59 protein-coding genes and 1 pseudogene (1 of these 60 running past the window's edge) are annotated in these 55,433 nt (G+C 57.6%); 34 read left to right on the top strand and 26 right to left on the bottom strand.

What is annotated here, in order from left to right; translation table 11 throughout:
- The first annotated feature begins 79 nt into the window (after positions 1 to 79).
- Together E8E68_RS10370 and E8E68_RS10375 are read left to right on the top strand one after the other, a co-directional pair.
- Entirely contained in the window at positions 80 to 310 is a 231-nt protein-coding gene (locus tag E8E68_RS10370) for a DASH complex subunit Dad3 (RefSeq protein ID WP_280341099.1), read from the top strand.
- A 132-nt stretch (positions 311 to 442) separates the two neighbouring features.
- Positions 443 to 691 carry a hypothetical protein gene (locus E8E68_RS10375; protein ID WP_280341101.1) on the top strand — a complete coding sequence of 83 codons (249 nt, stop codon included), beginning with the start codon at positions 443 to 445 and terminating at the stop codon, positions 689 to 691.
- Positions 692 to 1,081: 390 nt separating this feature from the next.
- On the opposite strand, the gene E8E68_RS10380 is transcribed toward E8E68_RS10375, so the two are convergent.
- Entirely contained in the window at positions 1,082 to 1,501 is a 420-nt protein-coding gene (locus E8E68_RS10380) for a helix-turn-helix transcriptional regulator (protein ID WP_280341104.1), read from the bottom strand.
- Positions 1,502 to 1,596: 95 nt separating this feature from the next.
- On the opposite strand from E8E68_RS10380, the gene E8E68_RS10385 reads away from it, so the two are divergent.
- The 8 genes from E8E68_RS10385 (at position 1,597) to E8E68_RS10420 (ending at position 7,884) form a co-directional block, all read left to right on the top strand.
- The gene (locus E8E68_RS10385; protein WP_280341109.1) at positions 1,597 to 2,727 is read left to right on the top strand and encodes a phage/plasmid replication protein; all 1,131 of its coding nucleotides are present in this window, start codon (positions 1,597 to 1,599) and stop codon (positions 2,725 to 2,727) included.
- Positions 2,724 to 2,954, top strand: a complete 231-nt coding sequence (locus E8E68_RS10390; protein WP_280341112.1) for a hypothetical protein — start codon at positions 2,724 to 2,726, stop codon at positions 2,952 to 2,954. Before E8E68_RS10385 ends, E8E68_RS10390 begins: the two co-directional genes overlap by 4 nt.
- A gap of 157 nt (positions 2,955 to 3,111) precedes the next feature.
- The gene (locus E8E68_RS10395) at positions 3,112 to 3,384 is read left to right on the top strand and encodes a propanediol utilization protein (protein ID WP_280341114.1); all 273 of its coding nucleotides are present in this window, start codon (positions 3,112 to 3,114) and stop codon (positions 3,382 to 3,384) included.
- Positions 3,385 to 3,618: 234 nt separating this feature from the next.
- On the top strand, positions 3,619 to 3,885 hold the full coding sequence (locus E8E68_RS10400) for a TrbC/VirB2 family protein (protein WP_280341117.1): 267 nt from the start codon (positions 3,619 to 3,621) through the stop codon (positions 3,883 to 3,885).
- The gene (locus tag E8E68_RS10405) at positions 3,886 to 5,136 is read left to right on the top strand and encodes a hypothetical protein (RefSeq protein ID WP_280341120.1); all 1,251 of its coding nucleotides are present in this window, start codon (positions 3,886 to 3,888) and stop codon (positions 5,134 to 5,136) included.
- A 5-nt stretch (positions 5,137 to 5,141) separates the two neighbouring features.
- Positions 5,142 to 5,462 carry a DUF5455 family protein gene (locus E8E68_RS10410; protein WP_019098610.1) on the top strand — a complete coding sequence of 107 codons (321 nt, stop codon included), beginning with the start codon at positions 5,142 to 5,144 and terminating at the stop codon, positions 5,460 to 5,462.
- Between the two features lies 1 nt (position 5,463).
- A complete protein-coding gene (locus E8E68_RS10415) occupies positions 5,464 to 6,540 on the top strand; it encodes a zonular occludens toxin domain-containing protein (protein WP_280341129.1) in 1,077 nt (358 codons plus the stop codon).
- A gap of 3 nt (positions 6,541 to 6,543) precedes the next feature.
- A complete protein-coding gene (locus E8E68_RS10420) occupies positions 6,544 to 7,884 on the top strand; it encodes a maturation protein (RefSeq protein WP_280341132.1) in 1,341 nt (446 codons plus the stop codon).
- Positions 7,885 to 8,477: 593 nt separating this feature from the next.
- On the opposite strand, the gene E8E68_RS10425 is transcribed toward E8E68_RS10420, so the two are convergent.
- From E8E68_RS10425 to E8E68_RS10445, 5 genes are all read right to left on the bottom strand, one after another.
- Positions 8,478 to 9,416, bottom strand: coding sequence for a transporter (locus E8E68_RS10425; RefSeq protein WP_280341134.1), 939 nt, complete (start codon positions 9,414 to 9,416; stop codon positions 8,478 to 8,480).
- Between the two features lie 61 nt (positions 9,417 to 9,477).
- Positions 9,478 to 10,671 carry an acetyl-CoA C-acyltransferase gene (locus E8E68_RS10430; RefSeq protein WP_266029222.1) on the bottom strand — a complete coding sequence of 398 codons (1,194 nt, stop codon included), beginning with the start codon at positions 10,669 to 10,671 and terminating at the stop codon, positions 9,478 to 9,480.
- 42 nt (positions 10,672 to 10,713) lie between these two features.
- Complete coding sequence (locus E8E68_RS10435; protein ID WP_266029221.1) at positions 10,714 to 11,484, bottom strand: crotonase/enoyl-CoA hydratase family protein; 771 nt, start codon at positions 11,482 to 11,484, stop codon at positions 10,714 to 10,716.
- A gap of 1 nt (position 11,485) precedes the next feature.
- The gene (locus tag E8E68_RS10440) at positions 11,486 to 13,135 is read right to left on the bottom strand and encodes an AMP-binding protein (RefSeq protein ID WP_266029220.1); all 1,650 of its coding nucleotides are present in this window, start codon (positions 13,133 to 13,135) and stop codon (positions 11,486 to 11,488) included.
- Positions 13,136 to 13,214: 79 nt separating this feature from the next.
- Positions 13,215 to 13,979 (bottom strand): SDR family NAD(P)-dependent oxidoreductase, encoded by a 765-nt coding sequence (locus E8E68_RS10445; RefSeq protein WP_266029219.1) that lies wholly within the window; start codon positions 13,977 to 13,979, stop codon positions 13,215 to 13,217.
- Positions 13,980 to 14,112: 133 nt separating this feature from the next.
- Between E8E68_RS10445 and E8E68_RS10450 the strand changes: the two genes are divergently transcribed.
- Positions 14,113 to 14,742 carry a helix-turn-helix domain-containing protein gene (locus E8E68_RS10450; protein ID WP_266029218.1) on the top strand — a complete coding sequence of 210 codons (630 nt, stop codon included), beginning with the start codon at positions 14,113 to 14,115 and terminating at the stop codon, positions 14,740 to 14,742.
- Here E8E68_RS10450 and E8E68_RS10455 read toward each other — a convergent pair.
- The 5 genes from E8E68_RS10455 to E8E68_RS10475 form a co-directional block, all read right to left on the bottom strand.
- A complete protein-coding gene (locus tag E8E68_RS10455; protein ID WP_280341146.1) occupies positions 14,687 to 15,991 on the bottom strand; it encodes an MFS transporter in 1,305 nt (434 codons plus the stop codon). The two genes, E8E68_RS10450 and E8E68_RS10455, sit on opposite strands and share 56 nt — an antisense overlap.
- A gap of 83 nt (positions 15,992 to 16,074) precedes the next feature.
- Complete coding sequence (locus E8E68_RS10460; protein ID WP_266029216.1) at positions 16,075 to 16,926, bottom strand: enoyl-CoA hydratase-related protein; 852 nt, start codon at positions 16,924 to 16,926, stop codon at positions 16,075 to 16,077.
- Positions 16,880 to 17,719, bottom strand: coding sequence for an amidohydrolase family protein (locus E8E68_RS10465; protein ID WP_181097912.1), 840 nt, complete (start codon positions 17,717 to 17,719; stop codon positions 16,880 to 16,882). Before E8E68_RS10465 ends, E8E68_RS10460 begins: the two co-directional genes overlap by 47 nt.
- A 286-nt stretch (positions 17,720 to 18,005) precedes the next feature.
- Positions 18,006 to 18,668 carry an RraA family protein gene (locus E8E68_RS10470; protein WP_266029215.1) on the bottom strand — a complete coding sequence of 221 codons (663 nt, stop codon included), beginning with the start codon at positions 18,666 to 18,668 and terminating at the stop codon, positions 18,006 to 18,008.
- Positions 18,669 to 18,721: 53 nt separating this feature from the next.
- Positions 18,722 to 20,071, bottom strand: a complete 1,350-nt coding sequence (locus tag E8E68_RS10475; RefSeq protein ID WP_266029214.1) for an MFS transporter — start codon at positions 20,069 to 20,071, stop codon at positions 18,722 to 18,724.
- Positions 20,072 to 20,222: 151 nt separating this feature from the next.
- Here E8E68_RS10475 and E8E68_RS10480 point away from each other — a divergent pair, with 151 nt between their 5' ends.
- Together E8E68_RS10480 and E8E68_RS10485 are read left to right on the top strand one after the other, a co-directional pair.
- Positions 20,223 to 21,122 carry a LysR family transcriptional regulator gene (locus tag E8E68_RS10480; RefSeq protein ID WP_266029213.1) on the top strand — a complete coding sequence of 300 codons (900 nt, stop codon included), beginning with the start codon at positions 20,223 to 20,225 and terminating at the stop codon, positions 21,120 to 21,122.
- 101 nt (positions 21,123 to 21,223) lie between these two features.
- Positions 21,224 to 21,889, top strand: coding sequence for an RraA family protein (locus tag E8E68_RS10485; protein WP_280341155.1), 666 nt, complete (start codon positions 21,224 to 21,226; stop codon positions 21,887 to 21,889).
- A 158-nt stretch (positions 21,890 to 22,047) separates the two neighbouring features.
- Here the strand turns inward: E8E68_RS10485 and E8E68_RS10490 are convergent, their stop codons facing one another.
- Positions 22,048 to 22,947, bottom strand: a complete 900-nt coding sequence (locus E8E68_RS10490) for a LysR family transcriptional regulator (protein ID WP_266029211.1) — start codon at positions 22,945 to 22,947, stop codon at positions 22,048 to 22,050.
- A 113-nt stretch (positions 22,948 to 23,060) separates the two neighbouring features.
- Here E8E68_RS10490 and E8E68_RS10495 point away from each other — a divergent pair, with 113 nt between their 5' ends.
- From E8E68_RS10495 to E8E68_RS10515, 5 genes are read left to right on the top strand one after another with little or no spacing between them, the layout of a single operon-like run.
- A complete protein-coding gene (locus tag E8E68_RS10495) occupies positions 23,061 to 24,251 on the top strand; it encodes a CoA transferase (protein ID WP_266029210.1) in 1,191 nt (396 codons plus the stop codon).
- Between the two features lie 17 nt (positions 24,252 to 24,268).
- Positions 24,269 to 25,234, top strand: coding sequence for a hydroxymethylglutaryl-CoA lyase (locus E8E68_RS10500; protein ID WP_266029209.1), 966 nt, complete (start codon positions 24,269 to 24,271; stop codon positions 25,232 to 25,234).
- Positions 25,231 to 25,620 carry a VOC family protein gene (locus tag E8E68_RS10505; RefSeq protein ID WP_266029208.1) on the top strand — a complete coding sequence of 130 codons (390 nt, stop codon included), beginning with the start codon at positions 25,231 to 25,233 and terminating at the stop codon, positions 25,618 to 25,620. The genes E8E68_RS10500 and E8E68_RS10505 overlap by 4 nt, the downstream gene beginning before the upstream one ends.
- Positions 25,621 to 25,634: 14 nt before the next feature.
- Positions 25,635 to 26,576 carry a D-2-hydroxyacid dehydrogenase gene (locus tag E8E68_RS10510; protein ID WP_266029207.1) on the top strand — a complete coding sequence of 314 codons (942 nt, stop codon included), beginning with the start codon at positions 25,635 to 25,637 and terminating at the stop codon, positions 26,574 to 26,576.
- Between the two features lie 37 nt (positions 26,577 to 26,613).
- The gene (locus E8E68_RS10515; RefSeq protein WP_266029206.1) at positions 26,614 to 27,912 is read left to right on the top strand and encodes a dicarboxylate/amino acid:cation symporter; all 1,299 of its coding nucleotides are present in this window, start codon (positions 26,614 to 26,616) and stop codon (positions 27,910 to 27,912) included.
- Between the two features lie 177 nt (positions 27,913 to 28,089).
- Here the strand turns inward: E8E68_RS10515 and E8E68_RS10520 are convergent, their stop codons facing one another.
- The 3 genes from E8E68_RS10520 to E8E68_RS10530 all read right to left on the bottom strand — a co-directional run bounded on the left by E8E68_RS10520 (position 28,090) and on the right by E8E68_RS10530 (position 30,721).
- The gene (locus E8E68_RS10520; RefSeq protein WP_266029349.1) at positions 28,090 to 29,286 is read right to left on the bottom strand and encodes a pyridoxal phosphate-dependent aminotransferase; all 1,197 of its coding nucleotides are present in this window, start codon (positions 29,284 to 29,286) and stop codon (positions 28,090 to 28,092) included.
- A gap of 105 nt (positions 29,287 to 29,391) precedes the next feature.
- The gene (locus tag E8E68_RS10525; RefSeq protein ID WP_266029205.1) at positions 29,392 to 30,057 is read right to left on the bottom strand and encodes an RraA family protein; all 666 of its coding nucleotides are present in this window, start codon (positions 30,055 to 30,057) and stop codon (positions 29,392 to 29,394) included.
- Between the two features lies 1 nt (position 30,058).
- Entirely contained in the window at positions 30,059 to 30,721 is a 663-nt protein-coding gene (locus tag E8E68_RS10530; protein ID WP_266029204.1) for an RraA family protein, read from the bottom strand.
- 108 nt (positions 30,722 to 30,829) lie between these two features.
- On the opposite strand from E8E68_RS10530, the gene E8E68_RS10535 reads away from it, so the two are divergent.
- On the top strand, positions 30,830 to 31,729 hold the full coding sequence (locus E8E68_RS10535) for a LysR substrate-binding domain-containing protein (RefSeq protein WP_280341164.1): 900 nt from the start codon (positions 30,830 to 30,832) through the stop codon (positions 31,727 to 31,729).
- A 90-nt stretch (positions 31,730 to 31,819) separates the two neighbouring features.
- Complete coding sequence (locus E8E68_RS10540) at positions 31,820 to 32,629, top strand: alpha/beta hydrolase (protein ID WP_280341167.1); 810 nt, start codon at positions 31,820 to 31,822, stop codon at positions 32,627 to 32,629.
- A gap of 307 nt (positions 32,630 to 32,936) precedes the next feature.
- Here the strand turns inward: E8E68_RS10540 and E8E68_RS10545 are convergent.
- A pseudogene (locus E8E68_RS10545) lies at positions 32,937 to 33,086 on the bottom strand (YkgJ family cysteine cluster protein); the annotation flags it as partial.
- Between the two features lie 6 nt (positions 33,087 to 33,092).
- On the opposite strand from E8E68_RS10545, the gene E8E68_RS10550 reads away from it, so the two are divergent.
- Positions 33,093 to 33,503 (top strand): SDR family NAD(P)-dependent oxidoreductase, encoded by a 411-nt coding sequence (locus tag E8E68_RS10550; protein ID WP_266029201.1) that lies wholly within the window; start codon positions 33,093 to 33,095, stop codon positions 33,501 to 33,503.
- Between the two features lie 254 nt (positions 33,504 to 33,757).
- Here the strand turns inward: E8E68_RS10550 and alr are convergent, their stop codons facing one another.
- Positions 33,758 to 34,996 (bottom strand): alanine racemase, encoded by a 1,239-nt coding sequence (alr, locus tag E8E68_RS10555; RefSeq protein WP_280341172.1) that lies wholly within the window; start codon positions 34,994 to 34,996, stop codon positions 33,758 to 33,760.
- A 474-nt stretch (positions 34,997 to 35,470) separates the two neighbouring features.
- Here alr and E8E68_RS10560 point away from each other — a divergent pair, with 474 nt between their 5' ends.
- From E8E68_RS10560 to E8E68_RS10580, 5 genes are all read left to right on the top strand, one after another.
- A complete protein-coding gene (locus E8E68_RS10560) occupies positions 35,471 to 36,253 on the top strand; it encodes an ABC transporter substrate-binding protein (protein ID WP_266029199.1) in 783 nt (260 codons plus the stop codon).
- 94 nt (positions 36,254 to 36,347) lie between these two features.
- The gene (locus tag E8E68_RS10565) at positions 36,348 to 37,055 is read left to right on the top strand and encodes an ABC transporter permease (protein WP_266029198.1); all 708 of its coding nucleotides are present in this window, start codon (positions 36,348 to 36,350) and stop codon (positions 37,053 to 37,055) included.
- Entirely contained in the window at positions 37,052 to 37,765 is a 714-nt protein-coding gene (locus tag E8E68_RS10570) for an ABC transporter permease (protein WP_266029197.1), read from the top strand. The genes E8E68_RS10565 and E8E68_RS10570 overlap by 4 nt, the downstream gene beginning before the upstream one ends.
- A 31-nt stretch (positions 37,766 to 37,796) precedes the next feature.
- Positions 37,797 to 38,588: an ATP-binding cassette domain-containing protein gene (locus E8E68_RS10575; RefSeq protein WP_266029347.1), complete on the top strand. Its 792-nt coding sequence runs from the start codon at positions 37,797 to 37,799 to the stop codon at positions 38,586 to 38,588.
- 13 nt (positions 38,589 to 38,601) lie between these two features.
- Positions 38,602 to 39,093, top strand: coding sequence for an Lrp/AsnC family transcriptional regulator (locus E8E68_RS10580; protein ID WP_266029196.1), 492 nt, complete (start codon positions 38,602 to 38,604; stop codon positions 39,091 to 39,093).
- Between the two features lie 202 nt (positions 39,094 to 39,295).
- Here the strand turns inward: E8E68_RS10580 and E8E68_RS10585 are convergent, their stop codons facing one another.
- Positions 39,296 to 40,255, bottom strand: coding sequence for a helix-turn-helix domain-containing protein (locus E8E68_RS10585; RefSeq protein ID WP_266029195.1), 960 nt, complete (start codon positions 40,253 to 40,255; stop codon positions 39,296 to 39,298).
- Between the two features lie 419 nt (positions 40,256 to 40,674).
- Between E8E68_RS10585 and E8E68_RS10590 the strand changes: the two genes are divergently transcribed.
- The 8 genes from E8E68_RS10590 (at position 40,675) to E8E68_RS10625 (ending at position 48,455) form a co-directional block, all read left to right on the top strand.
- Positions 40,675 to 40,836, top strand: coding sequence for a hypothetical protein (locus tag E8E68_RS10590; protein WP_266029194.1), 162 nt, complete (start codon positions 40,675 to 40,677; stop codon positions 40,834 to 40,836).
- A 65-nt stretch (positions 40,837 to 40,901) separates the two neighbouring features.
- Entirely contained in the window at positions 40,902 to 41,951 is a 1,050-nt protein-coding gene (locus E8E68_RS10595; protein ID WP_266029193.1) for a phenylacetaldoxime dehydratase family protein, read from the top strand.
- Between the two features lie 77 nt (positions 41,952 to 42,028).
- Entirely contained in the window at positions 42,029 to 42,895 is an 867-nt protein-coding gene (locus E8E68_RS10600; RefSeq protein ID WP_266029192.1) for a transporter, read from the top strand.
- 87 nt (positions 42,896 to 42,982) lie between these two features.
- On the top strand, positions 42,983 to 44,497 hold the full coding sequence (locus tag E8E68_RS10605; RefSeq protein WP_266029191.1) for an amidase: 1,515 nt from the start codon (positions 42,983 to 42,985) through the stop codon (positions 44,495 to 44,497).
- A 74-nt stretch (positions 44,498 to 44,571) separates the two neighbouring features.
- Positions 44,572 to 45,171, top strand: a complete 600-nt coding sequence (gene nthA / locus E8E68_RS10610; protein WP_266029190.1) for a nitrile hydratase subunit alpha — start codon at positions 44,572 to 44,574, stop codon at positions 45,169 to 45,171.
- Positions 45,172 to 45,212: 41 nt separating this feature from the next.
- The gene (nthB, locus tag E8E68_RS10615) at positions 45,213 to 45,872 is read left to right on the top strand and encodes a nitrile hydratase subunit beta (RefSeq protein WP_266029189.1); all 660 of its coding nucleotides are present in this window, start codon (positions 45,213 to 45,215) and stop codon (positions 45,870 to 45,872) included.
- Positions 45,869 to 47,161 (top strand): GTP-binding protein, encoded by a 1,293-nt coding sequence (locus E8E68_RS10620; protein ID WP_266029188.1) that lies wholly within the window; start codon positions 45,869 to 45,871, stop codon positions 47,159 to 47,161. Before nthB ends, E8E68_RS10620 begins: the two co-directional genes overlap by 4 nt.
- Positions 47,162 to 47,171: 10 nt before the next feature.
- Positions 47,172 to 48,455, top strand: a complete 1,284-nt coding sequence (locus E8E68_RS10625) for a PAS domain-containing protein (protein ID WP_280341181.1) — start codon at positions 47,172 to 47,174, stop codon at positions 48,453 to 48,455.
- Here E8E68_RS10625 and E8E68_RS10630 read toward each other — a convergent pair.
- The 8 genes from E8E68_RS10630 to E8E68_RS10665 all read right to left on the bottom strand — a co-directional run.
- On the bottom strand, positions 48,445 to 49,515 hold the full coding sequence (locus tag E8E68_RS10630; protein WP_266029187.1) for a helix-turn-helix domain-containing protein: 1,071 nt from the start codon (positions 49,513 to 49,515) through the stop codon (positions 48,445 to 48,447). The two genes, E8E68_RS10625 and E8E68_RS10630, sit on opposite strands and share 11 nt — an antisense overlap.
- A 281-nt stretch (positions 49,516 to 49,796) precedes the next feature.
- Complete coding sequence (locus E8E68_RS10635) at positions 49,797 to 51,239, bottom strand: MFS transporter (protein WP_280341184.1); 1,443 nt, start codon at positions 51,237 to 51,239, stop codon at positions 49,797 to 49,799.
- Between the two features lie 117 nt (positions 51,240 to 51,356).
- A complete protein-coding gene (aroQ, locus tag E8E68_RS10640) occupies positions 51,357 to 51,794 on the bottom strand; it encodes a type II 3-dehydroquinate dehydratase (RefSeq protein WP_266029186.1) in 438 nt (145 codons plus the stop codon).
- 4 nt (positions 51,795 to 51,798) lie between these two features.
- The gene (gene aroE / locus E8E68_RS10645; protein ID WP_280341188.1) at positions 51,799 to 52,617 is read right to left on the bottom strand and encodes a shikimate dehydrogenase; all 819 of its coding nucleotides are present in this window, start codon (positions 52,615 to 52,617) and stop codon (positions 51,799 to 51,801) included.
- Complete coding sequence (locus E8E68_RS10650) at positions 52,614 to 53,846, bottom strand: CoA transferase (protein ID WP_280341191.1); 1,233 nt, start codon at positions 53,844 to 53,846, stop codon at positions 52,614 to 52,616. The genes aroE and E8E68_RS10650 overlap by 4 nt, the downstream gene beginning before the upstream one ends.
- On the bottom strand, positions 53,843 to 54,298 hold the full coding sequence (locus E8E68_RS10655) for a MaoC family dehydratase (RefSeq protein ID WP_266029183.1): 456 nt from the start codon (positions 54,296 to 54,298) through the stop codon (positions 53,843 to 53,845). The genes E8E68_RS10650 and E8E68_RS10655 overlap by 4 nt, the downstream gene beginning before the upstream one ends.
- Entirely contained in the window at positions 54,295 to 54,693 is a 399-nt protein-coding gene (locus E8E68_RS10660; protein WP_266029182.1) for a VOC family protein, read from the bottom strand. Before E8E68_RS10660 ends, E8E68_RS10655 begins: the two co-directional genes overlap by 4 nt.
- Positions 54,690 to 55,433 carry the 3' portion of a ketopantoate reductase family protein gene (locus tag E8E68_RS10665; protein WP_266029181.1) on the bottom strand. The gene runs 204 nt beyond the window's last position, so only the last 744 of its 948 coding nucleotides appear in the window; the start codon falls outside the window, past its right edge; the stop codon is at positions 54,690 to 54,692. Before E8E68_RS10665 ends, E8E68_RS10660 begins: the two co-directional genes overlap by 4 nt.

The following is a 55,433-nucleotide window of genomic DNA, read 5'->3' on the forward strand; positions in this document are numbered from 1 at the left end:
CATAATGTTTCTGACCTTATGTTGAGCGACGTCTGGAAGATGCCACCGGCTCCAGGCGTCGCGTAACATAGGGTCGATTATGAGAATCCCCCTCACGCTCTCCGAACGCGCTGTGCGCGATGCCAAGGCTTATATGGTCAATCCCGACCCTGAGCACGCGGTCGAATCCCTGATTGACTCCTACGGCAACCTAGTCGCAGACGTGCGCAAGCTGCGTGCCCGGGTTCGCCAGTTGGACGACGAATCCGCCGAACTGGACGTTCTTATCAGTAAGCTGCGAGAGGTCGCCCGGCTGATCGACGACCTTTGACAGGTACCAAAACACTCAACCTGGTTAGATCGATCGAAGGGCTTTTGGTACCAAAAAATGGATTCTATCGAGATAAAATGGTACCATTACTGCAACCCGGGGCGACTCCCAGGAACAAGGATAGGTACCAAAATGCTGATTAAGATCCCAAACATGGACGACCAAATTCTTGAGCAATTGAAGGCGGCCACCTGTAGAAATACTGGCTCACGTGCTGTTGAGTCTGCCGCCATTGGCTACCTTGAATTGCGGGCCACCGTCGCGAAACAGCATCACGAGAACAAGCGGCTGATGCAGAGGCTTGAGGCCGCTGAGGCGACGATTCAACGTGCCCGAGCCGCTGCATCTGAGTTGCTTGAGCGCACTGCCGAACTCATCTGATCGGTACCAATTGATTTGCCGGCGAAGCGGTCCTGGACGGGAGTCTGGTACCGCTTTTTTGCTTTTGGCCAACCGTCCCGGCGCCGTCTTGAATGGTCAAGGGCCGCGACCCCGGCTCGTCGTGACAGCGCTTCATCGTCACGATGAACGGAGTCCCGGAGCGCAGCGCCCCTTTACCACGCCTCGCCCCTTTATCCTCTGAGGTGGGTGGCTGGGAGGCGCTTTTCCTCCCGGCCTCCCGCCGATGCATCAAAGGGATGCCCGCCGGAGGCGCTTTTGATCTTGATTTGTGGTCGCCCTAACTCGGGCTGGAGAGGGCCGCCGAAGGCGGACCGAGGGTGGGGGTGCTGTTACACCCCCACTTTGGTATGGACTTCCATACTTTCAGGGTTATCGCAGAGCTTCTTGCTCGTATCCGAAAAGCACACCTTTCAGGGCAATGCGGGCTTGAATCCGCGCAGCCTCCGGCAGGGCCTCAAACCTCCGTAATATGGGTGCTAGGTCTTGGGATACCGATAGCTCGTCAGCGTTGAGCAACAGCTCATCTGTGGTGACGCGAAGCACCTTCGCCATGGCGACGATCTTGTCACCAGACGGCATGCTCCTGCCGGCCTCGTAGGACGTATAGCTTGATTTGCTGATCCCGGAAGCCTCCCACACCTGCTCTTGCGTCAAGCCGCGTGCCTCCCGAAAACGTTTCAGGTTTGCGCTGAGAATCATAGATCGCTCGGTTACGTTGCTCATATCCTCCGCAGCGTAACCACTGTCATTCCGTACAGTTCCGGTATCCCGGTACATTTTGTCTTGCATGTCGGTATCCTCCATGGCTAGAATTCTGCCAGTTTTGTACCGGGATTCCGATATTGACGGATTCCCAGACGGCAATGGATCGCTAAGGACAGCGGATGTTCATCGACTGGCTGACAATCTCTCAAGAGCACGACCACGACCTGCCGGTCGTCTGCGATGTGTTCACGCTGACGATTGACGCCAATACGGACGAAGTCCTAAGCACGAAGCAGCCACGGTTTGTTCACCGCGAAAGCTTTTCCACCTCCGTGACGATTCATGTGTCCGGCCGCAATGTGCGCATTGATGGCAACCCGAGCCGGGTAGGGCGCATGGACAACCTTTTTGGATTCACAACCATTGACCAGTGCGTTGCTGTGTACAACGCGTTACTTGCTCAGTATGGCCTGCCGCCTTTTACGCGATGCACTCGCGTAATGCTTCGCGATGGGGCATCGGGCGGCAAAGCTGGTGATCTTGTAGCTGACGGCGCGGTTATACATCGCATTGACCTGACGACTAACGTCGCTCTCGGCGAAGGGAATGCACTTGCTTACTTGCGCGGCGTTTCATCGCAGCGCATTGGTCATAGTATTGGCTACTTGTATCCGAACGGTAGAACAGTTGCTTGGACTCCCAAGGGGAATGGTAAGGGCGGTCGCCTACAGTACCGAAAGGCATACGAAAAATCTTTCGAAATGGATCAAAATTTGTTGCCAAAGATTAAGCGCGAATTTGGCGAAGATTCGGAAGAGTACAAGTATGTTGTGCAAGTCCGCGATTACTGCGTCGAGAATGGCGTAGTGCGTATGGAACAAGAGTTGAAAGCAGAGTATTTGAAGCGCGAAGGGCTGGCCTACTGGGGCCTTTTTAAGGAAGCCCGCTTCATTGATATACACAACGAATTTCTTGCCATTGACGAGCGATTGCAGGTTACGGCCATGGATATGATGACTATCGCAGACAAGTTACTTGAACTCGAAATAGTAAACAGCCGACAGGCTGCAAACTCTACCGCCTCCGCAGCGATTCTCTGGATGCACGGACATAAGTTTGATTTCACCAAGTCGCAGGTCAAGACAAACGCTGCGAGACTTAATCGTATCGGGATAAATATTCGCAACGCCTGCGATACGTCGCGTTTTGCGCCTGTATTCGTTCGTCAATGCCGGGAAGTTACCAAGCGCGAATTGCCAGTGCCTTCTTGGTATCGTCGTCCAAGCCACCTGCATCTGGTGGCGGCATGAAAACTGTAAGCTTTCAAGGCACACAGCTTTCACCTGGGCAGCAGCGCAGACTGGAACAACAGCGCCAAGTTCAGGCGTTTATGAATCCGGTTCTTGCCGAGCAAGTTGCACAGACCATAAAAGTGCTTGAAGTACGAAAAGAGCAGGGCGCTAAGCCTGAGAAACAATGGACTCTTGTAAGCGAGTCTCGCGGCACTACCTGTATAGCCGATTGGATGGGCTACTAACCATGCTCGACTTCTCTATGTGGTATCTGGCGATACCGGCCGTGATCTTTGCTCTGTATGCACTGGTGTGTGGCTAGCATTTATTTTCGCCCAACTGGGCATTTAATGAGCCGGGCAAAGTTCTCGGCCGCCATTTGAAAAAAAAGAGGGCAACACCATGTCTAATACTCTCATTGTGGAAGTTACCGGTCAGCAGCGTTCTGGCATCGCGGCCAAGAGCCAGAAGCCGTATTGCATGTTCACGTGCTTCGTTCATCTGCCGAACATTCCTTATCCGCAGATGTGCGACTTCTATGCGCAGGCCGCTAACGAAGTTCCGCAGCCCGGTACTTATGAGTGCGACATTATTGCAACTGTGCGTGATGGTCGCCTGAATTTTGAGGTTGACCCGCGCCAAGGTCGTCGCATTAACAGCGTCAAATCGGCGTGACTGAAATTCTTGGCCAGATAACACTGGGTGATATCTGGCTACTCCAATTCATGCAAGGCATTGTCTTCTTGGCAGGGCTGGGCATGATTCATGGGCACCAGAGGTAAGCATGGCATTAACTTTTGAAGTTTACCTGTACCTGCTGGGGTTCTTTTGCTGTGTCTTCGGGGCTGGCTGGATGATTGGCCGGACCTTGTTAGGCTTTAAACAACTACTTGATGTGAGTGTGAGCTAATGGAAAAGCTGAAATCGTTCTTCAAAAAAACTACTGTTCGCAGCGTTGCTTCCGCTGTTGTTGTAATGGGCATTTCCGGCGCTGCAATGGCCGCTGAAGGCTCGGGCGGCTTCGATGTAACGGCGTTCATGGATCCGATCAAAACTTCGTTGACCGAGAACCTGACCACCATTCTCGGCGTAGTCGGTGTGATCTTTGCCGCTTACTGGGGTGCCACTTCCGGCATCCAGATCGTGCGCAAGTTCCTGAGCAAGGCAACCAGCTAAGTGTTCCGCAGGGTTATTTTGACCCTGCTTACTGCCTCGGCGCTTTTGGCGTCGGGGCAATCTCAAGCGGTGTCATACAAGTTATCCACTTCTTCGACCACTCACTACGCCACACTTGAAGAAGCCTGCACAGCATCATTTGCCTCTTTCAATACGAGCGGGTCATATACGGAATCAAAATACCTGTCTGCCACTGAGAAAGTAGCAGGGTATTCGTATACCTGTAATATGCAGGGGCTTAATCTGGCTAGCGTTTGGAAGGATATAAAAACGACAGTATATGTAGTTGAAAAAGGGTGCGCCGCCGGACAAAGCGTGGCGGTTAAAAGTGCTGTTGGTTCAGTTAGTGAGGTTGACGGCAAATTTGTAGTTGGCACTAGGACACCTGAGCAAGGGTGCTTAGACGGCTGTATGGTTGAGCAGAAGTACGAGAACGGTTCCGATAAGTCTACTGGCTGTTACTTCGTTACCGGATCAACTACGCAAGGTTTTTGTAATTACAGCCTGATGACTACCGGCCAGTCATGCAATGGCAATACACTCTCTCCAGGTGGGACGGGTGATCCACTGGTGAAACCCGAAGAACCCACTGATCCTGGTGATGATGGAACGGGCACGCCGACTAATCCCGGGTGCGTTTTTGACTGCGATGACGGAGGCAGCAATGGAAGCGGTAGCGGTGGTAGTGGTGGGGGCTCTGGTGATGGCTCTGGCACCGGTACGGGTGAGACTGGTGGTAGCGGCAGCGGTGATGGGGGCGGCTCTGGTGATGGCTCTAACGGGTCTGGTGGAACTGGCAGCGGCGGCTCTGGCAATGGTGGTAGTGATAGCGGTGGTTCTTCTGGCGGCTCTGATTCGTCTGGCACTCCGTGTAAGGGCCTGAACTTTGGTGAAGCCGGCTGCGCTGAGTATGTTTCAGCTCAAGGATTGAATAGCACTCTCTCTGCATCGTCTGAAAGTGTGAAGACCGCCCAAGATGGTGTGTGGAGCGCTTACGACGACGTTGTAATCGAGGGCGATAAGATTCAACAGTCCGCAGAAGATGGTTTATTGCAGCGTTTCGGTTCGATGCTCCCCGCTCCAGGCGTATGCGTCAACCCGGTCATGGATTTGAAGTGGACTATTATCACAATTGATGTTTGTCGCTACACGTTTGTGAAACAAATACTCGGCTGGATGTTTGCCGTGTTCACGATGATCTATGTGTATCGCACCATGACTTCACTGGGCACTAATAATTCTGAGGCTTAAAGAAGATGCCAGCTATTCTGTTGCTGCTCTCCGGCATAGCGACGTTTTTAGCTGAGACGTTTGGCCGCTACATGTCCGAAAAGCTCTTTCATTTGGGGAGCGCCATTGTTGGCTTGGGCATTATGTTTGCGGCGGCCTATGCGTCTCTAGAGGCGCTAATGGGGGCACTTGCAACCCAGTTTCCGCCTGAATATTCGTCACTGCTTGTCGCATTCTTGCCGGACAATACCGGCATTTGTATCTCTACTTGCATCAGTGCCCGGTTCATCAAAGCTGGGTTTGATTGGAAAGCTCGCTTGGCAACGATAAGCCAGCAGGGAGGCTAAGTTGGCTGTATATGCTGTGACTGGAAAGCTTGGGGCAGGGAAGTCGTTATACGCTGTCTTTAAGATACAGCAGTATCTGTTTCAAAAGCGCAGGGTTGCCTGTAACTTCGATATCAGTATTGGCAAGCTGCTTAGTGAAAAGAACACAACTGCTAATGTATGCAGGCTTCCGGACATGCCTACAGCGGATGATATTCGTGCTCTTGGTCGTGGAGATGGCAAGCCGGAAAACTCGGATTTCTATGATGAATCTAAGTTTGGTGTCATTGTCCTAGACGAAGCCGCACTTTGGCTAAACTCGCACGACTACAACAAAGGCGCCGCGCGCGACCTGTTTAATCTGTTCATCCTGATTCGCAAAATGTGTTGGGATGTGTACATTCTGATTCAGAACATCGATGTACTAAATTCGCAGATTAAGAAAAGTATTTGCGAGCACGTGGTGTACTTGATGCGTCTTGATCGAATGAAGATTCCGGGCGTCTCTCAGATTGGATTCATTGTGACTCTTGGGTTTTGGAAGGGGCATCTTCCGCGAATGCATCACGCGGTTATTCGCTATGGCCTTGGGGCGAGTGCGCTTCGTGTTGGCTCTGAACAGTTCCGGGGGACTTCGCTTTACGGTGCGTATAACACGCGGCAAAAGTTCGACAGTACGGAGGAGGTCGGGACGTATTGCGTTATCCCGCCCGGGCGAATCCCTCGACGGATTCCAGCGGCTGCATTGAATTGGGGTTTCATTGTGAGAGCTACAAAGATCTATTGGCGTCGATTGAATCGCGTCCTTTGCGTCCTCGTCGGGGCAACGCTTGCCACTGGCGTATTGATGTACCTGCGTCCTCCCGAGGCTACTCCCGAAGCCTCTATCGCGGCTGTTCAGCGCGGCCTTGAGCAGTACCGCAGTTACAAGATCGTGTCTTCTCGTAACTTCAATGGGAATTGGTACTACGAGCTTTCGGACGGATCCAAGAAGATCAGTTCGGACGACTTAATTAGCCTTGGTATTGGTGTGTATCCGCTCGGCGCCGGTCAGCTTAGGCTTGAGTCTAAAACCGGTTCGTTCTTTGTGTTCAGGTGATTTATGCGCAAACTGGTGATGCTGCTTGTCATGGCGTTTTCTTCGGTTGCGCTCGCAGATCGTGTCGAGTTCGCCAATACGCCGCTGGAAGATGTAGTGAAATTTGTAGGCCCTAAGTTTGATCACCCGATCATCATCGGCGCCGACTTGTCGAACAAAAAGATATCGCTGTATGGCAGTTATGAGACGCCACAACAGCTAGAGTTTCTGCTGCAACGGTCGGTTGAGTCGGTCGGCTTGAATTACGTTATCGCTGCTGACGTAGCGACAATTTCGTCAGTCAAGATGCCGGATGTAGAAGCCGACTTCGAACAACCGGCGCTGCTCCAGGGCAACGCCGATTCGGCGCCTTTTGTAGTGATGCCGCCCGAGCAAGTGCCGGAAGTTGCAGAACCGGTGATCAACCATGTGTACCCGCTGCGATACGTCCAGTCGGCCTATGTGATTGATGCCGTGATGCCAGCATTTGCGCACGAAAAAGGGGCAGGGCGGCCGATACTCGTTTCGCTGCCAACAAGTAATTCGCTTGTGTTTGCAGGCACCCAAGCGCAGTTTGACTTGATGAACACGCTGTTACCTGAGGTAGATAAGCCGCGTCAGCAAGTGCTGATTACGGCTGTAGTTGCTGAGCTTTCCGACAGTAACTTTCGAAGCCTTGGGGCGAACCTCAAGGGCGTCTTTGGCGATCTGAGCTTAGCGAGCGTTACCATGTCCAGTCGGTCAGACCTTGGCACTGAGTTGACCTTTTCGGGGCCGAAACTTAGCGCGTTCGTCCAGGCTGTTGAGAACTCTGGCGATAGCCAAGTGTTGTCCACGCCGCAACTCTTGGTCCTCAATCGAGAGAAAGCCAGCATCGTGGTTGGCCAGAATGTGCCGTTTTTGACCGGATCTACGACCAGCGCAGCGACCCCGGCTGAAAACCCTTACCAGACCATTACGCGCCAAGACGTTGGCCTAACGCTCGATGTGCTTCCGACGATTACCCCAACGGGTGACGTTGAGCTGGTCATCAAGCAGAGTGCATCGAGCGTGTCGAACGACCGTACGGCCTCGGACATCATCACGAATACGCGGCGCTTGAACACTAAGATTACGCTCCATGACGGCGCCGGTGTTCTGCTTGGCGGCTTGCGGCAGCAGAGTACGGAAGAATCTGTATCAGGCGTTCCGGGGCTGCGCAGCATCCCTTGGCTTGGCCGTTTGTTTGAGTACCGTTCGACCAACAAAAAGACCACGAACCTTGTTGTCCTGATTTCCGTCCGCGTGTTCCAAGACTCGACGCCGACGACGGCCAACGGCGAGCACAGCGCGTCACGACTAGAACGCGCCCTAGGAAAAAGCTGATGGAGGCCGGGGACGGACACGCGCGCAGCGAGGGGCTGGCACCGGTCGCCAGCTGCTTTTGTTAGTCCGCATTCGTGGAGTAAGTTCTTTGATAGCCGTTGGCTGTCGGCTGGGGTCGTTTGGTACCAGTCCCGAAACCGATCGGCGCAGGCCGGGGCCAGCCTTAGCGTTGAATCGGTACCAGATGAAAGAACCAGGTCATCTGCTGCAGGAGAATTTTGGTACCCAAGCCTGATGCGCATATAACTAAACTAAATGGTAATTTAGTCGAGTTAGAACCTTTGGTGCTGAATTGTAGAGTACACCGCCCCGCGGGAAAAATCCAAGGATGCTCATAATCCATATTATGTTAAATCGTGTGTATGAGTAATGGTGCCTGCAGTTGTCCATCCCACATCACCGCTGAGTTACGACGTCACAGTCCTAATCGGTCGTAGGCATCGTGAACGCATCACTTCTCCAGGGTCTTTGCTTCAAGGCGTGCAAGATCTAACCGAGCCACTGCTCGGCTAGACCTCACGAGAGATACCTCATCACCTAACCCCCGCGCCCCTTGTTGTGTTTGAGCCGGCGTGGTGTGGCGCGATCATGGCTCAGAATGGCAGTCGAGCCTGCAGCCAGATGCGTGTACCTTCAGCCTTGTTCTTTGCCCCGAACTCTTCCTGCAGCTTGGCCACTACGGCGAAATCCTTGGTGAAACGGTACATCGCATAAGGCCCGAGGGCGTTGACCGAGCCGCGATTGCCGTTGCCATTGACTTCCTCGCCATCAAGCTTGTCGTCGGTGGTCTGTCGATACAGATAGCCGTTGATGCCCGCACTGAACGCCTGGCTGAAGCGATACCCTCCGCTGAACTCCAATGTCAACTCATCCCCAGAGCTGTAGTCCGTTTGTTCATTCCGGGTGTTGATGCCGTAGCGCAGTTTAGCGCTGGCTTCCCACTTCTCCGACGGAAGCCAAGTGACGGCGTAGAAAGGTGCAAACTGGTAGTAGTTGCGTCCCGTGTTCACCGGCTCGTCCTTGTCGTAGTCGCCGGTGGGCAAGAATGTTTCGATGCCTGCTGTTTGGTGCAAGGTTTTGGCATGCCAACCAAGCAGAACCGGTGCGAAGCTGAGGTCGCCCAGGTTTGTAGACGTGCCGCCTTTGTCCAATGGGGCCAAGGGCGCTGGACGCGCGACGTTCAAGGTCAAATCGATTGTTGGGACAGCGAGCGCCGCTCGGGTTTCGACGTTTGCGCCCAACCATTTCACCCCGGGCCATACATAGCTCAGGCGCAAGGACACGACGTCTGACTTAAGGCGATATCGAGCAATATTGGGATTGTCACGACCGTCGTTGGCTTTGACGTGTGCGGCTTCGTAGTGGGTGTAATACAACAGGGTATTGAGGCCTTCAGGCAGCATCATCCCAGACATGTTGGTCTCCACACCCAACGGGTAGGAGTTGCCATTTCCCTCGGTTGCGCTGGCAGTACCTTGTAGACAAATCAGCAAACCGGCGGCCTGCATAACACGAACGTGTACAGCATTCATTGGTAGTCCCTCTTTTTGTTGTTGTAGAGACACAGCGATGAGTGATGCCTGTTGTCAGCCGTCAGTCATGACACACCTCAAAGAGCGCTGCGGCACCCTGCCCGCCTCCGACGCACATGGTCACCACGACGTACCGAGCCCCCCGCCTGCGCCCCTCGAGCAGAACATGCCCCGCCATGCGCGCACCCGACATGCCGTAGGGATGTCCCAGCGCGATGGCACCGCCGTTGACGTTTAGCCGCTCCAATGGAATGCCCAACTGGCGCTGGCAATACAGCACCTGAGACGCAAAGGCTTCGTTCAACTCCCATAAGTCGATGTCGCCGATACCCAGCCCATGCCGAGCCAACAGCCGGGGTACGGCTAAGACCGGGCCTATCCCCATCTCATTCGGGGCGCAGCCAGCGCTGGCAAATCCCCTGAAGACTCCCAGCGGCTTGAGGCCGCGGTCGCGTGCGTGATCGGCGCTCATCAATGCGCACCCTGCAACGCCATCACTGAGTTGTGACGCGTTGCCAGCTGTGACCGAGCGTTGTGTGCCGTCAAGCACCGGCGCCAGCGCAGCCAACTGATCCGCCTGGGTTCCTGGGCGGTTGCATTCGTCTTTGTCCATACGCACAGGCTTGTCGTAATACTCGTATGAGGCCTTGTCCAAGGCGCGAGTGACCACATCCAACGGCACGATTTCATGCGCAAATAGGTCATCACGCTGTGCCTGGGCGACCCTTTGCTGGCTGATCACTGCGTATTCATCCTGGTCAGCACGCGTTACGCCGTAGCGCAGAGCGACTCGCTCTGCCGTCTCTAGCATGCTGATGTACGCGTCAGACCTGTGCTGCAACAACCACGGATCCTGGCCGTAGTGCTCATTGGTATGCGCGTTCTGCACCAGACTGATGGATTCGCCACCGAGCGCCAGCATGATTGAGCACTCGCCGAGCTTAATGCGCTGGGCTGCACTGGCGATCGCCTGAAGACCAGACGCGCAATGTCGGCTGACTGTCTGCGCGGCCACGCTGTCCGGCAATCCAGCACGCAGCGCACTGAGCCGGGCGACGTTTTTGCCCTGGGTCCCCTCGGGTCGACCGCAGCCCATCACCAGCTCTTCCACCTCGTCACCCTTCAGCTGCGAACGCTCGAGAATGGCTTGGATGATCGGCGCGGCCAGGCTGGGCATTGGCGTGTGATTGAACGCACCTCGATACGCCTTGCCGATGGCAGACCGGGCGTATGCAACGATTACCGCGTCATGCATGGGGTTCTCCTGCCGGGCGCTGCTGCCAGCACCCGGCCATGATCAAAGCGCCTGGACGATGGCCTGGTGAGCTTCGGTGTGATGGGAAAGTGCCTGATAGGCTGCCGACAGCTCCAGCAAGGGTTCAAGGCGGGTGTGCTGCCCTTCACGCAGCAGCTTCTTGGTCAGCCTCAAGGCATGGCCAGGATTGGCGGCAATGCGCCGGGCAAGATCGAGCGCGGTGGCCATAAGCGCGTCCGGTTCGACTACTCGCGACACCAAGCCGTACTCGAGCGCCTGCTGCGCCGAGATGGTATCCCCGGTAAAGGACAGCTCATATGCTCGGGAAAGGTTGTTCAATGCTCGGGGTAGCAGCCAGGCGCCACCGTCACCGGGAACAATGCCAAGGCGGACGAAGCTTTCGGCAAAGCGGGCCTGCTGCGAAGCGATTCGGATATCGCACATCAGGGCCAGATCGCAACCGGCACCGATCGCGGCGCCGTTCACCGCCGCGATGGTCGGTACCTCCAGGTGATAGACCGACAGAGGAATCTGCTGGATGCCATGCCGATAGCCGTCGCGCAGCTCGTAAGGGCTGCCAGCGAAGAGCCCCGTTCGCGCCTTCATGTCCTTGACGTTGCCGCCGGCGCAGAACGATTTGCCGGCGCCGGTGAGTATGACCACTGAAACACGACGGTCGCGATTGATCCGCCCACACACGTCAGCGAAAGCATCGAACTGCGTCTGATGGCTCAACGCGTTGTGCTGATCAGGGGCGGACAGGGTCAAGGTGACAATGCCCTCGTCGAAGCTGTACTCAATAAAGTCGCTCATATCAGGCAGCCTCTTCCTTGAGTTTTGCACTGACGCGCTCCACCAAGTCCTTCTTGGACACCTTGCCGAAGGTCGACAACGGGAAACTGTCTACCAGCTCAAGGCGTTCAGGGAGCTTGAAACGGGCAATTTCCTGGGTCTGCAGATAGCTGACCAGCTCCTCAAGGTTGAGCTTCGCTGCCGGTTTGAGGATGACAAAGGCGCACATTTTCTCGCCCAGCACCGGGTCAGGCATGGCCACGCAGGCAACATTAGTCACCGCAGGGTGCGCTAGCACCAGGTTTTCGATCTCCTCGGCAGAGATCTTCTCACCCCCTCGGTTGATCAGATCCTTCTTGCGGCCCTCGACCACGTAGTTGCCGGAGGGCAGTTCACGCATCATGTCGCCGGATCGGTAGAACCCATCCGGGGTGAAGGCCCGTGCATTATGTTCGGGTGCATTGAAATAGCCGCGCAGGGTGTAAGGGCCGCGACAGCACAGCTCTCCCGGCACTCCCAACGGCACGGGTTGGTCGTCCTCCCCCAGCAACATGACCTCATCGTCTTCGCACACCGGTCGCCCCACCGATTCACGACGCACATCCAGCGGGTCATCGAGTCGGACAAACATCAGAAGGCCTTCGGCCATGCCGAAGTTCTCCTGCACTGTACAATTGCGCAGCACATGCTCGGTGAGTGCGCGTGTTTCTGGTTGCAGTCGCTGACCACCGGACTGGATCACCCGAACGCTGTCCAGGTTGAATTCGTTTACCTGTGGGTCGTTCATCCACATGATCAACAGCGCTGGCACAACATGGATGTGCGTCACCTTGAATCGCTCGATCAGTGCGAACACCTCGCCCGCGCGGGTACTGCCATGCAGCACTACCTTAGCGCCACAGAGCATGAAGCCCTGCAGCCCCGGGCAGGCCAGCGGCAGGTTGTGGGCGATAGGCAATACGTTGAGCAGTACGGAGTTCTCGGTGATGCCTGTGTAGCGCGAAGCCAATCGCGAGTTGCAGGCGTAGTCATTGTGCGAACGAGGGATCATCTTCGGGATACCGGTGGTGCCTCCCGAAAGCAGGAACAGCGCTGGACTACAAGGGTCAATCGCCGCCTGAATGGCATCGATCTCAGCGGCATCACGCTCAGGCTCACGCCCCAGCAGCTCACTCAGTGAGACAAATCCTGGGGCAATGTCACCTAGCACGAACTTGCTGCGAATGCTGCCAGTGTCGGCTTCGACGCGATTGATGATGTCGATGAAGTCGCAGTCCTTGGAGCGATCTGCAGTAATGGTTGCGGTGGCACCGGACAGCTCGACGAACTGGCGTAGCTCGCGATAACGATGTGTGTGCAACGCCAGAATGGGGCGCACGCCAATCTTCTGTAGGGCGAGGTAAACGAAAACAAACTCCAGCACGTTCCCTAATTGAAGCACCACGATGTCACCTGGTACCAGGCCAGCATCCAGCAGGTTCAGGCCTAGACGCGTAGCGATCCGATCGAGTTCGGCGTAGCTGACTTCCCGACTTGCGTCACATACAGCAATGCGGTCGGCGTACTGACGGCACACTTCGCTGAACACGTTGGCAAGGGTCTGGTCTTGCCAGTAACCTTTTGAGCGGTAGTGTGCAGCGAAGCTTTCTGGAAACGGCACGAATCCCATCATGGAGAAATCCTCGATGTTGTCGTTATTGTTGGAAGGATGACGCGAGGCCGGCGCGCAGCGACGGCCTTGAAGGCAGAGGTCAGGTCGTCTTGGCGAAGCCGCCATCGATTACGATGGTTTCACCTGTCACGAAGTGCATGTGCTCGATCAGCGTCAGCACCACTTCGGCGACGTCAGGCATGGTTACGCAGCGTTGCAACGGTGTGGCACGAGCACGTCGGGTCATCAGCTTGTCGTAGTTGTCGCCAAGCATCCATTCCATCCACGCCCCTTCCATCCAGCCTGGCGCGATTGCATTGACCCGCACCTTCGGCCCCATGGCATTGGCGAGCGTCTGAGTCATACTGATCACCGCCGCTTTGGAAGCGGAGTACGGCAGCGGTTGAGCACCGGGGCGCATGCCAACGATCGAGGCGGTATTGACCATGCAAGGGCGCGGTGCTTCAAACAACAGGGCTTTTGTGTGCTTGGCAATGAGGAACAGCCCACGCACGTTCACTGCAAACACGCGATCCCAATCTTCAACATCGATCAGGTCGAACTTCTTTGGCGGCGTGTCGATCGATACGCCGGCATTGCTGCACACCACATCCAGGTGGCTGTAGCGTTCACTGATTGCCGACACCATAGCTTTGACACTGGCTTCGTCCGATACATCGCACTGCAGGAGCATGGTCTGCGCCCCAACTGCTTCGCAGGCCTCGACAGTGGCCCTGGCCGAGGCTTCGCTGCGGCTGTAATTGATGATCACGTCGTAGCCGGCTTTGGCCAGCGCCACGGCAACCGTAGCCCCTATGCCAGAGGCGGAGCCGGTGACCAGTGCGACTTTTTGAGCTGTGGACATGTTCTACCTCGTTTTTGTTTTTAAAAGAACATGTTCACTTTTAGACGCGATCAGAATGTTTGTCAACATGGGGGGCATCACTTAAGATGAGACCTACAAAGCGCAAGAAAACCAGAACAATCAAAGGTCTGATATGAACGAGAAACCGCCTGCGCCGTTGGGTTTGCGTGAACGCAACAAGCTCGACAAATTTTTGCGGATCCGTGCCGCCTCAAAAAAACTCTTCACCGAACAGGGTTTCGAGCCGACGACGACTCGGCAGATCGCTCAGGAAGCAGACGTGGGCCTGTCGACCCTGTTCCTCTATGCAACCGACAAGCGCGACCTGCTCTTTCTGGTGTTCAACGATGACCTGGACGACCTTACTACCCGCGCCTTCGCTGATTGCCGGGCCGATGCCCCACTCTTGGACAACCTGCGCCAGGCCCTGCGGCATTTCTTCGTGTTTTACGGGCAAGACAAGGTGATCGCGCGCGACCTGACTCGCGAGATCACCTTCTACACGACGGGGATGCAGAGCGAACGCTTTCAGGCGACCCGAGCACGTACCATCGACTCTATCGCCACCCTCCTCGCCTACGCGCGCGCCCAAGGAGAGGTACGCTGCCAGGAGGACGATGCCATGATTGCAAAGACCATGTTCTACCTACTGGCAGCGGAGATCCGGATGTGGTTGGCCAGTGACTCTGAGTCACCGGAAGATGGCGTCAATGAATTGATGATGCGCCTGAACCTGATAATGCATGGTCTGCAGGCGGGTTGACCTCAGGCGCCTTTCCCTGTGCACACAGGTTCGGATAGCGCCCCACCCCCAGCATTAGAACGCATGCCAGCACCATGCACCCGGCGAACAACAGCAGCACGCTGTCATAGCTGCCCTGTAAGGTTTGACCTACCCCCATAAGCAGTGGGCCGAAAGCCGTACCCAAGCAGAACAACCCGAACAGGTAACCATAGATCTCACCAAATGCTCGCAAGCCGAAGTACCGTGCAATCAAGTAGGCGATCAAGTCTACCTCCGCACCGACACCAAGGCCGATCAGCGCCGCACAGAACATCGCTGTGGTGCCCGTGGCGCCACTGTAGAGCAGGAGGATGCCAACCACAGGGCCGATAAAGAAGAAGACCGTCACGAACGGGGCAAACAGATAGTCAAGGAGGTAGCCTGCCCCCACTCGGCCAACGATCAACGCAATCCCGATGATAGATGCAATCTGCGCTGCTTCAGCGGCTGGTACCCCCCGGTCGGTTAGCAAGGGCACAAAGTGCACTGAGCAGCCATTGATGGCCAAGGCTGCCAGGAAGAACGCGCTGCCTATCAACCAGAACGACCGGCTCCGTATGGCCTGGCTAACGCTCATGCCGATCCTGTCTGGCGCATGCGGCAGACCATCAGCAGTAGGCTGGTTATCGGGGAAAAGTCCAAGATCTGAAGGCTTGTTCTTGAGTCGCATCGCCACAATCGCCGCGCCTAGCACAATTACCAGGCCCATCACTACATAGGCCCAGCGCCAGCCCAAGGACGCCACGGCATGCTGCGCCAGCATGGGCATCAGGGCAGCCCCCACGCCGATCCCGGCCATGCTCAAGCCCAACGCCAATCCACGACGACGTACAAACCAGCAACTCACTGCCATGGCGTAAGCCGTCGGGGTGCCACCGGTCGACAGCAATCCAATCACACAGAACGCCAGGTAGAACAGCACGAGGTTGGCAGGTAAAAGCCCTAACGCCATGACCCCTACACCAAAGAGCAGCAGCGCTGGAATCGCCACCTGCCGTGCACCTTTACGATCAATGAGTCGACCTATCCAGGGCGTGCATAGCGCAGCAGATAGGATTGCAACGGTCAGTCCGAGCGACACTTGAGAACGGCTCCAGCCAAACTCGGCAGTCAGCGGCTTCATGAAGATGCCGAATGTAAATACCAGGACAGGGCCCTGGCTAACGATCATTCCAACGATCGAAGCCAACACGACCCACCAGCCGTAAAACATGCGCGACGTATTCATTGCCTGTTACCTGTGATTATTTTTATTCAGGTACCGGTACCCATTGTGAGGGTACCGTATCGGGTGAAAGCCGGTGCAGCGGTTCAACATCCTCGCCAATGAGGTCGCCGTTTTTCAGCGAAGGCTCGGGGCCCTTCAAGGCTGTCCGCGCTGAGTTTGCGACGTTCTTCAGCCTCGTAGCGTTGGCTGACCGCCTGGGCAAGTGGCAAGTCCAGGCCTTGCATGGCACAGGCCTTGGTGGCGCGCACCGCTAGCGGTGCGCAGGCGAGGATATCTGCCACCCACTGTTCCACGGCCTCATCAAGCAGGTTCGCAGGCACTACTTCGTTGATCAGCCCCAACTCGTACCCACGCTGTGCAGTCATCGCTCGCCCGGTCAGCAGATAGCCCATTGCAGCCTTCAGACCGATCTGCCGAGGTAGACGATGTACTCCGCCCGCAGTCGCTATTAGCCCGCGACGGGGTTCTGGCAGACTCAATTGAGCATGCTCGGCGGCAACGATGATGTCGCACGCCAAGGCAAGCTCCAGCCCTCCTCCGTGAGCGGAGCCGTTGAGACGCGCAATCAGAGGCTTGGTGAAGTTGAAGCGGTCAGTCAGTCGCGTGGTGCGCTGCCATAATGCAGCCTCGGCATCCAGCTCTTCCTGTGATGCCGTGCTGGTCGCAGCCAGTTGCTTAAGATCGCGACCGGCGCTGAACGCATGCTCGCCTTCACCTGTCAAGACCCCGAGCCAGAGCTCTGGGTCAGCTTCGAGCTCATCGCAGGCCAGGCTCAACTGATGGTAAGCCAGCGGATCGAGCGCGTTACGCACCTCGGGGCGGTTGATTCGTATATGGAGCACATGCCCGCGCCGCTCGGTCAGCACATGCTTCTGCTCGCCGCCCACTTCAGAGCCCCAGCACACGTTCGGCGTTTTTGTGGAAGAACAGTTCAAGGACTTCTTCGGAGTAACCCAACTCGTTCCATTCCTTGAATAGCCGCTCATGGGGGATGCTGGGGTAGTCACTGCCGAACATCACTTTGTGCTTGAGGCGGCCTCGGATATCACGCTTCAGCGCTTCTGGCAGGTATTTAGGTGCCCAGCCGGACATCTCCCAAAAGACATTGCCCTTGTGCAGCGCGCAGACGGTGGTTTCATCAATCCATGGATAACCAGGGTGGGCCATGATGATTGTCAGATCAGGGAAATCTGCCGCCAGGTTATCGATGGAAGAAGGATGTGCATGGCGAGTCTTGGCACCCATGCCACCTGGCATGCCGGCCCCCATTCCAGTCATTCCAACATCGATCATCACGGGGACTTTCAGCGCGTTGATCTCCTCCCACAGTGGGTAATAACGCTGATCGTCGACGCTGAAGTGCTGCATGATGGGGTGAAAGTGGAAGCCGAGCATGTCCAGGTCCCGGATCGCGTGCTTCGCTTCATCAATCGCGACTTGCCCCAGTGCCGGCTCGACAGCGCCCCACGCCTGAATGATGCAGTCGTGACGGTCGCGCATCCCGGCGACGTAGTCGTTGTCACATGGCACGGTGTTGATAGTGGTACGAAGATCCAGTGCAACCAACACCGCCTCAATGCCTGCGCTTTGAAACTCACGCACCACTTCTTCTTCGGTCTTGGCCTTCCACTCGCGATGCCAATACTTGGCCAAAGCCTCCACATAGGGGCCCTGACAGTCGATCCAACGTTGAGTGTTCGGGTAGCAGTGCAAGTCGATACGTCGCATATGATCATAGCCTTTTTGTTGTTGATCATTTATGAACACGTTCTTTATAGGGGCGATTTGAATCGCTGTCAAATGCTTGCACAGCCTGGGTAAGGGCTAGAATTTGACGCCTGCAGGCCGGTCATTCCTGAGATTCAGGCCCAGCGGATGTGCGACTTTCGGCATTTCAGCTATGCAGGGCGAGGCTGTGCTGACGCAATTAGTCGCGGCGAAAACGGCAGGCTCGCCTAGATCGAAGCGCGCCTGCCTGAGTGAGCGGGTCTGCCGTCGGCAGGCTCTGGGGGACTTACCCTTTGCGCTGGAGAGTGTGGTAACCGTGGTCCTCGCGGGCCTGCTTCAGGGTCTTGCCCTGACTGATGGCGGCGCGGATATCGGCCTCCACGGCTTCGATCTGGCGGGCAAGCTGGGCGACATCACGGGCACGCCCGCGTGGCACCACCACTACGCCATTCGCGTCGGCCACGACGATATCCCGAGCGCAGACTCGCGCCTGGCCGATGGACACCGGCTCGTTGACTGCGCCGACCTCGACCCTGTCCTTGCCGGTGCGCATGAAGCGGCCCTTGGTGAACAGCGGATAGCCATCGCCCAGCGCCTTGTTGACATCTCGGCAAACGCCGTCAATCACCGTGGCGGCGACTTTTCGTGAGCCAGCGTACTGGGTCATTATGTCGCCCCAGACGGTGCAATCAGTCCGGCCGTCATTGTCGATCACCACCACATCGCCCTCGCCCACGTCCTCGACGAAGTCACCGACAGTGCCCGGCGGCACGCTGGCGGACACATAGCGGACGGTAAACGCGGGGCCGACCACGACCTGCTTGTAGTCGGCCAGTGGCATCACGCCAAAGCAGTGCCCTGGCAGGCCCAGCTTGTCCATGGCATCGGATACGCCGGGGGTGTCGAGCCCCTCGAACAGCGCGACCAATTCTTTGTCTTCGGTATTCATCAGCAGCTCCTTGGTACGGTCATCAAATTAAAGAATGTGCAGGGCAAAAAGCTTCAGGTCGTAGCCGTTCTGGGGACCGGTTCGATAATGGTCAACAGCAACATGAAACTGACGAACGAGCCGATCGCCAAGTAGGAGAAGACGTAGCTCCAGCCGTAACTGTCGAGCAAAAGGCCGGTCAGGAATGGAGTGGCTGCGGCGCCCAACTGGCCGACCATGTTGACGATGGCATTGGCGATCGGGAAGGTCTGTTTGCTGGCCAGCGCCATGGGGTAAACCATATAGGACGAAAAGCCCAGGCTCAGCACCACCCCCGTGGCCATCAGCAGTAGCCCATACGCCAATGGGTCGGCGGGCGAATTGATCAAAAGGTACATCATCACCGAGGTACCCAGCGCCGACAGCAGCATTCCGGGCTTGCGCCGGCCGGCCAGCCAGCGGTCCGAGCAGTAGCCGCCCAGCAGGTTGCCCAACACGGCGCCGACCCAGGGCGCTGCCGAGACCAGGCCCATGTTCATTACAGAGAAGCCCTTGACGGTCATCAGATAGGTCGGGATCCAGGCCAGAAGCACGCTGGACACGCCCAGCTGGAAGCAGTAGCTCAGCGCGCTGCCCCATATCTGCCAGGAGCCGAACACCTGGCGTCGGGTTTCAAGCTGTGGTACTTCGCGTCGACGAATGAAGGCATCCAACCGAGCAAAGCTGCGCGCCTTAGGTCGCCCGGTATTGCTCGCAGCGGTTCCGGTGCCGCCGGCCACTGCCGGATCGCTGATGTAGTCCAACTCGGCCTGGTTGACGAACCCGCTCTTGGAGGGGTGATCGGCAACCAGGAAGTACCAGGCAATTGACAGCAGGATCCCGGGTACGGCAAAGAAGTAGAACACCTCGCGCCAGCCCCACACCGAAATGATCACGGCGCACAGGGGGGGGACGATGACTGGGCCGAACTTTACCGCAGACAGAAAGATGCCCGAGGCGATGCCTTTTTCCCGGGGCGGGAACCAGTTGTTGATGGTGGTCGTCATGCTGATCGGTAACGGGCCCTCCGCCACACCCAGGCCCAGGCGATAGAGCTTCAATGCCAGCAGCGAGCCTGCCGTGCCGACCAGGCCGGTTAGCACCGAGGTCATGATCATTGCGCCGGGCAGGATTCGGCTTACGCCGTATTTGCTGAACGCCAGCCCGGCGGGAATCTGGGCCAGTGCGTAGGCCAATAGGAATAGGCTCATGAGGCCGCCGGCCTGGGCGTTGCTCATCTCGAATTCCTGGCGGATGAACGGCAGCGCGACACCGAGATTGGCCCTGTCCGCCGCTGCGATGGTGTAGATGGAAAAGATCATCCCGGCAACGATCCAGCGGTAACTGCTGCGCCCTTTGGCATGGACTGTTTCAGCGGTCAACATAATGTGCTCACCCTTTTTGTTGTAATTCGCGGGTAATCTAGGCACGGCAATACAAGAAAAAAAGCGACAAAAACTCAACTCAAATCATCGCTTTAAGTGAATAATCTGAGTTCCACTCGCCGTAGACGGCAGCCGTGCCGAGGTAATAAACGTGATCACCTTGAAGCAAATCGAAGCCATTTACTGGATTGTCGAGCTGGGCAGTTTCGAGGCCGCCGCCGTCAAACTGAACATGTCACAGTCGGCGATTTCCAAACGGGTCCAGGAGTTGGAGGATGCCTTCGGCGTATCGATCTTCGATCGTTCCAAGCGCACTGCCCGGCTTACGCAAAAGGGCATCGAACTGTATGGCTGCGCGGTGGACATGCTGCGCCAGCGTGACGACTTGCTCGAACGCATCAGCTCGAAGGAAACCCTGATCCGGCGGTTTCGCCTTGGGGTGACGGAACTCACCGCGCTCACCTGGCTGCCCTCGCTGGTCGAGCGCATACATCAGACCTACCCACGGGTCGACCTCGAGCCTTCCATCGAACTCAGCACCGACCTATTGCGGCGGCTGGAGAACGATGAGATGGACCTCATCGTAGTGCCCGACATCTTTCACGATCCGCGCTTCATCAGCACGCCCTTGAACGCCGTAGAGAACGCCTGGATGTGTGCACCCGCCTTGTATCCAGGCGACAGCGCCATCAGCCTGAACGCGCTGGCGAGCTTCACCGTATTGACGCAGGGCGGCAGCTCTGGGACCGGCCTGACCTACGAGCGCTGGCTGGCAGAACACGACATTCGCCTTGGCAAGACCCTGACCAGCAACTACCTAGTGGCGCAGGTTGGCCTGACCATCTCAGGTGTGGGCATCAGCTACCTGCCGCTCGCCTGCATGGGCGCACTTATCACCCAGGGGCGCTTGAAGGTGATCCAGACGCAGCAGCCACTGCCAACCATCAAGTATGTCTGCGTTCACAGGGCCGACCGCTACCAGGGGCTAACGGTCGAAGTAGCCCGTCTCGCCCAGCAAACCTGTAATTTCAACCAGCTAATCATCACCTGAGTCGATGGTTTCTGATGTAAAAATATCGCTAAAAGCAAAGCCAGTTCTCTCCTAACATCAGCGCACGCCCCGATGGTTACCTCTTGATTAGGAGATTGAACATGTCGTTACCCGGGTCCCGCATCCTCGCTTCACCTGCTCCGGCCCCCGCGTCAGTCATCGAAGCTTTCGCTTCGGTGGTCACCCCGCACATCAGCGACAACCTCGGCCGCCACATTGGCGCCCGAGGCCTGACCCGCTACAACACCACTGGCAAACTGGTGGGTACCGCACTGACCATCAAGACCCGGCCTGGTGACAATCTCTATATCTACAAGGCCCTGACCTTGCTCGAGCCGGGTCATGTATTGGTGATCGACGCCCAAGGCGACACCAACAATGCGGTCATCGGCGAGCTCATTAAGCTCTACGCCGAACAACGCGGCTGTGTGGGGTTCATCGTAGACGGCGCGATTCGTGATGTGGATTCCTTCCGTTCGAGCCCCTGTTACGCGCGGGGTGTCGTGCATTGCGGTCCCTACAAGACTGGCCCAGGCGAAATCAACGTGCCGGTGTCGGTTGGCGGCATGCTGGTGAACCCGGGTGACATCATCGTCGGTGACGAGGATGGCGTCGTGGCGTTCCCCCTCGTAGCGGCCGAGCAGGTGCTGGCTCAGGCCCGCGCACATCAAGCCCATGAAGAGCGGGTAAAGGCCGAAATCGCCACTGGAGCTGTGGAACAATCCTGGCTGGACAAGGTGCTGGAAAAAGCCGGGTTGGCGGATTGAAACCCGCTGCCGATCAGCCCTCCCGTGGCGGACCGTCTGACCGCCACGTTAACTTCCCCATATCAGCGCACGCATCAACTCTTATGGCAGGTGGCAAAGGCCGTTTCTGCACAAGAGCAGTCAATTCATGAGCGTCCGCTACCTGCTGGAACTCAATTTTATTCCAGACTTGTCAGGAAGTTGAAGAGATTCGCGGCTTCAGGGGACAGTCGCGTATTGACCGCGACACCTGCGAATAAAGTTCGAGATGCCCAAGCGTCCACAAGCGGAACAGCTTTCAATGTAGTCTCAAGAAGCCCGTGCCTCACCGATTCCAAAGGCAAAATTCCGATACCCAACCCAGCCTCGATCATTCGGCAGATGCCATCGAAGCTGGCCACCTGAATTCTGACCTTCAACAGTTTTCTCGCCTCATGGGCAGCATCGTTAATGCGCTGCAATAGCGAGCTGCCTTGATTCAGCGCGACGTAGTCATAATCGAGCGTGTCAGCAAAGCTCAACTGTGAAAATTCGGCCAAGGGGTGATCGTTTGGCACCAAAAGCACCAATTGGTCTGCGCGGTAGGGTCTTACCTCCAGATTGGGTGCCAGTACATTGTCAGCGAAGATGCCTATATCGGCACGCCCGTCCTCAACGGCCTGGATCGTCGAGTCGCTAAGCGCTTCTTCCATGCCGATACGCACGTGCGGGTTCGCCGCAAGGAAAGTGTTGAGGTCCTTGGGAAGGAATTGGATTACAGCTGACGTATTGGCGAACAGCCTGACGTGCCCGCGGATGCCATGAGAAAAATCATTGGCATCATGTGCCATACGTTCGACACCTTCGAGGATTAACCGAGCATGTTCGGCCAGGCCTCTCCCGGCTGGCGTTAACTGCAGTCCTCTCGGAAGTCGAATGAACAGGGTGCAGTCGGTGACGCGTTCGAGTTCGGCGAGCCGCTTGCTGGCTGCCGATACGGTCATGTGCGCGCCATCCGCAGCCTTCGTCAGGTTCTGGCTGTTCGCCGCCAGTACCAGCAGCCTCAGAGACGCCAGGTCGAGTTGAAGAAGATTCAGCACGCATCGCCCCATCGTTTCCATTTTGGAAAGTGTAATGGAAAACTTTGAAATTCTCACGCCGGCGCTTTAGAGAGATGATCCAAGCAGAACCTCCAACAAGAACGGAAAACGTCATGAGCCTACCGCTGGATGGCATCAAAGTCGTCGAAATGGGACAGCTGATCGCTGGGCCTTTCGCTGCAAAAATCCTCGCCGAGTTCGGAGCCGAAGTCATCAAGATTGAACCCCCGGTGACGGGCGACCCTTTGCGTAAATGGCGCTTGCTGCACAATGGCACTTCTGTGTGGTGGGCCGCCCAGTCTCGTAACAAGCAATCCGTCACGCTGGATCTTCGCCAGGCAGAGGCGCAGGACGTCGTGAAGCGACTGATACAAGACGCTGACATCCTCATAGAGAATTTTCGTCCGGGAACCCTCGAAAAATGGGGGCTTGGATGGGATGTGCTGAGTGGCATCAATCCAAACCTGATCATGTTGCGTGTATCAGGCTACGGGCAGACCGGACCTTATCGCGATCTTCCAGGCTTTGGGGTCATAGGTGAAGCAATGGGCGGGTTGCGGCATCTATCCGGTGAGCCAGGGCGCACGCCTGTGCGTGTAGGCGTGTCGATGGGTGATTCATTATCGGCGCTGCATGGCGTGATCGGGGTCCTCCTCGCTCTGCGTCACCGGGAGCAAAACCATGGTACAGGTCAGCAGGTGGACGTGGCGCTTTACGAATCAGTCTTCAACATGATGGAGAGTCTGATTCCTGAACATTCCGTGTTCGGCACGGTACGCGAGCCAGCGGGCAGTAGTCTTCCAGGGATTGCCCCTACCAACGCTTATCGTTGCCAAGACGGAAAGTACGCTCTGATCGCAGGTAATGGCGACAGCATCTTCAAGCGTCTGATGGAGAAGATCGACCGGCACGATCTGGCCGACGATCCTGAGCTTCAGCAAAACGACGGACGTGTCCGCCATGTCGCCAGGTTGGATGCTGCGATTTCTACTTGGACGGCTGAACGTCCACTGGACGAAGTACTTGCTGCGCTGAAAGACGCCAACATCCCCTCCGGTAAAATCTACGATGCAGCCGATATCGCTGCCGATCCCCACTACCAGGCCCGCGGCATGTTGGTCCGCAGCGAGCTGGATGACGGTACGCCGGTCACTTTGCCTGGAGTCGTCCCCAAACTTGAAGCAACGCCCGGGCAATTCCGTTCGCCCGCCCCGAGGCTGGGCGAACACACCGACGCGGTTCTCGGCCGTTTGGGCATCGATGCTCCCACCCTTGAGCAATGGCGGCAGCGCGGCCTAATCTGATTAGCGGAGTATCTTGAATGAAACGCCTGTTCATGCAGGAAGTTGCGACCCGTGACGGCTTCCAGAACGAAAAAAACTTTATACAAACCGATGATAAGATCTCGCTCATCAATGAGTTGAGCCAGTGTGGTTACGCCAAGATCGAAGTCACGTCGTTCACGTCGCCCAAGGCCATCCCGGCGCTGCGTGACGCCGAAGCGGTCATGGCCGGCATAGCTCGCCAACCTGGCGTCGAGTACACGGTGCTTGTGCCGAACGTTAGGGGGGCTGAACGCGCATTAAGCTGTGGCATTGATGAGGCCAACTTGGTGATGTCAGTCAGCGAACCGCACAACCGCTCTAACTTGCGAATGACTCGAGAGCAATCGTTTTCCCAACTCAAGGATGTGGTTGGCGTTATTGGCTCTGGACCCGTGGCAGTAAACGTTTCATTGTCGACAGTTTTCGGTTGCCCAATGCAGGGTGACGTCTCGAGTGCTGATGTGCTTCGCTTCGTTGAACGCTTCGCTGCACTGGGGGTGCGAGGTGTGACGCTCTGCGACACCACTGGCATGGCTTACCCGTCACAGGTTGAAGCGTTGTCCCGGCAAGTGCTCGAGCGCTTTCCCAGCCTGCAAATCACCCTGCATTTTCACAATACCCGTGGCATGGCCTTGGCCAACACGCTGGCCGCACTTGCCGCAGGCGTTGACCGTTTCGATGCTTCTCTGGGCGGCCTCGGTGGCTGCCCATACGCGCCGGGAGCGAGCGGCAACGTCTGCACAGAAGACCTGGTGCACATGCTCGAACTGATGGGTTACGAAACTGGCATGGATCTCCACCGGGTACTGGCAGCATCAGCGCGCCTGCCAGTTTTAATCGGCCACGATACGCCCAGCCAGATCCTCAGGGCAGGCAGGCGCCTGGATTTGCATCCGATACCGGAGCATGTGCATACGCTCACCAAGCAGATGACCAACATCGAGTTGGAGCGTGCGCAATGATCGATCATCTCGACCACCTGGTCCTCACCACAATCGACATCCAGGCTTGCAAGGACTTCTACGTCCGGGTGCTGGGGATGCGCGCCGAGACCTTCGGCAGCGGTCGGTTGGCGCTGTGTTTCGGCAATCAGAAAATCAACGTCCACGAGCGCGGACGGGAGTTTGAACCCAAGGCACACTTGCCTGTGCCAGGTGCTCTGGATCTGTGCTTTATCACAAGCATTGGGCTCGATGCCGTGATTGTCCGCCTGGAGTCGGAGGGCTGGCCAATCACCGATGGCCCCGTACAAAGAACGGGTGCAACCGGGCCTATTCGCTCCGTGTATGTACGTGATCCCGACCTGAATCTGATTGAAATCTCCGAGCTTCTCGCACCTAATCGCTGAAGAGACCCATTGCCATGAATATCGTCTTTCTTGACGGCGCCAGCCTGCCGTCCACGTTAGCACGTCCGCTCGAAGCCACTGAGTGGAGCGAGCGGGAGAAAACACCCCTGGATCAATTGGTTAAAGCACTGGCCGGGGCAGACGTCGCAATTACCAACAAAGTGCGCATTGATCGAGTTGCCCTGGAACAACTGCCCCAACTCAAACTGATCTGTGTGGCTGCCACTGGCTATGACTGCGTCGATATTGCAGCCTGCCGCGATCAAGGCGTGACCGTGTGCAACGTACCGGCATACAGCGCGGTGAGCGTTGCCGAACACGTCATGTGTTCGTTGTTTGCGCTGCGCCGTCAACTGCTTGCCTACCGAGCCGCTTCTGCATCCGAGTGGCCCGCCTCATCGCACTTCTGCGTTCATGGGGAGCCGATTCAGGATCTGCAAGGTTCGACGCTCGGCATCATTGGTCGTGGCGATATTGGCAGTCGCGTCGCCCGCCTTGCCCGCGCTCTGGAGATCAATGTGTTGTTCGCCGAACACCGCGGCGCCCATAAGGTGCGAGAAGGCTATACCGCATTCGACGAGGTACTGGCCCGGTCAGACGCACTCACACTTCATTGCCCGCTGACACCGCAAACCCGATACCTGATTGGCTCTGCGCAGATAGCCCGGATGAAGCCCGGTGCAGTTCTCATCAACACCGCGCGAGGCCCTCTGGTCGACGAAAACGCCGTGCTGGCAGGGCTCGCCAATGGGCAGTTGGGCGGGGCGGCATTGGACGTGCTCTACGCCGAACCACCCAGTTCGGATCATCCCCTGCTCCACTGCACACATCCCAATCTGATTATCACCCCGCACGTTGCCTGGGCGAGCCAGAGCAGCGTTGCACGGCTTAAGAGTGTACTTGCCGCGAATATCACAGCATTTGCCAAAGGTGAACCGGTCAACGTGGTGACTTGAACCCAATATCGATTCAATCAGACCAAAAGGTAGAGCCATGACAAAAACAATTAGCTCTTCGATAGAAACCGCTGACGTCGCCTTGCCATGTCGCAAACCCTTCTATCACCATCTGTACGTTCAGGTGCTGGCCGCCATCGTCCTGGGTGTCATTCTCGGGCATTACAGTCCAGGGCTGGGTGAGCAGATGAAGCCGCTGGGTGATACGTTCATCAAGCTGATCAAAATGCTCATTGCGCCGATCATCTTCTGTACGGTGGTCAGCGGGATCGCCAGCATGCAAGACCTCAAGCGCATCGGGCGGATCGGCTTCAAATCTTTGGTGTATTTTGAGGTGCTGACCACCATCGCATTAGTCGTCGGCCTCATCGGAGTCAACCTGCTAAAGCCGGGAGTTGGCATGCACATTGACCCTGCGACACTGGATGCATCAGCGATTGCCGGGTACACCAAGGCGGCTCATGACCAGAGTGTTGTGGGATTTCTGACTCATATCATTCCCAGCACGGTATTCGGGGCGTTCACAGACGGTGACATCCTACAGGTGCTGTTCATTTCCGTATTGTTCGCGTTCGGGCTGCAACTAATGGGCGAGGTGGGCAGACCGCTGCTGAATACCATCGACCTGATCGCCAAGGCGTTCTTCCGGATGCTCAAGATCGTCATGTACCTCGCACCGCTTGGGGCGTTTGGTGGTATGGCATTCACTGTGGGCAAGTATGGTGTCCAGTCGCTGGGGGCCTACGTAAACTTGCTGGTGTGCTATTACATCACTGGCTTGGTATTCGTCTTCGTGGTCTTGAACATCGTGGCGCGTCTGGCTGGATTCAGCCTCTGGAAATTCCTCAAATATATCCGTGAGGAATTGGTCCTGGTGCTAGGCACTTCTTCCTCGGAGTCTGCTCTCCCACGCCTGATGGGCAAGCTGGAGAGGCTTGGCTGCGAGAAGTCCACTGTTGGCCTGGTCGTACCATCGGGCTACTGCTTCAACCTCGACGGCAGCTGCATCAACATGACGGTGCTCGCGATCTTCATCGCCCAGGCGTTGGACATTGACGTGTCGCTCTACCATCAGGTGACCTTGCTTTTGATCCTGCTGCTGACGTCCAAAGGAGCAGCGAGTGTGACAGGTGGTGCATTCATAACACTGGCCGCGACCTTGGGTTCAATCGACGTCATTCCCGCTGCCGGACTGGTGTTAGTACTAGGGGTTTATCGCTTTATTTCCGAAGGTGGCGCTTTGATTAATGTGATCGGCAACGGCGTGGCCACGCTATTCGTTGCACGCTGGGATGGCGCGCTGGACAGAGAACAACTCAAACGCGAGCTGGGTTAACAGTTTGCTCTCAGCCCTTCAGCAGGCTGCCACGCACAGTGAGCTGAAGGGCTGCGAGCATCTGGAGTCGGTCATCCTTTGACTGCGTCCAAACAAAAAGGCTGCACCACCGGTACCGCACATAGGCAATTGATGAGGTGCAGCCTTCCGCTCGTCTACTTCGGAGTGGTTATCCCGCTATCGTGCGTCCTCGCAGAAGCGGTGGATGGCCTGGCACGCTGCACGCAGCGAGTCATCATCGAGCGCGTAAGCGATGCGCAGATAGCCTGAAAGGCCAAAAGCACTGCCATGAACGACTGCAACGTTGGCCTCCTCTAGCAACGCCACGGCCACCGCCTCATCATTGAGCAACTCACAACCGGCGGGAGAACGCTTGCCAATCAGCCCAGAACAGTCGGCAAAAGCATAAAAAGCCCCACCTGGGACCTCGCAACGGATGCCCGGCGCCTGGTTGAGCAATTCGACCATGAAATCACGACGCCGCTGGAACACCTCGCGACTGAGAGCGATGAAGTCTTTCGGGCCGTCGAGGGCAGCGATTGCTGCGTGCTGCGAGATGGAACACGCGCCTGAGGTCTGCTGACCCTGAAGCTTCTCCATCGCCTCGAGCAGCCAGCGAGGCCCAGTGGCGAACCCGATTCGCCAACCCGTCATGGCATAGGCCTTCGACACGCCGTTCATGGTTAATGTCCGTGCAGCCAGCCGCGGTTCAACCTGGGCAAGCGTGAGAAAGTCACGGCCGTCGAAGATCAGGTGCTCATAGATGTCGTCAGCCAGAATCAGAACTTGCGGATGGGCCAGTAACACCGCAGCCAGAGCGTGCAATTCATCGCGTTCGTACACGGCACCCGTGGGGTTGGACGGCGAATTCAGGATCAGCCAGCGGGTGTTCGGGCCTATCGCTTCGGCCAATGCTTGCGGGGTCAACTTGAAGCTGGTCTCGGCGCCGCAAGCAACAATACGCGACTCGCCGCCACACAGCTCAACCATTTCTGGATAGCTGACCCAGTACGGCGCAGGGATCACAACTTCGTCGCCCTCGTTCAAGGTCGCGGCCAGGGCATTGAAGATGACTTGCTTGCCACCGCTGCAAACCAGCGTGTCCTGCCAGCTGACGTCGAGACCATTTTCACGCTGGTATTTGCGCGCGATGGCTTCACGCAACGCGCGAAGTCCGGCCACCTGGGTGTATCGCGTATGGCCATCGTTGATCGCACTGATGGCCGCGGCACGGATGTGCTCCGGCGTATCGAAGTCCGGCTCACCCGCGCAAAGCGAAATGATCTTCGCCCCTTCTGCGCGCCGCGCAGCCACGCGGTCGATGATCTTGTAAGTTGCCGAAGGCTTGGCAGCCTCCAAGCGACGGTTCAGCATTTCCAGGCTCACGCGTGCTCCTCCGGGTGAGTAAGGCCCATCAGGTCCATGGTGCTGCGACCCTCGCGCAGCTTGGCGATGAACAATGCCTCTTTGTCGGAAGGCTCATGGCTGCTTGCTCTGCAGGGAGTGATAACCGAGCGCCGCACGCGCTTCTTTGAGGCTCTTGCCAGTGGCGATCTGTTCGCGGATCTGCGTTTCAACGTGTTCGATACGACGTGCCGTTTCAGCAACTTCCTGGGCACGACTGCGTGGGACAATGACGACACCATTGGCGTCAGCGACGACGATGTCGCGGGCGCAAACTCGCGCCTGGCCAATCGACACCGGCTTGTTGACAGCCACGACTTCCACGCGGTCCTTACCGGTACGCATGAAACGGCCTTTGCTGAACAGCGGGTAACCTTCCCCCAGCGCCTTGTTCACATCGCGGCAGACGCCGTCAATGACCGTGCCGGCAATACCCCGGGCCAGTGCGTACTGGGTCATGATGTCGCCCCACACCGTGCAATCGGTACGGCCCTCATTGGCGATGACGACCACGTCGCCTGGTGCTACTTCATCAATGAAGTCACCGACAGTGCCGGGCGGTGTGCTCGCACTGACGTACTGAACAGTAAAGGCTGGGCCGACCACGACCTGGCTGTAGTTTGCCAGCGGTGCGATCCCGAAGGCCTGGCCAGGAAGGCCCAGCTTGTCCATCGCGTCGGATACACCCGGGGTATCCAAGCCTTCAAACAAGGCAACCAGGTCTTTATCAGAGAGGGTCATATCAGTGCTCCACCTTGATGGCTTCGAATTGCGTGTCGTGCATCACTTCCTCGACCGAGCGGCCGGCCCGAACGGCATCGACCATGCCGGCCTGGCGTCGGTCGATACGTTCGGCCAGATCAAGCACCTTCTCGATTGCATTGGCGGGGACGAAAACGGTGCCGCATTCATCGGCGATAACGTAGTCGCCTTCATCAACGTCAACACCCGCCATGCGAACAGTGACGGCCGCATCGATCTGAATGAGCCTATGGCGCGCGCTGATCATCGTTACGCCGCGACCGAAGACGGGGTAGCCAATATCGGCGCTGCCGCGGATGTCACGACTGAAGCCATCAATGATTGATCCACGGATACCTTTGCGCTGGGCTGCGTTGGCCAGAATGTCGCCCCAGCTGGAGATCCCGTCGACGCCACCCGCGATCACCAGTACGCGGTCGTCGGTGGAGACTTGCTCGACTACCGGGGTAATAAGGTGGACAGTGGGCGCCACGTCTTGTTTGGGTCCCAGTTGCACAGTGCTGGCTCGGCCCACAATTTTGGGGCAATTCCAGAGTGGCATCAGGCCGTTAGTAGCGCCGGGCAGTTCGAGGAAGTCCAGGGCGTCCGACACTGTGTTGGTGTCGAGCGCGAACAAGCGTTCCAGCGGGGCTTTCAAGCTCATCGGTTGCAGGCCTCTTGTTGGATGAGGCCTGAGTATCTGCGCCGCCATTTGATACGTATATTACGAAGAAGCTAAGCTTGTTATATCCAAAACCTATGGAAAAGCGCCGTGATCAACTTTCGCTTGATACGCCACCTCTGGCTGTTCCTGGCAGTGGCTGAAGACCAAAACTTCAGCCGCGCGGCCCAGCGGCTGGGTATGTCGCAACCGCCGTTGACCGAGCAAATCCAGGCGCTCGAACAATCCCTTCGCGTTCAACTGTTCACCCGCTCTCGCCGCGGTGCGCAACTGACCGCCGCTGGCGCTGCGATTCTCCCCGCGGTCCGAAAATTTGCTGATCAGCTGGAACGATTAGAGTTGGCGGTTCACGAAGCCGTCGCAGGCCATGCCGGCGTGGTGACCATCGGAGCGATCACATCAGCCATGATCGACGTGCTGCCCCCACTGATCGAGCGCTTCAAGCAGAACCATCCATTGATCACGGTTTCGGTTCGTGAGATAGACAGCGCGGAGGCCATACCCGCACTGGAAGCAGGTGATATCGACATTGCATTCGCACGCCTGGAAGGGAATCTTGGCCGACATATTCAAGCATTGCCGTTGTCCGAAGACAGGCTTGCTGTCGCGTTACCCAAAGACCATCCCTTGGCTACGAGGGAGTCCATCTCCCTGCAAGCGCTCGCGGATGAGACCTTGGTGATGGCTTCGCGGGATGTGAGTCCTGTGTATTTCGACTATCTGGTTGGGCAGTGCAAAGCCAGCGGCTTCGCACCGCGCATCGTTCACCAGGTGCGGTCCGTATCATCCCAAGTCGCCTTCGTCAGCTGCGGCCAGGGCATCGCATTGGTACCGACGTCCATGGGTAAACTCGCGCCGGAGAACGTCCTCATCCGCCCCCTGTATCCCGAAGTCAAAGTGGTAATCACAGCCGTGGCCTGGCACAACGAGCGTAACAATCCACTGGTGGAGGCAATGATCGAGCATGCAAGACAAGATTTGCTGTCATAGGCCAGACGTATGACAGGGTTCGTGGCTTCGTATTTTACAAATCATGTGACGCGTTCAACATTGGACACTCTGTTATAGGAGTTAGTAGCCGTGCCCCATGCAGCTCGCTTCACCTACGAAAAAGTCCCACTGAACATCGATGGCGTACAGCTCGACCTGGCGGTGATACACCGCACTGGGCCTAAAAGCCCCATCCTGCTCCTTCACGGTTTCGGATCGACCAAAGAGGATTACGCCGATATCACGCTGCAGCCGGCTTTCGAAGGACACCCCTTCATTGCCTACGATGCACCAGGTTGCGGCGAAACGGACTGCGCCGACCTCTCGCACATCAACATCGCTTTTCTGGTGAAAACCGCGCAAGCCGTGCTCAAGCGTTTTGGAATCGGCAAATTCCATCTGGTAGGGCATTCCATGGGGGGACTGACCGGCTTGATGTTGGCGCACGAGGAACCTGATCGCATTCGATCGTTCGTTGATATCGAAGGCAACATTGCGCCTGAGGATTGTTTTCTTAGCCGTCAGATCCATGACCATAACCGTAGTGACGACGCGGGCTTCTTCCGTGACTTTATCGATCGCACTCGGTTGGCTTCGGATCCTGCCAGTGCTCTCTATGCGGCCAGCCTCGCGCATAAAGTGCGAACCGGCGCAGTGCGTGGCATTTTCGAGTCAATGGTGGAGTTGTCCGACAACGCTCAGCTGATGGACAAGTTCCTTGCGCTACCCTTCCCGCGCCAATACATGTATGGCGTCACCAACTCACACTTGTCCTACCTCGACCACATCGCCGCACACGGCGTGGAACTGGCGTGCATCCCTGATTGTGGTCATTTTCCGATGTACTCGAATCCCTCTCTGATGTGGAAGCACATCAAGGCCTTGCAAGACCGCGCCTGAGCGAATCATTTCTTTTTTTCACGCGGCTGCGCCAGCCGCGTGAGGCTGCACTCCCCTAGTAAAAATAACAATGAGGTTGCGCCAAGCTCGAAGCCATCGGTGGTGCTGTGACAATGGGGGGCCGGGTGCTGTCTTCAGGATGAGGGTCACGGCTCTGGTGGGTGTGCGGCTAGAGCAGGCTGCGAATAATTCCGAAGTCATAGGGCCATCCATCATCTTCGATCCGAATGAATCAAGTATGAGGATGACGCAGGGGAAATTTGTTCGCTATTTAGCCTGGCCGACGACATCAGGCCTAGATATTCCAAAGCTCCCGCCGATCTGGGAGGTCTACAGTCAGGGCGTCCTCTTTCCACGCTGCAACGGTCATGCCCATCGACTCGCAAATGGCAATTTTCGCAAGCGCATCAATACTGTCAGCAACTCTGGACTGCTCGATTTGTTGAGCAAGGACGGGCACGCGGTGGTCGCCACTGGACGCGACCCTGCCAAAGTAGAGGCTGCGCCAGGCTCCCACCCTGATCTCCTGGTCGTGAAACTCGACGTCATTAAATCTGACGACGCCGACACTGCTGTAGCAGCTGCCATCACCCGTTTCGGCAAGCTCGATGTGCTGATTATTAACGCTGGCAACTTCTACGCAGGCTTTTTCGAAGAGCTGACACCGGATCACGTACGCAACCAAATCGAAACATTGCTGTTCGGGCCGATGAATGTAACACGCGCGGTCCTCCCGGTTTTTCGCAAGCAGCGCTCAGGTCTGGTAGTTTCCGTTTCTTCGACTGCCGGCATCGTCGGCGGCACGTTCTGCAGCGCCTACGCCGCCGGCAATGCACATCGCGCACTGTCGTCAGACATGGCACACGAAGCCTGACACGAATGGGCCAGCCCGGCGACGCGGTCAAACCTTCCCGGAGGCACTGCATGATTGCACTTGCAATAGTGGCTGTCGCCGCCGGCCTAAGCGCCTTTACCGCCATTTACGGTGAAAGACAGAACCTACGTTTTCGCCCATGGCCACAGCCGCGAAAGGCAATGTCGTTTAGTACTACTCGCGCGCCGGTCATTCAAAGGCCGTTGCGCGAGAGGTCGCCCGAAAATTAGATGCGCCTGCGACATCTGCTGGCCTCACTTGGCCTTGAGAACTTTCGGGTTGGAGTTTCCCCAGACGGTGTAGAGGTCCGCCAACAACGCGCCGTTGAAGGACTCCAGTTCCGCCTGGGTGATTTCTTCGTTGCCCTGCTTTCCGTACAGCACCACTTCATCACCAGGCTTTACCCCCGGTACGTCCGTGACATCCACCATCATGGTGTTCATGGTGACCTTGCCAATGACTGGCGCACGCTTGCCATTGATCAGCACTGAGGCCTTGTTGGAGAACGCCCGGCGATAGCCGTCCGAATAGCCCGCTGGAATATTGGCCACCAACGAGTCGCGCTTTAGCGTAAAGATGTGGTCATAGCTGATGCCGGTGCCCGCCGGATACGGGTTGACCGCCGCGACGCGCGACTTGAACTGCATGACGCGCTCGAACTCCAGGTGCCCACCCACCGGATAGCCGTACAACGCAGCACCCGGGCGGACCATGTCCATCCTAGCTTCGGGCACTTCCAGTGTGGCGAAGGTATTGGCGCAGTGCAGCAGCAGTTTGCTGCGGTCCAGGTTGGACGCCTTGATCAACCAGCTGGATTGTAACTTGAACTGCGCCAGCCCTTTAAGCACATCCTCGCGTTCCTCAACCGGGAAGTGGGTCATGATGCCGACCAGTTCCAGGTTAGTCAGCGCCACCAGCGTTTGCGCGTCTTGCTTGCCCTGCTCGGTCGACATCTCCAGGCCATTGCGGCCCATGCCCGCAGAGTTCAGAGCCAGGTGGACGCGCAGCTTTTTCCCGGCGGCATGCGCCAGCGTATCCAACTCACGCGCCACGGTCAGGTTGCCGACCATTTCATCGAGGTTGTACGCCAGGCCACCTTCCACCTCGGCCAACGTGGCGGTACGCAAGCGCATCAGTCGCCCCTTGAAACCTTGCTCGCGGGCCACCCGCGCCTCTTCGTTACTGGTGATACCGATGCATTCGATCCCCATCCTGATCGCTGACGGGGCCAGCAAGGCAAGGCCGGTACCGTAGGCATCGGCTTTCATGACTGCACAAATCTTGCTTTTACCGTCCACCAACTTCTGCAGGCGCGCAATGTTGTTCTCGAACGCAGCTTGATTGATCTCGAGCCAAGCGTTGCTTTCAGTCGCACTCGCCGAAGCTACAGGGTCGGCGGTTTGGGTGTCTAGCAGTGGCGCAGCGATGCTGACACGGGTGCACGCGACGAGCGCTAGGGCAAGTGTTAGGTGGCTCAGGGTGTGTCGCTTCATGGGAGTCGTCCATAGCAAGTCATGCGGCGGATTGTGTTTCAGCGGGCGTTTTGCCCGACGCCACAAGTCTCCAGCACGCGGGCAGACGACAAATGTCGTACTGGTGTGCAATGACGACGCCAATCGCTGTAATCGGACGCTTAACGACAGTTTGCGCTGTGTCGGTGGCCGACGGTGCAGAATACCCCGCGTGTGTGCTGCCGCTCAGCCAAACGCGGCCCCATGGCACAGCAAAAGGTGAAGCGGCTCCAGGAAATGTGCCCTTTCACATGGCATCAGCCGATTCCGCTGTGGACAACAACTTTACAGCCGAAACCGTCACCCGAGTCCACTTCAAACAACAAAAAAGTCCGGCGCGGCTCACGCATGCTGAGCCATGACCAACGTGTTAGCGACAACACCTATAACAACAGCAAAACCGCGACTTTCTTTCTACTGCCCTATTACAAACAACAACATCCAGGGACCTAACCCATGACCTCTAAACGAATTCGCCTCGGCGCCTTGCTGTTCTCACTGTGCGCCACCGCCGCTGTCCAGGCTAAGGAATGGACTGAGATCCGCTTCGGCGTCTTTCCCCAGTATCCCCCCTTCGAATCAGTCGCCGCCGATGGCAGCCTGCAGGGCTTCGACATCGAGTTAGGCAACGCCATCTGCAACAAGCTGCAAGTCAAGTGCACTTGGGTGCACAACGAGTTCGACGGGATGATCCCGGCCCTGCGTGCACGCAAGTTCGACGCTATCATGTCGTCCATGGCAGTAACCCCCGCGCGACTCAAGCAGATCGCCTTCAGTGACCGTTTATACCTCAGCCCAACCTCGGTGATAGTGCGCAAGTCGGCCGATTTCGGTGATACCCCCGAGTCTCTCAAGGGTAAGCAGATCGGCGTGCTCCAAGGTTCGCTGCAGGAGGCCTACGCTCGCGCCAAGCTCTCCCCGCTCGGTGCCCAGGTCAAGGCGTACCAGTCTCAGGACCAAAACTACGCAGACCTGCTCAACGGTCGCCTGGACGCCACGGTCACAGACAAGCTTGAAGCCCAGCTTAACTTCCTGACCAAGCCTGAGGGCGCCAACTTCAAGAGCGGCCCAGCTATCAAGGATCCTTCGCTGCCCCTGGACATCGCTATAGGGCTGCGCACCACCGACGCTGAACTCAAGGCGTTGCTGGACAAAGGTATTGCCGCGATCCACGCCGACGGCACCTATGCTTCGATCCAGAAGAAGTACGTCGGCGAGCTGGACATCTACAACGAATGATCCCCTGATCTGATCGCCAGCAAGCCTGCTGCCGCACTTGCACGTGAGGCGGGCTTGCTCGGCGATGAGTCGCCTCCAGCGAGACCCTTTTGCGATGAACGACTTCTTCTCGAACGGCCTGCAAGGCTACGGCCCGATGCTGGCCCAAGGCACCTGGATGACCGTCAAGCTGGCCCTGTTGTCACTGGCCCTGAGCCTGTTTCTCGGCCTGCTGGGTGCATGCGCCAAGCTTTCGCGTTTGCCCCTGATGCGCGTGCCGGCCACCCTCTACACCACGCTGATCCGTAGCGTCCCGGACTTGGTACTCATCCTTCTTCTGTTCTACAGCCTGCAGATCTGGCTCAACGACCTGACCGAATCACTGGGTTGGGACTATGTTGAGATCGACCCCTTCAGTGCAGGCGTGCTGACCCTGGGTTTCATCTACGGCGCGTACTTTACTGAGAACTTTCGCGGGGCGATCCTCAGTGTCCCCGCCGGCCAGTTGGAAGCAGCCACCGCCTACGGCCTGAGCCGCTCCCAGCGGTTTCGGTTGGTGTTGTTTCCACAGTTGATGCGCTTCGCTCTGCCGGGGCTTGGCAATAATTGGCTGGTGCTGCTCAAGTCGACCGCGCTGGTGTCGATCATCGGCCTGTCAGACCTGGTCAAGGCTGCGCAAAACGCAGGCAAGACTACCAATGAGATGCTGTTTTTTCTGAGCATCGCCGGTCTCGTGTACCTGCTCATCACCACACTCTCAAACCGCCTGCTCAAGTACCTTGAGCGGCGCTACAACAATGGCATCAAGGAGCTGGCCCGATGATCGAACTCCTTCAGGAATACGGCCAGGCCTACCTCTACAGTGATGGCAACGGCCTGTCCGGGCTGGCCATGACCCTATGGCTTTTCGTGGTCAGCATGGTGCTCGGCTTTGTGCTGTCGCTGCCACTCGCCCTGGCGCGGGTTTCACAGAAAATGTGGCTGCGCCTACCGGTGCAACTGTATACGTTCGTATTTCGCGGCACCCCGCTGTATGTCCAACTGTTGATCTGCTACACCGGTCTGTACAGTCTGGAGGTGGTGCGCGATCACGCCCTGCTCGACCAGTTTCTGCGTGATGCCTTGAACTGCACCTTACTAGCGTTCGTGCTCAACACCTGCGCCTACACCGTGGAGATCTTTGCCGGCGCCATCCACAACATTCCCCATGGCGAGATGGAAGCAGCCCAAGCCTATGGCCTGCGTGGCTGGAAGCTCAACCTGTTTCTGGTTCTGCCAGCGGCCTTGCGCCGCTCTCTTCCAGCCTACAGCAACGAACTGATCCTGATGCTGCACGCCACGTCGCTCGCGTTTACCGCGACAGTTGCCGACATTCTTAAAGTAGCACGCGATGCCAATGCCGCGACTTTCCTGACCTTTCAGGCGTTCGGCCTTGCCGCTCTCCTGTATATGCTGCTGTCGTTTGCGCTGGTTGGCTTGTTCCGGCTGGCCGAGCGCCGCTGGATGCGCTTCCTGAACCCTGCCCGAGGCTGATCCGATGACCTTCCCTGCCCTGTCCGTGCCAATGACCGAAACCACCTTCACCGTCCCAACCCTCACTACCGCCAGCAAGCTCAGCGTCGACGGCCTGCACAAATACTATGGTGACCACCAGGTGCTAAAGGGCGTGTCCCTGCAAGCACGCAAAGGCGACGTGATTAGCCTGATCGGCGCCAGCGGCTCGGGTAAAAGCACGTTTTTACGCTGCATCAACTTCCTGGAACAACCTGACGCTGGCAGCATCACGCTCGACGGCCAGACTCTGCAGATGCGCCCTGGAACACGTACTCCTCCCCCCGCGCAACTACAGAACCTGCGCACGCGCCTAGCCATGGTGTTCCAGCACTTCAATTTGTGGAGCCACCTGACGGTGCTGGAGAACATCTGCTTGGCACCACGCAAAGTCCTAGGCATCAGCACCAAGGAAGCTGAAGCACGCGCGCGCATCTACCTGGACAAAGTCGGCCTGCCGGCGCGTGCCGCCGAGCAGTATCCCGCGTTTTTGTCTGGCGGCCAGCAGCAGCGCGTTGCGATCGCCCGCGCTTTGGCGATGGAGCCGGAAATCATGCTGTTCGATGAGCCCACCTCTGCACTCGACCCTGAGCTAGTGGGTGAAGTGCTTAAGGTGATACAGACGCTCGCCGAGGAAGGACGTACCATGCTCATGGTTACCCACGAGATGGGCTTCGCTCGCCAAGTGTCAAGCCAGGTGCTGTTCCTGCATCAGGGCCTGGTCGAAGAGTGCGGCGGCGCCGAAATCCTTGACCAGCCCCAAAGCGAGCGCCTACGCCAGTTCCTTTCCAACCGCCTTAAGTGAAACCACACCAATCATGGATACCAAGGCCAAGACGCCCCACTCAGGGGCACTGGACCGCATCGACGAAGCCATCATCAACGTGCTGCGCCACCAAGGCCGGATTACCTATGAAAAGCTCTCGACCCTCGTTCACCTCACGCCCAGGCCCTGCCTTGAGCGGGTGCGCAAGCTCGAGCAGCGTGGGGTGATTCGTGGATATGGTGCGATAATCGACTTACAAACAGTCTCGCCGGGCTTGTTGCTGTTGGTCCTGGTGGCCTTGTCCAACCAGAGCGGGCGCGCCGCGCAAAGAGCCTTCGAGGCCACCGTGCGCGCCTGCCCAGAGGTGTATGAGTGCCAACTTATCAGTGGCCACTTCGACTACAGCCTGCGCATGCGCTGCCGAGACATGGAGCATTATCGGGTGCTGACCGAGACCTGGATGAGCGACGACGAATTGCACATCGACAAACTGGTCGCCCATCCAGAGCTCGCAGCGATCAAGAGCACCGCAGTGCAGATCTGAACCGCCGAACACGCGCCGGTCCTGGTCCGGCCGTAACGCGTGAAGCACTCCCCCAGTGCGCCCGGCCAAACATCACCGGCTCAAGTCAGGAAATACAGAGTCAGGTGTGTGTTTCTCGCCGAAGTCATCAAAGGGATGCGAGGTACCTAGCCACGCTCTGTTCTCAACGCATCGCCAAAACACACAAAGCGTGCGACGGCGCTTACTTCTGGACAACAACCGAAGCTGTGTCGTGGCGCCGCAAGAGCTCTAGCGGCGCCACACCAAAAGCCTTCCGGAAAGAGTGACTGAAATGGGAGAAGTCGCTGAACCCAAAGTCCAGTGCGACCTGCGAAATACTACGCGCCTGCCCTCGTTCGATCGCATCACGACTGGCTAACAAACGCTCGTGCCAGATCACCGCCGCAGGCGTTTTCTGATGGCGAGCAAACGCACGTGTCACCGTTCGCGTCGAGCAATTGTGTTCCTGTGCAATGCGCTCAATGGTCAGTTCATGATCACCAAGATGAGCCTTGATGAAATTCATCGCCTTGCCGTAGAGATCCAGCTCAACGTGAGCCTGTTGTACATCCTGCAGCTCCAGACTCAGCACCAGCAGATCGAGCAACGTCTGGGAGTAACGTGCCCCGATACTCTGTGCATGCATGATCTGCGGAATGCTCACTGCCTCGCGCAGCATCTCGCGTAGCGGCATGACACCCGGTCGACGATCATCAAGTACGCAACCTGTCAGTTGCTCAACCCCAGGCAGGCGCGAAGCCACGAGGTGACGGGGAATTCGTACAAGGTGGGTTGCACTGCCCCCGACGCTAAAGCGAAAGGATTGATCGGCGTCGTAAATGAACAAATCGTTGGGCGACAACGTCGCGCTGCGACCATTTTGTTCCAGCAGTCCGTAGCCATTCCTGGTGAAGCCGAGCCAGAGGTCATCATTGGGCCCTCTACGCAGATGCTGAGGTGCACGCTCCCAGTGGTGCAACGGTGCAGACAGTGTGCTGATGTCCAGCATTCCCAGTGCTCGCACCTCCAGCTGGCCATCGAAGCTGGCCTCAGCGCCTGGCGTGCTATCAGCAAGCAGGCAGTGTCGGCACACCACCTCTTTCCAGTAGTCAAAACGGCGAGGGGCAGTAACTGCGAGAGTTGAATACTGAGATTGTTGCATTTTCGTTCATCTCACTCGTCAGGCTTGTGCCGGGTGGGTCAAGGCGGTGTTGGCTGCGCAAAGCAATTTACACGCCACTCTCCAGTTGGGTACTGGTGACGGCCTTGAACATGACACCTCTTCAATTGCAAAGCACCCGGACTAGAGGCTCACCATAAGTTTCGCTGCGCCCTTTAGGCGAGGCCCTTTCAGCAATATGATCGCGGCCCCATTTTGGGGCGCCCACTATCCGTCACAAAAATACACGCACCGCGACAGTTCAAGTCGATCTTTTGGGTAACAACCCGCCACCCACTCGCTTCTCTGGCCTGTCCGTCTCAACCAATCGATTGTCCGGAATAGCCAAGCGCATCGATGCCCCACGCCTTAATTTTTTCACATCAACAGCGTGCACCCGCCGCTTCCGATGAGGGACGACCATGAACAACCTAAAACCGTCGCGTCACTTCAACTCGACCCAACTGTCCAGCCACCGCGATTTAGCACCGGAAGAGTACGCCGTGTTTCTCATTGAATTATTGAGCTTAGTGGTCTGCTTGCATTGGCCGGTCTTCAGGCAGTGGAAGCAACGCCATAAATGAGTTGTTCACCTCCTCCTAAAAATCTGCCCAACCCTCTAACAAATAATTACACAGTAGGCGCTCACATGGAATCCGCGATAGATAAGCATCTGAAATGTCCTCGCACCCTGTCTCGTCGTGTACCTGACGAATACAAACCGCCCTTTCCTATGTGGGTGGCACGGGCCGACGAAAAACTGCAACAAGTCGTGATGGGTTATCTGGGCGTGCAATTCCGGGGCGAAGACCAACGGGCTTCCGCACTACACGCGGTCCGTACCATCGTGGCAAGTTTTCAACATGACGACGGGCCTGTTAACCACGACATTACCCACCACACCGATAACAGCGGCTACGAGAACCTGATTGTAGTGGGGTACTGGAAGGATCCGGCCGCACATTGCCGCTGGCTGCGCGCACCTGAAGTGAACGAGTGGTGGGCCAGTGACGATCGCCTGAGCGATGGTCTGGGCTATTTCCGGGAAATCGTTGCACCTCGAGCCGATCAGTTCGAAACCCTGTACGCGTTTCGCGACCAACTCCCGGGCGTCGGCGCATTGATGGACAACATCAGTGGGGAAATCGAAGAGCATGGCTACTGGGGATCCATGCGCGACCGCTTCCCGGCGTCACAAACAGACTGGATGCAGCCAAACGGTGAACTTCGCGTGGTCATGGGAGACCCCATTAAAGGTGGGCGTGTGGTCGTGCTAGGCCATGACAATATTGCCTTGATTCGCTCTGGCCAAGACTGGGCCGATGCCGAAGCGGAAGAACGATCACTGTACATAGACGAAATCCTTCCGACGCTGCAGGCCGGCATGGACTTCCTCGCTGATAACGGCCAAAGCGTGGGCTGCTATAGCAATCGCTTCGTGCGCAATATCGATCTGGATGGAAATTTCCTCGACATCAGTTACAACATTGGACACTGGCGCTCGCTGGAAAAACTCGAGCGTTGGGCAGAGTCTCACCCCACTCATCTTCGCATCTTTGTCACTTTCTTCCGCGTTGCAGCTGGCCTGGAGAAACTACGCCTATACCACGAGGTTTCGGTATCAGCAGCCAGCAACCAAGTCTTTGAGTACATCAACTGCCATCCGAATACCGGAATGCTCCGCGACGCACAGCGCTAAACCGGACAGCCCCATTTACTTTTCCGTGCTCGCCTGACTCAAAGGCGAAGCAGCCCGCTTTTTTGAGGAAGTTACATATGACCACGTTGCGGCCAATACTCTTCAGTGCCCTGCTGCCGACCCTTCCAGCCTATGCGGTTGAGGTCACACCCGGCGACTATGAGCAATATCCCGTCGGCGCAACCATAGGCGCGATCTACTATCAGCACTCCAGCACCGATGCTTTGTATAGCCGCGGCCATAAAAGCAGTGACGATTTCAACCTGACCTCTGATGTCGGCATTCTTAGGCTGCTGCACGTGTACGCCCTGAGCGACACTCTCACCATTGATCCACAGTTCCTGCTGCCCTTTGGACATGTAAAAGGGGGTGGCGATGCCGCAGTGCTGGGTAGTACCAGCGGCGTCGGTGACCTGATCCTCACGGCCCCGTTGAAATGGCGTCTAAACGACGCCAGGGATACGTTGAGTATCGGCCCCTACGTCTACGTGCCAACCGGCAGCTACGACAAAAATGACGCAATCAATCTTGGCGAGAATCGCTGGAAGTTCGATCTCCAAGGTGCCTACGTCAAGCACTTCACTGAGAAGTGGGCGATGGATCTTGTGGCCGATGCTATCTGGTACGGCGACAACACCGACTATGGCAAAGGCTCTTCGCGATTGGAGCAAGACGTGTCCTACGCCGCCCAGATCATGGGCCGCTACATGCCTGATGCCACCACCACCTTCGGCCTGGGTTTCGGACATTCCTGGGGAGGAGAAACTCACGTGGCCGACGTTGCTCAAGACGATCGGCTAGGCACAACGAACGTGCGGTTGACCGCAACCAAGTTTGTAACCCCCAAGGATCAGCTGCAGCTGCAACTGGGCCGTGACCTGTCGGTGGAGAACGGAGCGCGCGAGGACTTCCGCATGAACTTGCGATACGCCCACATCTTCTGAGCGTCGAAAATCAGAGCGCCTTGAGCTTATCAACATCGATTCCCGTGCCTGCCTACCAGCACGCTCGGCATTAAACAGGACTTGATCATGGCCATCCTTCGCCCCACTGCGGCGCAACTTCAAGAGATCGCTAAACGGCTTCACATGCAACTCACTGAGGAGCAAGCCACCGAATACCTGACACTCATGCAAGGCAGCTTCGACGCTTACGACATCGTCGACGAACTCCCTGACAATATTCCAGCTGTCGTCTATCCGCGGACCGCCAGCTATCGACCTGAGCCTGCACAAAATCCCCATAATGCCTGGTACTACAAGACCGAGATCAAGGGAAATCCAAATGGCCGCTTGTCCGGCCACACCGTTGCCCTGAAAGACAACGTAGCTTTGGCGGGAGTGCCGATGATGAACGGGGCAGCATCATTGGAAGGCTTCGTTCCCTCCTTCGACGCCACTGTCGTGACCCGTCTCCTGGATGCCGGTGCAACAATCCTCGGCAAGGCTACGTGCGAACACTTCTGCGTCTCCGGGGGTAGCCACACGTCTGATCCGGCACCCGTGCACAATCCACGTCGCCACGGTTACTCAGCCGGGGGGTCCTCCTCAGGCAGTGCAGCACTGGTTGCTGCCGGCGAGGTCACTATGGCCATTGCCTGCGATCAGGGCGGATCTATCCGAATTCCATCAGCATTTTGCGGCACCTACGGCATGAAACCTACGCACGGGCTGGTGCCTTACAGCGGCATCATGCCCATCGAAGCCACTATCGACCATGTCGGCCCCATTACCGCCAACGTGCGCGACAACGCGTTGATGCTTGAGGTATTGGCTGGGCCGGATGGGCTTGATCCACGCCAGTATTACCCGCGAGTAGAGCCTTACAGCAAAGCGCTCGATCGAGGAATCAAGGGCATGCGGATCGGCGTGGTGCGTGAGGGGTTCAATCTGAGCAACATGGATTCACGGGTTGCTGATAGCGTCATGGCCGCCATTGCTGGCTTAGGGCAACTAGGCGCGCGGATCAGTGAAGTATCGGTACCGGAGCACAGCTTGGCAGGTGCCCTGTGGAACCCGATCGGCTGCGAAGGGCTGACCGCACAGATGATGCACGGCAACGGCATGGGCTTCAACTGGAAGGGCCTGTATGACGTTGAACTGCTGAAAAAACATGTCGGGTGGCGGGATAGCGCTGACGATCTCTCGGCTTCTCTCAAGATGTGCATGCTGATTGGCCAATACGGCTTAGAGCAGTACAACGGCCGCTACTACGCCAAGGCTCAAAACATCGCACGCAGTGCTCGCGCAGGTTACGACAGCGCCCTTGAGGACTTCGATGTGCTTGTTATGCCGACGGTGCCAATTACCGCGCAACGCTTGCCAGAGCCTGGTTGCTCGATTACTGAGTACGTGTCTCGCGCTCTCGAGATGATCGGCAACACCGCTGCGATGGATATCACTGGCCACCCCGCCCTATCGATTCCATGCGGAACAGTCGACGGTCTACCCGTTGGGCTGATGCTGGTGGGTAAGCACTTCGATGAAAGCACGCTGTACCAGGCAGCCAGTGCCTTCGAAGCCTCTTACGACTGGCAAAAACTCTGATCTGAGGGCAATGCCTGCGGATCGAGCCCTACAACACAAGCACAGACCGTTACCGAAACGTGAGGAGATACCAGATGAGCGCCTCCCTGCCACCCAGCAGCGACTCGACGCCTGGCGACCGCGCCTGGGCACTGTTCCAGGTTTTCAAACAAAAAAACCTGATTCCCGATGGTTACGTTGAAACCATCACCCGTCTGATGGAGTACGAGTGGAAACCTGAAAACGGCGCCCGCGTGGTGGCCAAAGCGTGGGTTGATCCATCTTTCCGTGAATTGTTACTGCGGGACGGCACCGCTGCATGCGCCGAGTTCGGATATACCGGCCCGCAGGGCGAGTACATAGTCGCTTTAGAAGACACTGCAACGGTGAAAAACGTCATCGTCTGCAGCCTTTGCTCCTGCACCAATTGGCCGGTTTTGGGGTTGCCGCCCGAGTGGTACAAGGGATTCGAATTCCGTGCCCGTCTGGTACGCGAAGGGCGCACGGTGCTTCGGGAACTGGGGACTGAGCTGCCTCCCGAAATGACAGTAAAGGTCTGGGACACCAGCGCCGAAAGCCGTTATCTCGTACTGCCAGTGCGCCCGGCCGGCACTGAGCACATGAATGAAGAAGAACTACGCGCCTTGGTAACCAAGGATGTGTTGATAGGTGTTGCCCTTCCGAACCTGGGCTGAACCGCCCGCCCCCATGACCCGCAATTTTCGGAGCACTCAGTATGGACGGTTTTCATGATCTCGGCGGATTTCAGGGTTTCGGCCCTGTGCCCCATCGCATCAACAGCCTGGATTACAAACGTGTATTCAAAGCCGACTGGGAACATTTGGCATACAGCCTGATGTTCGTTGGCGCTGACCACCTCAAGCTGTTCACCATTGACGAAGCACGTCACGCCGTTGAGCGTTTGGACGTGCGTCAACATGTCGGTACCACCTACTACGAACGGTATGTGATCGCGACGGCGACCTTGATGGTCGAGGCTGGCGTGATTACCCAGGAAGAACTCGATGAAGCCTTGGGATCGCGCTTCAAGCTTGCCAACCCTCCACACTCAAAAGGTCGGCCTGGGATCGGTGGTCGTCCACCTTTTCAAGTTGGCGAACGTGTTCGTGTGCGAGATGAATACGTGGCGGGCCACATCCGTGTACCCGCCTATGTACGGGGCAAGGAAGGCGTGATCCTCCATCGCACGACAGAACAATGGCCTTTTCCTGACACCATCGGTCATGGAGACCACAGCGCAATTCACCAATCGAGCTACCACGTCGAATTCCGAACCGAGGATCTTTGGGGTGAGGCCTGTGACAAAGGGCTGGTGGTTGTCGACTTGTTCGAAAGCTACCTGGACAACCTAGTCGGTGTGCCGGTGGGCCTATGAACGAGAGTTGTCATGCGCCACGTCTGCCAGTGACGGTACTTTCAGGCTTTCTTGGCGCAGGAAAAACCACACTGCTCAACCATGTCCTGCGCAACCGCGCAGGGCTACGGGTCGCAGTGATCGTGAATGACATGAGTACCGTCAATATCGATGGCGAGGAGGTGCAGCGAAACGTGACTCTGCACCGCGGTCATGACCAGCTGATCGAACTGAGCAATGGGTGTATCTGCTGTACGTTGCGCGCCGATCTACTGGAGCAGATAAGCCAACTCGCCCGGCAACAGCGCTTCGATTATCTACTGATCGAGTCAACCGGCATTTCCGAGCCGATGCCAGTTGCTGAAACCTTCGCCTTCCTCGATACCGAAGGCTTCAGCCTGAGTGAGCTGGCACGCCTGGACACCCTGGTCACTGTAGTGAACGGGTACGATTTCCCGGCGCTACTGGAAAGCCGGGATCTCGTAGGAAGTGAAGACGGACAGGGCACGCCATTGCGGCCTCTGTCAGACCTGTTGATTGAACAGGTTGAGTACGCAAATGTCATTCTCGTGAGTCGTATGGATATGCTCAGTGAGCAAGCCTTTCTTGAGCTGAAAGCTCTGCTGAGGGGCCTGAACCCCTTAGCGCGAATTCTCCCCATGGCACATGGAAGCGTTGCATTGTCGTCCATCCTGAATACCGGGCTGTTTGACCTGCCTCTCCTGATGCAATCACCAGGCTGGATGCAACGCATGTCACACACCGACAGCCATCCCAGCGAATCCGATACCTACGGCATTGCTTCTTGGGTATATCAGGCACGCACGCCTTTCCACCCTCAACGCCTGCTTGCTTTCTTGCAACAGTCGTGGCGCAACGGTCGCCTGCTGCGGTGCAAAGGCTACTTCTGGGTTGGTCATCGTTACCTGGACATCGGCATGCTCGTGCAAAGTGGTGGGCAGTTTTGCTGGGACTATGTCGGCCAATGGTGGCGCTTTGTGGATCAAACCCAGTGGCCACAAGATGACTACCGGCGGCAAGGGATACTGGCCAAATGGGAAGAGACAGCCGGTGACTGCAGACAGGAAATTGTGTTCATAGGCCAACGTATCGACTTCGCGCACCTGAAAGAGCAGCTCGACGGCTGCTTGATGAGTGCGCAGGAAATTCTGCAAGGCCCAACCGGTTGGGCTCAACTTCCAGGCGCAGAGGCGTTTGAGGCTTTCCCCAATCGCGCGAAGCATGCCCCCAACCCAACAATCAGCACTCCTCAGTCAACGCTTCACACTGCTAATAATCAGTCTCTTTAAGGAAGCGGCTATGTGGTTTTCCCATCGGTTTAACCTGAGGGCGCTCACCGCTCTTGCTGCCTGGCTTGATCAGGACGATTCCTCACCAGCGCCAGCCTTTGACCATCCCCTGGTGCAACGACTGCTGCACAGCATCAACAGGATACGTAGGGAGAGAGAGGAGTCACGAAAGCAGGTTGAAGCGCTCACGGAGCAGTTGCGTCACTGCAGTTCAACCCTCATAGCCCGCGACGCTGAGTTGCAGCACTTACAAGCCAGTTGGAATCTCGCCGCGCAAGGTGCCGGAGAGATTTTTTGGGTGCTTGAACTAGATCACCCTCTGACACCCAGCGGTAGGAGCTCAATGCGTTGGAGAGGACTTGCTCTACAGGGATCAGACATGCCCGAGCAGCTTGGTGCGTGGGATAAATGCCTGCATCCAGAAGATCAGCGGCGGTTCTTGAGCGCCCTGGCGAACCACCTCGCCGATGGCAGCGAATCTCGATTCAGCGTTGAAATGCGAGTATCGCTGAACCACACAGGATATCGCTGGTATCTCGTGGGCGGGTCTGCGATGCGAGACACACAAGGACGCGCGTCGATGGTCGTCGGTGTAATCCGTGACATCCATGATCAAAGCCTGCGCAACGAAGACCTGGAGTTGGCCGCTACACGATTTGAGATCGCCCGCGAAATGCTACATGACGGCCTTTGGGACATTGAGGTAGTAGCAGGAGACCCAGCCAATCCAAAAAACGCTATCTGGTGGTCTTCACAGATGCGACGCTTGTTAGGCCATACATCCGTGGAAGATTTCCCAAACACGCTACAGGCTTGGTCGTCTCGCTTGCATCCGGAGGACAGTCAAAGGGCAATCAGTGCCTTCGTGGCCCACGTCAACGATCGCACTGGAAAGACTCCTTTTGATGTCGAGTATCGACTCCAGCATAAGAGCGGCGAGTATCGCTGGTTTCGTGGTCGCGGTCAGACCCGTCGCGCGCTTGATGGCGAACCCCTGCGTGTCGTCGGTGCAATTACTGATATCCATGCCAGCCGGGAAGAAGGCCAGTTACGCGCAGTCCAAGCAAGACAACACCAGGTCATGCAAGAGAACCTCGCTCAGCTCACTCAAATCGTCGCTGCAATCCAGGGGATTGCCAACCAAACGAACCTACTGGCGTTGAATGCGGCGATTGAGGCTGCCCGGGCAGGCGAAGCCGGCCGCGGCTTTGCAGTGGTGGCGGATGAAGTGCGAAAACTGGCAACCCGAACCACCGAAGCCACCCTACAGGCAACCACCATGATCAGCGGATAGGCACCGCTGTAGCGGGTTCAAGACTGGCAGAGTGCCGCCATTCACTTGGAGAGCACCCATAGAACTCACGGAACGCTCGATTGAAGTGCGAGAGGTCATTGAACCCCCAGGCGTAGGCGATATCCGACACCCGACGCATCATGTGTGACGCGCTACGTAAATCCATACCGCAGCGTTCAAGGCGCCGACGAAGAACGTAGCGCATCAGCGACAACCCTTCTGACTCGAACAGTCGGTTGATCTGCCTACTGGACAGCCCCGACGCCGACGCAATCTGACTGACATTCAGACCGGGTTCCCGCAAGTGGTCGTTGACGTAGATTTTCACACGCACCAATGCCAGCGTCTGACAGCCGGAGTGCTCAGCGTCCAAGGGGTGAAGGTTACCCATGGCCAGTGAAATGAGGTTGGTTGCAGACTCGGAAAGGCTGGCCATTTCCGATGACGTGAATTGGCCTATCTGGGCAGCCACCCCTTGAAGGAATAACCGCATCACGCGGCCTGTCGGGGTCTCAGTAGAAATAGCCGTCGCGGTGCGACGCTCCATATTCATGATCCGCTGATTCAGGCTGGCACGTGGAACGCTGACTATGATCTGTCGCCAGCTCTCGGTAAAACTCAAGTAATGGGGTCGGGTTGCGTCGTATACAGCGAACTCGCCTGGACGGATGATCACCCTGTTGCCGTCCTGCTCTAACGCCTCGGTTCCCTCCAGCATGAGCACTGCGAAGTATTTGTCTTCGTCACGGCTGCGAGGTTCCAGGTGGCGGCGGTTGACTGACTGCGACGCCGCACTCACGTCACTGATGCGGAGCAGATCGCACTTCTGAGACTTGACTTTCCCAAAAAAATCCGACGTGCCTACAGATCCTATATCAACATCTGCGAACAAGCGCAGGATCATTTCGCGCCAAAAATCGACACGCTCACCGTGTGAGTTGCTGGAGGTAGACACCTCGATACTTTCACTTGCCCAGTCGTTATTAGGCCCCCGCTCGCAACCAGCCTTTTGGCCATAACCAGGTGATGACTGACTCATTTCCCCAAGCGTTCGAATCACGGTATGCCCTCCCTAGAAGGGAAATGTCTTATAAGAATGGTGAAAGGCATCCATGCTTCAAAGACAGCATCCAGCTCAGGCTTCGGCAGTAAATAACAGCGTTAGATGGAGCGTCGGTGTGCGCTCTGGCAGAGGTTTCAGCGCTAGGCACGCGCTTGTGTGCTTCATTTCTACAACGAATCAGCACCGAAAACCACTCACCCAAAGCAAAAAACACCCCTACGTAGCAACCCAAACGGCCAGGGTCGGCATGCGAGCGCGCTGGGTCGATAGCTTCAGATTTAGGTAGGTAACACCTGTTTTCCTGCATCAGTAGACAGCCGCATGGCATCGACCACGCTGGCGCAGGCAATCAGCGCAACCCCGATCAGCGCCCAGTGGAAGTCGCTGACAGTGATACCGCCGTCAGCGTCGCGCACCATCATCGACACCCTCAAAAGCAACGCCACCACAGCCACGCCCAACGCCATCGCCAGCTGGAAGAACATGCTGAACAGCGTCGACGCCTCGCCCATTTGCTGTTTGGGCACTTCGGAAAAGCCGACAGCGTTGTAAGTAGTGAACTGCATCGAGCGTGACAGCCCACCAATGAACAGCACCAGCGCCATCCAGTACCAAGGCATACCCTGCTGCAGGCCCAGGCATGCCAGAATGGAGCCGATACCAATAAGACCATTTACCAGCAGCACTCGGCGGAAACCATAGCGACATAGTAAGACGGTGGTAAATGGCTTCATCGCCAAGTTTCCAGCGAAGATCGCCAGTACCAGCAGACCGGTATCTACGGGTGACAAGCCAAATCCGATTTGTAGCATCAGCGGGATCAGAAACGGCAAAGCACTGATCGAGAGGCGGAACAGCGTTCCCCCGACAATACTGGACCTGAAGGTGGCGATACCTAGCGTCGCCAGTGGCAACAATGGCGTTGGGTGGCGCTGGCAATGGCGGATAGACAACCAGGTCAACAGTGCGCCCAGGGTAACCAGCGCCGCCCCGGCCGAAAAGCTGCCACCGGACAGCGACCCGAGCATCTCCAGGCCTATCAGCCACGCGGCACAGGCTGATGCGAGGAAGATGAAGCCCACCAGGTCGAAACTGCGCGCTTCGCTGCAGGGTGTATCGGGGATCAGCCACCATGCAGCCGCGATGGCGAGCACGCCGAGCGGAATGTTCAGGTAGAAGATCCAAGGCCAAGACAAGTGTGTGACGATCAGACCGCCTATGGGTGGACCAAGCACTGGCGCTACCAACCCCGGCCAAGTGATCACCGCGAGCATTTTCACTAGGTGCTTCTTCTCGGTGGCGCGCAGGACCACCAGCCGTCCAACCGGCACCATCAGCGCACCGCCAATACCTTGCAGCACCCGCGCAGCGATGAAGGTTTCGAGAGTGGATGCCAGGCCGCATAACCACGACGCGAAGGTAAACAGGCCGATGGCTCCGGCAAATACATTCCGGGCACCGAAACGGTCGGCCACCCAGCCGCTAAGCGGAATGAATACCGCCACCGCCAGCAGGTAGGCGGTGATGCCTATGTTCAAACTCACAGGGTTCTCTGCGAAGTCACCCGCCATCCGTGGCAGCGCTGTGGTGATCACGGTGGCGTCGAGGTTTTCCATAAAGAAGGTGATGGCGACCAGCAAGGCGATGCAGGTAGCTTGTCGTGAGGTGTGGGTTGCTTCTTGGATAGCCAAGTTAACAAATCCTTCTGGGTGAAGAGTCATAAGCTGGCTGACCTGATCCCGTGGAAACGGGCGCCGCCGCAAAGCGGATATGGGTGCATGGTACAGGCTACAGTGGCGTTTCCTGCAAGCCTGCACCCATAGTTTCAACACTGCATCTCAGAACATGCGCATGGCCGCCCGTAACGCCAGCAGGTAGCTCTCAACGCCAAACCCACAGAGTTGTCCACGCACCACATCTGCAAACACCGAGTGGTGGCGGAACGGCTCTCTGGCATGGATGTTCGACATGTGCACTTCAACCACCGGCGCCTCGAGGATGGCCAACGCATCGCGGATGCCATAGCTGTAGTGCGTCCATGCCCCGGCATTGATCAGCACAGCATCCACCCGATCTTCAAATGCCTGATGGATTCGCTCGCACATGGCGCCTTCGAAGTTGGTCTGGAAGCTCTCGACCCGCGCCCCCAGTTCCTCGCCCAGCGCCTGCAAGGCCTGGTCGATATCGGCCAGCGTCACCGTACCGTACTGGCGCGGGTCGCGTTTGCCGAACATGTTGTGGTTGATACCATGCAACATCAGCACATTGGCAGCCATGGGCTTACTCCAGAGGAATGGTCAGTCGGTCGATCACGGCGCGGGTTTCGGGACGCACCCCACGCCACCAGGCAAACGCTTCCGCCGCCTGCTCCACCAGCATGCCCACACCGTCGGCCAAGCGCGTCACGCCTTGTGCTTGCGCCAGACGCAGGAATGGCGTCAGGCCTTTGCCATAAGCCAACTCATACGCCAGCCGCGTCGCGCCCAACACATCAGCAGGCAACGGCGGCAGTTCACCGGTAAGGCTTGCAGAGGTGGCATTGACAACGATGTCGAACGCCTGCCCTTCCAGCTCCTCGTAGCGGCTGATACGTAGCAGCGGGTGGCCCAATTCATTGCGTAAAGCCACCGCCTTGGCCATGTCGCGGTTGGCGATCACCAGCTCGCTCGGGCCCGCTTGGAGGAACGGCAGTAACGCCCCACGAACCGCGCCACCGGCGCCGAGCATCAGCACCCGACGGTTGCGCAGCGGCTCACCGAGGTTCTCTTCGATGTCACGCAACAAACCAATGCCATCAAAGTTCTCGGCGAAGATATGGCCATCCTCGAACTTCAGCGCATTGGCCGCCCGTGCCAGCTGAGCCCGCTCGCTGCGCCGGTCGGCCAGCTCGAAGGCGCGCAACTTGAAAGGCGCGGTGATGTTCATGCCCAGCCCGCCATCGCTGCGAAATTGCAGCACCTGGGTCTCGAACCCCTCGAGTTCGCCCTCGATGGCGCCGTACGCCAGGGTCTGGCCGCTGGCCTGGGCAAACAGGCCGTGGATCAAGGGGGATTTGGTGTGGTTGATCGGTCGGCCGATCACTGCATAGCGGTCGCTCATCGTGCATCTCCGTGGGTGAACAGCACACCGTCCGCTTGCATGGCGGTGATTTCTGTGGGGCTGAAGCCAAGCCCGGCAGCGACTTCGGCATTATGCTGGCCAAGGTCCGGGGCCACCTGATGGATCGTGGTATCGCAATCAGAAAAGCGGAACGGCAGATTGGGCAAGCGCAAGGTGCCGTAGCGCGGGTGCTGCTGTTCGATGACCATGTTGCGAGCCTGGATCTGCGGGTCGGCCAGCACTTCGTCGATGCGTTGCACTTTGGCGCTGGGAATGTCAATGCCATCGAGCAGTTGCAGGATGTCGGCGACCCGACGCGCGCCGACCCAATCGCGGACCACGGCGAGAATCGCCTCGCGATGTGCATTGCGGCCATTGAGGTTATGGTAGCGGCTATCGCTGCCGAACCCGGGCGGGCCGCCATTGGCCTCGACCATGGCAGCGAAACGCTGCCAGGCGTCGTCGACCTGAGCGGCGATGACCAGGTCACCATCGCCTGCGCGGAAGACGCCATACAGGGTCGAGGTCGGCATGTCATGGCCGGTCTGCTCCGGTAGCACCGTGCCGTCGGACAACGTGTAGCACTGCACCGCATACTCGTGCATCGACACCAGCGTGTCATACAGGGCCATGTCGATATGTTGTCCGCGTCCAGAGCTGACCCTGCCCAGCAACGCCGCGTTGATCGCCGCAACAGCATGAATACCGGTGTACATGTCGCCCAGGGAAATGCGCAGCAACGGCGGCGCCTCGCCCGGCACGCCAACCATCTGCATGATCCCGCTCTTGGCTTCGGCAATCAGCCCGAAGCCGGCGCGGTGGGCATCCGGTCCGGTGTGACCGTAGGCTGAGATCGAGCAGTACACCAGACGCGGGTTGCGCGCCGACAGCTCGGCATAGCCAAGCCCAAGCTTGTCCAGGGCACCTGGGCGATAGTTTTCGATGAACACATCGGCCGAATCGGTCAGGCGTTGCATGAAGGCTTTGCCACGCGGGTCCTTCATATTGACGCTGACGCCCTGCTTGCCCATGTTCAGTTGCAGGAAGTAGCCGCTCTGCTGGTCATCTAGGGTGAACGCATGCTGACGGCCGGCATCGCCGCTACCCGGCCGTTCGACCTTGATCACCTCGGCACCCAGCGCGGCCAGGCAGCGCCCCACATAAGGGCCGGCGAGGAAGTGGCTGTAGTCGATGACGCGGATACCCGCCAATGGCAATGCCTGGCTCATGCTTCTGCCCTCCTCGGCACCATCAGGCGGTGCTCGCCGCGCTGCACGACTTCGCCATTCTGGTTGATCAGTTCCGACGGCAGTACCACGATGCCCCAGCCCGGGCGACTTTTGCTGGGACGCATCGCCCCCACGCGCATGCGTACATGCAGCACATCGTTGACCTTGATCGGCAGCACGAAATCCCACGTCCAACCCAGCGACATGCCAGGCACGAAGCGGTATTCACATTGGGTCTTCAGGCCGTCGGCGATCGACAACCCGAACAAGCCGTGGGCGACCAGGCAGCCGAAATGGCTGGCATTGGCGTATGCCTCATCGACATGGACCGGGGTGTGGTCGCCGGTAAGGTCGGCGTAGGCCAGGATGCGCTCGCGAGTTACCGTGTAGGTGGGGCTGAGGCATTCATCGCCTTCGCGGGCATCGTCCCAGAATTTTTCCACTACGCTCATGCCGATGCCTCCGCACGTGGGTCGATGGCCAGTGCCTGGGCGACGCATTTGGCCGGCGAGGCCTGGATGAACTCAACCGCCAAACCGTCGGGCAGGCGCAGCCAGTTGCGGCCCTGAGGCATTTCGCTGACGCCGAAGCGCTGGGCTGTGGCCAGGGCGGCTTCGAGGTCCTCGCACATGATGCCCAGGTGGGCCATGCGACCCTCCGGCCCAGTGAAGTCAGGCTGGTGAATGAACTGCAGGCCGCCCAGCGTCCAGTACTGCGTCGGCTGCTCGACGTCGCCCTGCACTTCCCGCATGGTCATACCGCACACTTCGTTGAAGAAACGGATATGCCACTGAATGTCCCGCACCCAGAAGGCAACGTGTTCGAGATAGGCTTTCGGCTGACTCATGGAGTATCCCTTTTCTGGTGATCGGCCATCGCGCGTTCGATGCCTTTGATACAGGCCACCAAGGTCGCGTTGACGGGTGTGGCAACGCCATGGCGCTGGCCCCAGCGCACGACGGAGCCGTTGATGAAATCGATTTCGGTGATCGAGCCCTTTTCCAGGCTTTGCAGCATCGAGGTACGAAAGCTTGCCGGCAGGCCCTCGGCGGCCAGCGTCCATGCCGCTTCGGGACTGGTCAGGCCCAGGCGAATGCCCGCCCGTTCGGCAACGGCGATGGCCTCGGCCACGGCCGCCTTTGCGGTGCTTTCGAGCAGTGGCTCGCTGTACAGCTGGCCATAGCTGAGCATGGTGATGCCGCTCAACGCGCCCGTCGCGACGTTGACCAGCAGCTTGTCCCACATGGTGCCGAGGATGTTGTCGCTGACCGTGGTGACCAGACCGGCGCCGTTGAAAGCCTCTGCAATGGCCTGCACGCGCGGCGTTATCTGGCCGTCGAGTTCGCCAATGAAGGTCTGCTTGCCTGCTACGCCGGCGCTTATCGAACCGGGTGCCAGCAGCACGCCGCCGACGTAGGTCTTGCCGGCCAGCACCCGCTCGCGGCCCACGGCCTCTGCCAGGATGTCCTCATGGCCGAGGCCATTCTGCAGCGACAGCACAAGGGTTTGCGGCCCGAACAGCGCAGTGGCACCAGCGATTGCATCGGCGGTGTGGAACGATTTGACCAACACCACCACCAGGTCGAC

The sequence above is a fragment of the Pseudomonas sp. BN607 genome, from assembly GCF_029871175.1.
Lineage (GTDB): Bacteria > Pseudomonadota > Gammaproteobacteria > Pseudomonadales > Pseudomonadaceae > Aquipseudomonas.

Excerpts from the sequence above, each read along its gene's own strand:
- E8E68_RS10525 (WP_266029205.1), bottom strand. The coding sequence starts at position 30,057 with ATGACCCTCTCTGATAAAGACCTGGTTGCCTTGTTTGAAGGCTTGGAT.
- E8E68_RS10420 (WP_280341132.1), top strand. The coding sequence starts at position 6,544 with ATGCGCAAACTGGTGATGCTGCTTGTCATGGCGTTTTCTTCGGTTGCG.
- E8E68_RS10580 (WP_266029196.1), top strand. The coding sequence starts at position 38,602 with ATGGATACCAAGGCCAAGACGCCCCACTCAGGGGCACTGGACCGCATC.
- E8E68_RS10655 (WP_266029183.1), bottom strand. The coding sequence starts at position 54,298 with ATGAGCGTAGTGGAAAAATTCTGGGACGATGCCCGCGAAGGCGATGAA.
- E8E68_RS10570 (WP_266029197.1), top strand. The coding sequence starts at position 37,052 with ATGATCGAACTCCTTCAGGAATACGGCCAGGCCTACCTCTACAGTGAT.
- E8E68_RS10620 (WP_266029188.1), top strand. The coding sequence starts at position 45,869 with ATGAACGAGAGTTGTCATGCGCCACGTCTGCCAGTGACGGTACTTTCA.
- E8E68_RS10470 (WP_266029215.1), bottom strand. The coding sequence starts at position 18,668 with ATGAATACCGAAGACAAAGAATTGGTCGCGCTGTTCGAGGGGCTCGAC.
- aroE (WP_280341188.1), bottom strand. The coding sequence starts at position 52,617 with ATGAGCGACCGCTATGCAGTGATCGGCCGACCGATCAACCACACCAAA.
- E8E68_RS10475 (WP_266029214.1), bottom strand. The coding sequence starts at position 20,071 with ATGTTGACCGCTGAAACAGTCCATGCCAAAGGGCGCAGCAGTTACCGC.
- E8E68_RS10520 (WP_266029349.1), bottom strand. The coding sequence starts at position 29,286 with ATGCTGAACCGTCGCTTGGAGGCTGCCAAGCCTTCGGCAACTTACAAG.
- E8E68_RS10445 (WP_266029219.1), bottom strand. The coding sequence starts at position 13,979 with ATGTCCACAGCTCAAAAAGTCGCACTGGTCACCGGCTCCGCCTCTGGC.
- nthA (WP_266029190.1), top strand. The coding sequence starts at position 44,572 with ATGAGCGCCTCCCTGCCACCCAGCAGCGACTCGACGCCTGGCGACCGC.
- E8E68_RS10510 (WP_266029207.1), top strand. The coding sequence starts at position 25,635 with ATGAATATCGTCTTTCTTGACGGCGCCAGCCTGCCGTCCACGTTAGCA.
- E8E68_RS10575 (WP_266029347.1), top strand. The coding sequence starts at position 37,797 with ATGACCGAAACCACCTTCACCGTCCCAACCCTCACTACCGCCAGCAAG.
- E8E68_RS10585 (WP_266029195.1), bottom strand. The coding sequence starts at position 40,255 with ATGCAACAATCTCAGTATTCAACTCTCGCAGTTACTGCCCCTCGCCGT.
- E8E68_RS10595 (WP_266029193.1), top strand. The coding sequence starts at position 40,902 with ATGGAATCCGCGATAGATAAGCATCTGAAATGTCCTCGCACCCTGTCT.
- E8E68_RS10505 (WP_266029208.1), top strand. The coding sequence starts at position 25,231 with ATGATCGATCATCTCGACCACCTGGTCCTCACCACAATCGACATCCAG.
- nthB (WP_266029189.1), top strand. The coding sequence starts at position 45,213 with ATGGACGGTTTTCATGATCTCGGCGGATTTCAGGGTTTCGGCCCTGTG.
- E8E68_RS10465 (WP_181097912.1), bottom strand. The coding sequence starts at position 17,719 with ATGCGACGTATCGACTTGCACTGCTACCCGAACACTCAACGTTGGATC.
- E8E68_RS10565 (WP_266029198.1), top strand. The coding sequence starts at position 36,348 with ATGAACGACTTCTTCTCGAACGGCCTGCAAGGCTACGGCCCGATGCTG.
- aroQ (WP_266029186.1), bottom strand. The coding sequence starts at position 51,794 with ATGGCTGCCAATGTGCTGATGTTGCATGGTATCAACCACAACATGTTC.
- E8E68_RS10455 (WP_280341146.1), bottom strand. The coding sequence starts at position 15,991 with ATGAATACGTCGCGCATGTTTTACGGCTGGTGGGTCGTGTTGGCTTCG.
- E8E68_RS10660 (WP_266029182.1), bottom strand. The coding sequence starts at position 54,693 with ATGAGTCAGCCGAAAGCCTATCTCGAACACGTTGCCTTCTGGGTGCGG.
- E8E68_RS10560 (WP_266029199.1), top strand. The coding sequence starts at position 35,471 with ATGACCTCTAAACGAATTCGCCTCGGCGCCTTGCTGTTCTCACTGTGC.
- E8E68_RS10425 (WP_280341134.1), bottom strand. The coding sequence starts at position 9,416 with ATGAATGCTGTACACGTTCGTGTTATGCAGGCCGCCGGTTTGCTGATT.
- E8E68_RS10600 (WP_266029192.1), top strand. The coding sequence starts at position 42,029 with ATGACCACGTTGCGGCCAATACTCTTCAGTGCCCTGCTGCCGACCCTT.
- E8E68_RS10410 (WP_019098610.1), top strand. The coding sequence starts at position 5,142 with ATGCCAGCTATTCTGTTGCTGCTCTCCGGCATAGCGACGTTTTTAGCT.
- E8E68_RS10370 (WP_280341099.1), top strand. The coding sequence starts at position 80 with ATGAGAATCCCCCTCACGCTCTCCGAACGCGCTGTGCGCGATGCCAAG.
- E8E68_RS10605 (WP_266029191.1), top strand. The coding sequence starts at position 42,983 with ATGGCCATCCTTCGCCCCACTGCGGCGCAACTTCAAGAGATCGCTAAA.
- E8E68_RS10430 (WP_266029222.1), bottom strand. The coding sequence starts at position 10,671 with ATGCATGACGCGGTAATCGTTGCATACGCCCGGTCTGCCATCGGCAAG.
- E8E68_RS10400 (WP_280341117.1), top strand. The coding sequence starts at position 3,619 with ATGGAAAAGCTGAAATCGTTCTTCAAAAAAACTACTGTTCGCAGCGTT.
- E8E68_RS10375 (WP_280341101.1), top strand. The coding sequence starts at position 443 with ATGCTGATTAAGATCCCAAACATGGACGACCAAATTCTTGAGCAATTG.
- E8E68_RS10635 (WP_280341184.1), bottom strand. The coding sequence starts at position 51,239 with ATGACTCTTCACCCAGAAGGATTTGTTAACTTGGCTATCCAAGAAGCA.
- E8E68_RS10450 (WP_266029218.1), top strand. The coding sequence starts at position 14,113 with ATGAACGAGAAACCGCCTGCGCCGTTGGGTTTGCGTGAACGCAACAAG.
- E8E68_RS10650 (WP_280341191.1), bottom strand. The coding sequence starts at position 53,846 with ATGAGCCAGGCATTGCCATTGGCGGGTATCCGCGTCATCGACTACAGC.
- E8E68_RS10440 (WP_266029220.1), bottom strand. The coding sequence starts at position 13,135 with ATGATGGGATTCGTGCCGTTTCCAGAAAGCTTCGCTGCACACTACCGC.
- E8E68_RS10590 (WP_266029194.1), top strand. The coding sequence starts at position 40,675 with ATGAACAACCTAAAACCGTCGCGTCACTTCAACTCGACCCAACTGTCC.
- E8E68_RS10530 (WP_266029204.1), bottom strand. The coding sequence starts at position 30,721 with ATGAGCTTGAAAGCCCCGCTGGAACGCTTGTTCGCGCTCGACACCAAC.
- E8E68_RS10495 (WP_266029210.1), top strand. The coding sequence starts at position 23,061 with ATGAGCCTACCGCTGGATGGCATCAAAGTCGTCGAAATGGGACAGCTG.
- E8E68_RS10395 (WP_280341114.1), top strand. The coding sequence starts at position 3,112 with ATGTCTAATACTCTCATTGTGGAAGTTACCGGTCAGCAGCGTTCTGGC.
- E8E68_RS10500 (WP_266029209.1), top strand. The coding sequence starts at position 24,269 with ATGAAACGCCTGTTCATGCAGGAAGTTGCGACCCGTGACGGCTTCCAG.
- E8E68_RS10390 (WP_280341112.1), top strand. The coding sequence starts at position 2,724 with ATGAAAACTGTAAGCTTTCAAGGCACACAGCTTTCACCTGGGCAGCAG.
- E8E68_RS10625 (WP_280341181.1), top strand. The coding sequence starts at position 47,172 with ATGTGGTTTTCCCATCGGTTTAACCTGAGGGCGCTCACCGCTCTTGCT.
- E8E68_RS10515 (WP_266029206.1), top strand. The coding sequence starts at position 26,614 with ATGACAAAAACAATTAGCTCTTCGATAGAAACCGCTGACGTCGCCTTG.
- E8E68_RS10385 (WP_280341109.1), top strand. The coding sequence starts at position 1,597 with ATGTTCATCGACTGGCTGACAATCTCTCAAGAGCACGACCACGACCTG.
- E8E68_RS10485 (WP_280341155.1), top strand. The coding sequence starts at position 21,224 with ATGTCGTTACCCGGGTCCCGCATCCTCGCTTCACCTGCTCCGGCCCCC.
- alr (WP_280341172.1), bottom strand. The coding sequence starts at position 34,996 with ATGAAGCGACACACCCTGAGCCACCTAACACTTGCCCTAGCGCTCGTC.
- E8E68_RS10435 (WP_266029221.1), bottom strand. The coding sequence starts at position 11,484 with ATGAGCGACTTTATTGAGTACAGCTTCGACGAGGGCATTGTCACCTTG.
- E8E68_RS10380 (WP_280341104.1), bottom strand. The coding sequence starts at position 1,501 with ATGCAAGACAAAATGTACCGGGATACCGGAACTGTACGGAATGACAGT.